The organism is Bradyrhizobium sp. USDA 4473 (genome assembly GCF_054063335.1).
The window spans coordinates 1,032,709-1,088,609 of the sequence record NZ_JBSSGE010000001.1 but is presented as its reverse complement, the minus strand read 5'-3'; the positions used below and the strand labels follow the sequence as shown (position 1 = coordinate 1,088,609).

Annotated in this window: 53 protein-coding genes, 1 tRNA gene, 1 other RNA gene and 1 pseudogene (1 of these 56 running past the window's edge); 30 read left to right on the top strand and 26 right to left on the bottom strand. The window is 65.0% G+C overall.

Translation table 11 applies throughout. From position 1 onward, the window contains the following. Positions 1 to 67 precede the first annotated feature (67 nt). Together ACVW17_RS05085 and ACVW17_RS05080 are read right to left on the bottom strand one after the other, a co-directional pair. Entirely contained in the window at positions 68 to 679 is a 612-nt protein-coding gene (locus tag ACVW17_RS05085; RefSeq protein ID WP_456750923.1) for a sigma-70 family RNA polymerase sigma factor, read from the bottom strand. 234 nt (positions 680 to 913) lie between these two features. Further along, a complete protein-coding gene (locus ACVW17_RS05080) occupies positions 914 to 1,981 on the bottom strand; it encodes an acyltransferase family protein (protein WP_456750922.1) in 1,068 nt (355 codons plus the stop codon). Between the two features lie 217 nt (positions 1,982 to 2,198). Here ACVW17_RS05080 and hrpB point away from each other — a divergent pair, with 217 nt between their 5' ends. From hrpB to ACVW17_RS05065, 3 genes are all read left to right on the top strand, one after another. After that, positions 2,199 to 4,799, top strand: a complete 2,601-nt coding sequence (gene hrpB, locus ACVW17_RS05075; protein WP_456750921.1) for an ATP-dependent helicase HrpB — start codon at positions 2,199 to 2,201, stop codon at positions 4,797 to 4,799. Positions 4,800 to 5,081: 282 nt separating this feature from the next. Further along, complete coding sequence (locus ACVW17_RS05070) at positions 5,082 to 6,548, top strand: NCS1 family nucleobase:cation symporter-1 (RefSeq protein WP_456750920.1); 1,467 nt, start codon at positions 5,082 to 5,084, stop codon at positions 6,546 to 6,548. Positions 6,549 to 6,724: 176 nt separating this feature from the next. Continuing rightward, positions 6,725 to 7,237, top strand: a complete 513-nt coding sequence (locus ACVW17_RS05065) for a TIGR02281 family clan AA aspartic protease (protein ID WP_456750919.1) — start codon at positions 6,725 to 6,727, stop codon at positions 7,235 to 7,237. Positions 7,238 to 7,290: 53 nt separating this feature from the next. On the opposite strand, the gene ACVW17_RS05060 is transcribed toward ACVW17_RS05065, so the two are convergent. Further along, entirely contained in the window at positions 7,291 to 7,776 is a 486-nt protein-coding gene (locus ACVW17_RS05060) for a hypothetical protein (RefSeq protein ID WP_456750918.1), read from the bottom strand. A gap of 528 nt (positions 7,777 to 8,304) precedes the next feature. Here ACVW17_RS05060 and ACVW17_RS05055 point away from each other — a divergent pair. After that, the gene (locus ACVW17_RS05055; RefSeq protein ID WP_456750917.1) at positions 8,305 to 9,804 is read left to right on the top strand and encodes a phosphomannomutase/phosphoglucomutase; all 1,500 of its coding nucleotides are present in this window, start codon (positions 8,305 to 8,307) and stop codon (positions 9,802 to 9,804) included. A 165-nt stretch (positions 9,805 to 9,969) separates the two neighbouring features. Here ACVW17_RS05055 and ACVW17_RS05050 read toward each other — a convergent pair whose 3' ends face one another. The 6 genes from ACVW17_RS05050 to ACVW17_RS05025 form a co-directional block, all read right to left on the bottom strand. Then, entirely contained in the window at positions 9,970 to 11,436 is a 1,467-nt protein-coding gene (locus ACVW17_RS05050) for a methyl-accepting chemotaxis protein (RefSeq protein ID WP_456750916.1), read from the bottom strand. Next, positions 11,433 to 11,714 (bottom strand): hypothetical protein, encoded by a 282-nt coding sequence (locus ACVW17_RS05045; RefSeq protein ID WP_456750915.1) that lies wholly within the window; start codon positions 11,712 to 11,714, stop codon positions 11,433 to 11,435. The genes ACVW17_RS05050 and ACVW17_RS05045 overlap by 4 nt, the downstream gene beginning before the upstream one ends. Before the next feature lie 187 nt (positions 11,715 to 11,901). Next, positions 11,902 to 12,402: an Lrp/AsnC family transcriptional regulator gene (locus ACVW17_RS05040; protein ID WP_212021204.1), complete on the bottom strand. Its 501-nt coding sequence runs from the start codon at positions 12,400 to 12,402 to the stop codon at positions 11,902 to 11,904. A 76-nt stretch (positions 12,403 to 12,478) separates the two neighbouring features. Beyond that, positions 12,479 to 13,426, bottom strand: a complete 948-nt coding sequence (locus tag ACVW17_RS05035) for a sugar kinase (protein WP_456750914.1) — start codon at positions 13,424 to 13,426, stop codon at positions 12,479 to 12,481. Positions 13,427 to 13,506: 80 nt separating this feature from the next. Beyond that, entirely contained in the window at positions 13,507 to 14,457 is a 951-nt protein-coding gene (nudC, locus tag ACVW17_RS05030; RefSeq protein WP_456750913.1) for an NAD(+) diphosphatase, read from the bottom strand. Between the two features lie 6 nt (positions 14,458 to 14,463). After that, a complete protein-coding gene (locus ACVW17_RS05025; protein ID WP_212021210.1) occupies positions 14,464 to 14,883 on the bottom strand; it encodes an HIT domain-containing protein in 420 nt (139 codons plus the stop codon). Between the two features lie 110 nt (positions 14,884 to 14,993). Here ACVW17_RS05025 and ffs point away from each other — a divergent pair. From ffs to ACVW17_RS05000, 5 genes are all read left to right on the top strand, one after another. Continuing rightward, positions 14,994 to 15,090, top strand: an RNA gene (gene ffs, locus ACVW17_RS05020) — signal recognition particle sRNA small type. Positions 15,091 to 15,199: 109 nt separating this feature from the next. Next, entirely contained in the window at positions 15,200 to 17,050 is a 1,851-nt protein-coding gene (locus ACVW17_RS05015) for a DNA polymerase III subunit gamma/tau (protein ID WP_456750912.1), read from the top strand. Positions 17,051 to 17,073: 23 nt separating this feature from the next. Then, positions 17,074 to 17,394 carry a YbaB/EbfC family nucleoid-associated protein gene (locus ACVW17_RS05010; protein WP_018269493.1) on the top strand — a complete coding sequence of 107 codons (321 nt, stop codon included), beginning with the start codon at positions 17,074 to 17,076 and terminating at the stop codon, positions 17,392 to 17,394. A gap of 1 nt (position 17,395) precedes the next feature. Beyond that, positions 17,396 to 18,001, top strand: a complete 606-nt coding sequence (recR, locus tag ACVW17_RS05005; protein ID WP_163160808.1) for a recombination mediator RecR — start codon at positions 17,396 to 17,398, stop codon at positions 17,999 to 18,001. A 205-nt stretch (positions 18,002 to 18,206) separates the two neighbouring features. Then, positions 18,207 to 18,635: a hypothetical protein gene (locus tag ACVW17_RS05000; protein WP_456750911.1), complete on the top strand. Its 429-nt coding sequence runs from the start codon at positions 18,207 to 18,209 to the stop codon at positions 18,633 to 18,635. Positions 18,636 to 18,762: 127 nt separating this feature from the next. On the opposite strand, the gene ACVW17_RS04995 is transcribed toward ACVW17_RS05000, so the two are convergent. From ACVW17_RS04995 to ACVW17_RS04985, 3 genes are all read right to left on the bottom strand, one after another. Further along, positions 18,763 to 20,130: an AmpG family muropeptide MFS transporter gene (locus tag ACVW17_RS04995; RefSeq protein WP_456796811.1), complete on the bottom strand. Its 1,368-nt coding sequence runs from the start codon at positions 20,128 to 20,130 to the stop codon at positions 18,763 to 18,765. 121 nt (positions 20,131 to 20,251) lie between these two features. Continuing rightward, a complete protein-coding gene (locus ACVW17_RS04990; RefSeq protein WP_456756345.1) occupies positions 20,252 to 20,551 on the bottom strand; it encodes a GIY-YIG nuclease family protein in 300 nt (99 codons plus the stop codon). Positions 20,552 to 20,646: 95 nt separating this feature from the next. Continuing rightward, entirely contained in the window at positions 20,647 to 21,867 is a 1,221-nt protein-coding gene (locus tag ACVW17_RS04985) for a DNA recombination protein RmuC (protein ID WP_456750909.1), read from the bottom strand. Between the two features lie 170 nt (positions 21,868 to 22,037). On the opposite strand from ACVW17_RS04985, the gene def reads away from it, so the two are divergent. From def to truA, 3 genes are read left to right on the top strand one after another with little or no spacing between them, the layout of a single operon-like run. Next, positions 22,038 to 22,565, top strand: a complete 528-nt coding sequence (gene def, locus ACVW17_RS04980) for a peptide deformylase (RefSeq protein WP_092122626.1) — start codon at positions 22,038 to 22,040, stop codon at positions 22,563 to 22,565. A 37-nt stretch (positions 22,566 to 22,602) separates the two neighbouring features. Next, the gene (fmt, locus tag ACVW17_RS04975; RefSeq protein WP_456750908.1) at positions 22,603 to 23,538 is read left to right on the top strand and encodes a methionyl-tRNA formyltransferase; all 936 of its coding nucleotides are present in this window, start codon (positions 22,603 to 22,605) and stop codon (positions 23,536 to 23,538) included. Further along, the gene (gene truA, locus ACVW17_RS04970; protein ID WP_456750907.1) at positions 23,538 to 24,275 is read left to right on the top strand and encodes a tRNA pseudouridine(38-40) synthase TruA; all 738 of its coding nucleotides are present in this window, start codon (positions 23,538 to 23,540) and stop codon (positions 24,273 to 24,275) included. Before fmt ends, truA begins: the two co-directional genes overlap by 1 nt. A 64-nt stretch (positions 24,276 to 24,339) precedes the next feature. Here the strand turns inward: truA and dapE are convergent, their stop codons facing one another. From dapE to rpmH, 11 genes are all read right to left on the bottom strand, one after another. After that, positions 24,340 to 25,506, bottom strand: coding sequence for a succinyl-diaminopimelate desuccinylase (gene dapE / locus ACVW17_RS04965; protein ID WP_456750906.1), 1,167 nt, complete (start codon positions 25,504 to 25,506; stop codon positions 24,340 to 24,342). Between the two features lie 209 nt (positions 25,507 to 25,715). Further along, complete coding sequence (locus tag ACVW17_RS04960) at positions 25,716 to 26,078, bottom strand: DUF805 domain-containing protein (protein WP_456796810.1); 363 nt, start codon at positions 26,076 to 26,078, stop codon at positions 25,716 to 25,718. A 311-nt stretch (positions 26,079 to 26,389) separates the two neighbouring features. Beyond that, positions 26,390 to 27,235 carry a 2,3,4,5-tetrahydropyridine-2,6-dicarboxylate N-succinyltransferase gene (dapD, locus tag ACVW17_RS04955; protein ID WP_021079579.1) on the bottom strand — a complete coding sequence of 282 codons (846 nt, stop codon included), beginning with the start codon at positions 27,233 to 27,235 and terminating at the stop codon, positions 26,390 to 26,392. Between the two features lie 175 nt (positions 27,236 to 27,410). Further along, on the bottom strand, positions 27,411 to 28,100 hold the full coding sequence (locus tag ACVW17_RS04950; RefSeq protein WP_456750904.1) for a pyrimidine 5'-nucleotidase: 690 nt from the start codon (positions 28,098 to 28,100) through the stop codon (positions 27,411 to 27,413). Positions 28,101 to 28,277: 177 nt separating this feature from the next. After that, positions 28,278 to 29,324, bottom strand: a complete 1,047-nt coding sequence (locus tag ACVW17_RS04945) for a DUF1036 domain-containing protein (RefSeq protein WP_456796809.1) — start codon at positions 29,322 to 29,324, stop codon at positions 28,278 to 28,280. Further along, positions 29,324 to 30,217, bottom strand: a complete 894-nt coding sequence (gene argB / locus ACVW17_RS04940) for an acetylglutamate kinase (protein WP_456750903.1) — start codon at positions 30,215 to 30,217, stop codon at positions 29,324 to 29,326. The genes ACVW17_RS04945 and argB overlap by 1 nt, the downstream gene beginning before the upstream one ends. A gap of 204 nt (positions 30,218 to 30,421) precedes the next feature. Next, complete coding sequence (locus ACVW17_RS04935; protein WP_456750902.1) at positions 30,422 to 30,790, bottom strand: DUF423 domain-containing protein; 369 nt, start codon at positions 30,788 to 30,790, stop codon at positions 30,422 to 30,424. Beyond that, on the bottom strand, positions 30,790 to 31,440 hold the full coding sequence (yihA, locus tag ACVW17_RS04930; protein WP_456750901.1) for a ribosome biogenesis GTP-binding protein YihA/YsxC: 651 nt from the start codon (positions 31,438 to 31,440) through the stop codon (positions 30,790 to 30,792). The genes ACVW17_RS04935 and yihA overlap by 1 nt, the downstream gene beginning before the upstream one ends. A 113-nt stretch (positions 31,441 to 31,553) precedes the next feature. Continuing rightward, positions 31,554 to 33,425 (bottom strand): membrane protein insertase YidC, encoded by a 1,872-nt coding sequence (gene yidC, locus ACVW17_RS04925; protein WP_456750900.1) that lies wholly within the window; start codon positions 33,423 to 33,425, stop codon positions 31,554 to 31,556. Positions 33,426 to 33,428: 3 nt separating this feature from the next. After that, positions 33,429 to 33,824, bottom strand: coding sequence for a ribonuclease P protein component (gene rnpA, locus ACVW17_RS04920; protein ID WP_456750899.1), 396 nt, complete (start codon positions 33,822 to 33,824; stop codon positions 33,429 to 33,431). 32 nt (positions 33,825 to 33,856) lie between these two features. Further along, a complete protein-coding gene (gene rpmH, locus ACVW17_RS04915; protein WP_008542748.1) occupies positions 33,857 to 33,991 on the bottom strand; it encodes a 50S ribosomal protein L34 in 135 nt (44 codons plus the stop codon). Between the two features lie 398 nt (positions 33,992 to 34,389). Between rpmH and ACVW17_RS04910 the strand changes: the two genes are divergently transcribed. The 5 genes from ACVW17_RS04910 to ACVW17_RS04890 all read left to right on the top strand — a co-directional run bounded on the left by ACVW17_RS04910 (position 34,390) and on the right by ACVW17_RS04890 (position 37,877). Beyond that, positions 34,390 to 35,835 carry a sensor histidine kinase gene (locus ACVW17_RS04910; protein WP_456750898.1) on the top strand — a complete coding sequence of 482 codons (1,446 nt, stop codon included), beginning with the start codon at positions 34,390 to 34,392 and terminating at the stop codon, positions 35,833 to 35,835. Between the two features lie 151 nt (positions 35,836 to 35,986). Next, a tRNA-Arg gene (locus tag ACVW17_RS04905) sits at positions 35,987 to 36,063 on the top strand. A 181-nt stretch (positions 36,064 to 36,244) separates the two neighbouring features. After that, the gene (locus tag ACVW17_RS04900; RefSeq protein WP_456750897.1) at positions 36,245 to 36,502 is read left to right on the top strand and encodes a hypothetical protein; all 258 of its coding nucleotides are present in this window, start codon (positions 36,245 to 36,247) and stop codon (positions 36,500 to 36,502) included. Between the two features lie 291 nt (positions 36,503 to 36,793). Further along, on the top strand, positions 36,794 to 37,603 hold the full coding sequence (locus ACVW17_RS04895) for a sterol desaturase family protein (protein WP_456750896.1): 810 nt from the start codon (positions 36,794 to 36,796) through the stop codon (positions 37,601 to 37,603). Beyond that, positions 37,590 to 37,877, top strand: a complete 288-nt coding sequence (locus tag ACVW17_RS04890) for a DUF5658 family protein (protein ID WP_456750895.1) — start codon at positions 37,590 to 37,592, stop codon at positions 37,875 to 37,877. The genes ACVW17_RS04895 and ACVW17_RS04890 overlap by 14 nt, the downstream gene beginning before the upstream one ends. 70 nt (positions 37,878 to 37,947) lie before the next feature. Here the strand turns inward: ACVW17_RS04890 and ACVW17_RS04885 are convergent, their stop codons facing one another. Beyond that, positions 37,948 to 39,978, bottom strand: coding sequence for a YgiQ family radical SAM protein (locus ACVW17_RS04885; RefSeq protein ID WP_456798928.1), 2,031 nt, complete (start codon positions 39,976 to 39,978; stop codon positions 37,948 to 37,950). 434 nt (positions 39,979 to 40,412) lie between these two features. On the opposite strand from ACVW17_RS04885, the gene ACVW17_RS04880 reads away from it, so the two are divergent. The 3 genes from ACVW17_RS04880 to ACVW17_RS04870 all read left to right on the top strand — a co-directional run bounded on the left by ACVW17_RS04880 (position 40,413) and on the right by ACVW17_RS04870 (position 43,381). After that, on the top strand, positions 40,413 to 40,790 hold the full coding sequence (locus tag ACVW17_RS04880) for a hypothetical protein (protein ID WP_456796808.1): 378 nt from the start codon (positions 40,413 to 40,415) through the stop codon (positions 40,788 to 40,790). Positions 40,791 to 41,235: 445 nt separating this feature from the next. Further along, positions 41,236 to 42,369, top strand: coding sequence for a GNAT family N-acetyltransferase (locus ACVW17_RS04875; protein ID WP_456750893.1), 1,134 nt, complete (start codon positions 41,236 to 41,238; stop codon positions 42,367 to 42,369). 13 nt (positions 42,370 to 42,382) lie between these two features. Beyond that, a complete protein-coding gene (locus tag ACVW17_RS04870) occupies positions 42,383 to 43,381 on the top strand; it encodes a glycosyltransferase family 2 protein (RefSeq protein WP_456750892.1) in 999 nt (332 codons plus the stop codon). Here ACVW17_RS04870 and ACVW17_RS04865 read toward each other — a convergent pair. Next, positions 43,304 to 44,638, bottom strand: coding sequence for a lipopolysaccharide biosynthesis protein (locus tag ACVW17_RS04865; RefSeq protein ID WP_456750891.1), 1,335 nt, complete (start codon positions 44,636 to 44,638; stop codon positions 43,304 to 43,306). The genes ACVW17_RS04870 and ACVW17_RS04865 overlap by 78 nt on opposite strands. A gap of 4 nt (positions 44,639 to 44,642) precedes the next feature. Here ACVW17_RS04865 and ACVW17_RS04860 point away from each other — a divergent pair, with 4 nt between their 5' ends. The 10 genes from ACVW17_RS04860 (at position 44,643) to ACVW17_RS04815 (ending at position 54,686) form a co-directional block, all read left to right on the top strand. Beyond that, complete coding sequence (locus ACVW17_RS04860) at positions 44,643 to 44,912, top strand: hypothetical protein (RefSeq protein WP_456750890.1); 270 nt, start codon at positions 44,643 to 44,645, stop codon at positions 44,910 to 44,912. A gap of 310 nt (positions 44,913 to 45,222) precedes the next feature. After that, complete coding sequence (locus ACVW17_RS04855) at positions 45,223 to 45,381, top strand: hypothetical protein (RefSeq protein ID WP_456750889.1); 159 nt, start codon at positions 45,223 to 45,225, stop codon at positions 45,379 to 45,381. A gap of 46 nt (positions 45,382 to 45,427) precedes the next feature. After that, entirely contained in the window at positions 45,428 to 46,867 is a 1,440-nt protein-coding gene (locus tag ACVW17_RS04850) for a GumC family protein (RefSeq protein ID WP_456750888.1), read from the top strand. After that, positions 46,864 to 48,189, top strand: a complete 1,326-nt coding sequence (locus tag ACVW17_RS04845; protein ID WP_456750887.1) for an O-antigen ligase family protein — start codon at positions 46,864 to 46,866, stop codon at positions 48,187 to 48,189. The genes ACVW17_RS04850 and ACVW17_RS04845 overlap by 4 nt, the downstream gene beginning before the upstream one ends. Then, entirely contained in the window at positions 48,182 to 48,997 is an 816-nt protein-coding gene (locus ACVW17_RS04840; RefSeq protein WP_456750886.1) for a polysaccharide deacetylase family protein, read from the top strand. The genes ACVW17_RS04845 and ACVW17_RS04840 overlap by 8 nt, the downstream gene beginning before the upstream one ends. After that, positions 48,994 to 50,223 carry a glycosyltransferase family 4 protein gene (locus ACVW17_RS04835; protein ID WP_456750885.1) on the top strand — a complete coding sequence of 410 codons (1,230 nt, stop codon included), beginning with the start codon at positions 48,994 to 48,996 and terminating at the stop codon, positions 50,221 to 50,223. Before ACVW17_RS04840 ends, ACVW17_RS04835 begins: the two co-directional genes overlap by 4 nt. Beyond that, positions 50,223 to 51,443 (top strand): glycosyltransferase family 4 protein, encoded by a 1,221-nt coding sequence (locus ACVW17_RS04830; protein WP_456750884.1) that lies wholly within the window; start codon positions 50,223 to 50,225, stop codon positions 51,441 to 51,443. The genes ACVW17_RS04835 and ACVW17_RS04830 overlap by 1 nt, the downstream gene beginning before the upstream one ends. Beyond that, on the top strand, positions 51,440 to 52,330 hold the full coding sequence (locus tag ACVW17_RS04825; RefSeq protein ID WP_456750883.1) for a hypothetical protein: 891 nt from the start codon (positions 51,440 to 51,442) through the stop codon (positions 52,328 to 52,330). The genes ACVW17_RS04830 and ACVW17_RS04825 overlap by 4 nt, the downstream gene beginning before the upstream one ends. A 20-nt stretch (positions 52,331 to 52,350) precedes the next feature. Then, a complete protein-coding gene (locus tag ACVW17_RS04820; protein WP_456750882.1) occupies positions 52,351 to 53,616 on the top strand; it encodes a glycoside hydrolase family 5 protein in 1,266 nt (421 codons plus the stop codon). Next, positions 53,613 to 54,686 (top strand): acyltransferase family protein, encoded by a 1,074-nt coding sequence (locus ACVW17_RS04815; RefSeq protein ID WP_456750881.1) that lies wholly within the window; start codon positions 53,613 to 53,615, stop codon positions 54,684 to 54,686. The genes ACVW17_RS04820 and ACVW17_RS04815 overlap by 4 nt, the downstream gene beginning before the upstream one ends. A 12-nt stretch (positions 54,687 to 54,698) precedes the next feature. Here the strand turns inward: ACVW17_RS04815 and ACVW17_RS04810 are convergent. Then, positions 54,699 to 55,901 (bottom strand): annotated as a pseudogene (locus ACVW17_RS04810) (sugar ABC transporter ATP-binding protein) (it continues 295 nt past the right edge of the window).

Below are 55,901 nucleotides of genomic sequence, written 5' to 3'. Positions count from 1 at the left end.
TTTTCGGCTTCGTGGACAATTGCCCGGCCTCCGCCATCTCCTTTTAAGTAATTGATCTATTGTTGCTTTACGCCGCCACGCTGTCCACGCCGGCAACCCGGAGGAGATCGGCGAGCTGCTTGCGGGCATAGAACATGCGGGTCTTCACCGTGCTCTGCGGGATCCCGATGATCTGCCCGGCCTCCTCGACCGACTTCTCATGGTAGTAGACCAAGTTGATGATCTCGCGGTGCGCCGGCGACAGCTTGGCCACGCAGGCGCGCAGGATTTCGCTGGTGGTGGCGCGATCGAGCGAGGTTTCCGGCGTGTCGGCGCCATCCGGGATCTCCAGCACGTCGTCCTGGTCGATGTCCTCAAGCTTGCGCTGGCGCAGCGCGGTCAGCGCCTTGAAGCGGGCGATCGACAGCAACCAGGTCGAGACCTGCGAGCGGCCCTCGAATTGCGCCGCGGTGCGCCAGACGTCCAGGAACACCTGGCTGACCAGGTCCTCGGCCATCGTGGTGTCGCGCACCATGCGGAGCACGAAGCGGTAAACCCGGACGTTATGACGGGCGTAGAGCGTGTGCATCGAGGTGCGGTTATGCTTGGCGATACGCGCGAGCAGCATTTCATCCGAGGTCGCGCGGGCAGCTTCGATATGCTTCGTGGCTGCAGAGTTGATGGCGATGACGTTCGGCATGACAGGCTCCCAGTTCGCCGTTAGGCGGCGGTTCGTTGGGAGAAAGCTAGTTACCGCCCGTTTCCGGATGTCTGCGCGAAAAGCGGAAAATGGTTTCGTGATCGGGAGAATTGTTTCGTCGCTGCCCGGACGACGAAACATTCGGGACCGAAAGTTCAATAATTTCAACGGGTGGAAATTCCAGCAGGCCGAAATCGCCCCTCTGGGAACGATTCCGGACCATGACTTTTGGCACTATTCGGCCGCTTGCAAAGCGGGCGCCGCCTTTTTTGGGGCAATCCAGAATGCGTCCGGCCGTTCGAACAGGAAATTGGCCCGAACCGCCAGCGCCAGCCGCCAGATCAGCAGCGAACCGGCGACGCCGACCGCGGTCACGATCAGCGAGATCAGGCCGATGTTGGGGATGACATCGAATCGCAGCAGCAGCGTGCGGGTCGCGGCCATCGGCAGAAAGAAGGCGAGATAGATCACGATCGAATGTTGGCCGCAGAAGCGCAGCAAGCCGAGCCAGTGCCCGCGCGCCAGCAGCGTGCCGGTGACGATGATCGCGCAGGCGCCGGCAAAGCCGAGCGCCAGCGAGACAACAGGCCATTCGCTGACATCGCATGCAACCAGGCCGCCATTGACGAGGGCCCACAGCCCGAGCCCGAGCAGGGCGAGCGCCGGCTGCGCCCGCGCGCGGTCCGACAGCGCGAACACGTAGTCCGCCAGGATATAGCCGGTGAAGAAATAGACGAAGCGGGCGCTGAATTCGTCGACCACAGTCGAGCCGGTTGCGACATGCGCCGACTCCAACGCTGCCGCGATCAGCCAGATCGCAAGCGGGTGGACGCTGCGGGTCAGCTTGGTGACGACGAAGAAGATCGGCAGCAGGTAGATGAACCACAGCGTGCCGAACGGCTGGATGAAGGCCTCGAGGTATTGCAGCCCAACCTGGGCCCAACCGATGTCGGCGGCCAGCGGTGGCGCCTTGAAGCCGAACTGGATCGTTACCCACAGCACGTAGAAATAGGCAAAGTGCATCACCTTGCGGTCGAGATAGGTGCGCCAGTCGCGATCGATCACGACCGACAGGAACAGTCCCGAGATCAGGAAGAAGTCGGGCATCCGGAACGGTTTGGCGAACATCACGACATAATGCATGAAACCGGTCTGCTCGGCGGCCTTCTCGACCCCCAGCACCGAATGCATCATCACCACCATGATGATGCAGATGCCCTTGGCATAGTCGACCCAATCGACGCGCGCCCCCGCATTCCCGGCGGGGCGATCTGTCGCGACGATTGTGCCGTTTGTGGCCATCCTTGTCCCGTTTCGGCGTGATCGGGCCCATCATCGGCCCGATCGGTTGCTTTCTCCTTTATCAGTACAAGGGATGTGCCACCTTAAGCTCAGCCCTTTCCCCGGTTCCCTGGACCAGGCGAATGGTCTAAGAGCCGGGAAATCTTGAGAAGAATCCAACGCCCGTTAACCACAGGACGCGGGGCCGGCAGAGGGCCGTGGCCTGCGATGAAACTCCTTGCCGCACCAATTCGATAGCCCGCTGCCAATCGACGCCGTGCTCGACGAGCTCGACCGCACGCTCGATCGCCACAACGCCGCCGTGCTGGTGGCGCCGCCGGGCGCCGGCAAGACCACGCGCGTGCCGCTGGCGCTGCTCGATGCGCCCTGGGCCAGGGGCAAGAAGATCATCGTGCTGGAGCCGCGCCGCATCGCCGCGCGCGCCAGCGCCGAGCGGATGGCGAAGACGCTTCGTGAGCGTCCCGGCGAGACCGTCGGCTATCGCGTCCGCTTCGGCTCGAAGGTGTCGCGCGCGACGCGGATCGAGGTCGTCACCGAAGGCATCTTCTCGCGGCAGATCCTCGACGATCCCGAGCTCAACGGCGTCGCCGCGGTGCTGTTCGACGAATTCCACGAGCGCTCGCTCGATGCCGATCTTGGCCTGGCGCTGGCGCGCGATGCGCAGACCGGCCTGCGCGAGGATCTGCGCATCCTGGTGATGTCGGCCACCCTCGACGGCGCGCGCGTCGCCAAACTGCTCGGCGATGCGCCGGTGGTCGAGAGCGAGGGCCGCGCTTTTCCGGTCGAGACCCGCTATGTCGGCCGCAAGGTCGAGGTGCCGGTGGAGCGGCAGATGGCCGAGACGATCGCGACTGCGCTGCGCGCCGATGCCGGCTCGGTGCTCGCGTTCCTGCCCGGCGCGGCCGAGATCCGCCGCACGCAAACCTTTCTCGCCGAGCGCGTGCACGACGCCTCGGTCGAGATCGTGCCGCTGTTCGGCGCGCTCGATGCCAGCGTGCAGGATCGTGCCATCGCGCCGGCGCCGAAAGGCATCCGCAAGGTGGTGCTGGCGACCTCGATTGCCGAGACCTCGCTGACCATCGAGGGCGTCCGCATCGTGGTCGATTGCGGCCTCGCGCGAGTGCCGCGCTACGAGCCGGACATGGCGCTGACGCGACTGGAGACCGTGCGGGCCTCGCGCGCCGCGGTCGATCAGCGCCGCGGCCGCGCCGGCCGTATTGAGCCTGGCGTCTGCTACCGGCTCTGGGACGAGCCGCAGACCGCGTCGCTGCCGGCCTATACCGCGCCCGAGATTCTTTCCGCCGATCTGTCGTCGCTGGTGCTCGACCTCGCGCAATGGGGCGTCAGCGATCCCGCAAGCCTTGCCTTCCTCGATCCGCCGCCGGGGCCGGCGCTGAAGGAAGCCAGATCGCTGCTGTCAGAACTCGGCGCGCTCGACGCTGACGGCCGCATCACCGAGGAAGGCCAGAGTCTGCGCGCGCTGGCGCTGCCGCCGCGGCTGGCGCGCATGATCGTGGATTCCGCCCGCTTCGGCATGGGCGAGGAGGCGGCCGAGATCGCCGCCGTGCTGACCGAGCGCGGGCTCGGCGGCGACAGTGTCGATCTCGACCACAGGCTCGACCAGTTCCGCCGCGACCGCTCACAGCGGGCCTCGAGCGCGCGCAGCATGGCCGCGCGCTGGGCCTCGCAGGTGGCGGCCAGCGAGGACGCTCTTACTTCTCCCTCCCCCCTTGCGGGGGAGGGTCGGGGAGAGGGAGCCACACGGGCAGTTTCTCCCGGGGCCGCTCCCTTCCCCAACCCCTCCCCGAAAGAGGGAGGGGAGCCCTACCGCTCTCGCGTTCCTAACGCAGACCTTTCGACCGGCGTCATGCTGGCATTTGCGTTCCCGGACCGGGTCGCGAAGAACCGCGGCAATGGCAGCTTCGTGCTGGCCAACGGCCGCGGCGCTGCCGTCGAGCAGACCGCAGCGCTGGCGCGGCTGCCCTATATTGCGGTCGCCGAACTGACCGGCACGGCCGCGAGCGGCCGCATCCTGCTGGCGGCGCCGATCACCCAGGAGGAGATCGAGCAGCGCTTCGCCGACCAGATCGAGACGATCGAGGAGGTGACGTTCGATCGCAGCGCGATGGCGCTGCGCGCGCGCCGCCGCCGTTCGCTGCACGCGATCACATTCTCGGAAGCGCCGATGCCGCTGACGCCATCGGCCGAGACCGCGCGCATCTTCGCCGACGGCCTGATCGCGGCGGGGCTCGACCGGTTGCCCTGGTCGAAGCAAGCGAAACAATGGCGCGACCGCGTCATGTTCCTGCGCAAGGCCGAGGACGACAGCTGGCCCGATCTGTCCGATGCCGCGCTTGCCGCGCGCGCCGACGACTGGCTGGTGGGGGCGCTCTACGACAAGACCGCTCTGAAGGATCTGTCGGCCGGCGATGTATCGGACGCGCTGATGACGTTGTTGCCATGGGAGCTACGCGCGCGGCTCGATCGCGAGGCGCCGACGCATTTCGAGGCGCCGACCGGAACGCAGCTTGCGATCGACTACGAGGCCGAGCAGGGCCCGACCATCGCGGTGCGGTTGCAGGAATTGTTCGGGCTCAACAGCCATCCGTCGATCGCCAAGGGCGCGGTGCCGCTGGTGCTGGAACTGCTGTCGCCGGCGCAGCGCCCAGTGCAGGTGACGCGGGACCTGCCGGGTTTCTGGCGCGGCAGTTACGCCGCGGTGCGTTCCGACCTGCGCGGCCGCTATCCGCGCCATCCCTGGCCGGAAGATCCCGCCAGCGCGATGCCGACCCGGCGCGTGAAGCCGCGCGGGACTTGACGGGTCGCGAATTTCATACATCGCCGTCATTGCGAGGAGCTCGCGGCAAAATTGCAAAGCAATTTTGCGCTGAAGCGACGAAGCAATCCGTCGATCCGGGCATGCCGCTCGATGGATTGCTTCGCGGAGCCTGTCATCCGGCGGCGCTTCGCGCCGACCGGGTGGCTCGCAATGACGGGCACAGATCCACACCGTCCGGGGGACGTAACGCTGGCAAGCACCGGCAAACGGTGATTAGATTTGTGCGTCGGGATCACGGGCTCGCACATTGGGGAGGCCGCCATGAACTTCCAGAACCTGGAGATCAAGAACGCATCGCCGTCGCTGTACAATGAAGACCTGGCGCCGGCCAAGGAACGCAACTGGGGCGCCTTCAGCATCTTCAACGTCTGGACCTCGGACGTGCACAGCCTGTGGGGCTATTACCTCGCCGCCAGCCTGTTCCTGCTCTGCGGCAGCTTCGTCAACTTCATCCTCGCGATCGGCGTCGGCTCGCTGGTGATCTTCGTGCTGATGAGCCTGATCGGCAATGCCGGGGTGCGGACCGGCGTGCCCTATCCGGTGCTGGCACGGGCCTCGTTCGGGGTCTGGGGCGCCAACATTCCGGCGCTGGTCCGCGCCATCGTCGCCTGCTTCTGGTACGGCGCGCAGACCGCGGCGGCTTCCGGCGCGATCGTCGCGCTGCTGACCCGCATGGACGGCTTCAAGGCGTTCCACCAGTCGAGCCACATGCTCGGCCATTCCACGCTCGAGGTGATCTGCTTCGTCGTGATCTGGGCGCTGCAACTCTTGATCATCCAGCGCGGCATGGAAACGGTGCGGCGCTTCCAGGACTGGGCGGGGCCCGCGGTGTGGCTGATGATGCTGATCCTCGCGATCTATCTCTGCATCGCGGCCGGCGGCATCTCGCTGACCGCGCCGATCCCGCACGATGTGCTGCTGGAGAAGACCAAGGAGGCCGGCGTGCCCGGCGTGCCCGGCTCGTTCCCGGCGCTGTGCGCCGTCGCCGCGACCTGGATCACCTATTTCGCCGCGCTCTATCTCAACTTCTGCGACTTCTCGCGCTATGCGCCTGACGTCAACGCGCTGCGCAAGGGCAATATCTGGGGCCTGCCGGTCAATCTGATCCTGTTCTCGCTGGTCGCCGGCGTCACCACCATCGCAGCCTTCAACGTCTATCACGAGGTGCTGCTGCATCCCGACCAGATCTCGGCCAAGTTCGACAGTTGGTTCCTGGCGCTGCTCGCCGCCGTCACCTTCGCTGTGGCGACGCTCGGCATCAACGTGGTCGCCAATTTCGTTTCGCCGGCGTTCGACTTCTCGAACGTGTTTCCGCGGCATATCGACTTCAAGAAGGGCGGCTACATCGCGGCACTGATCGCACTCGCGCTGTATCCGTTCGCACCCTGGGAGGGCAGCGCCGCCTCGTTCGTCGGATTGATCGGCGCGACCATGGGGCCGATCTACGGGATCATGATGGTCGACTATTATCTGATCGCCAAAGGCCGAGTGAACGTGCCGGCGCTCTATCAGGAGGACGGCGAATATCGGTTCCAGAACGGCTGGAACGTCAGCGCGCTGATCGCCGCTGCCGTCGGTGCGCTGTTTTCGTCGGTGCTGCCGAACTTCACCTCGATCCTGCCGGCCTGGTGGGCGGTCTATGGCTGGTTCTTCGGGGTCGCGATCGCGGGCGCGGTCTATTACGCGCTGCGCGCTGCAATGCCGAGCCCGGTCGCCAGAACCGCCTGAGGACCGGCAAATTCCGGCTTTGGAGGGCGGCCGATCGCATTCGGCCGCCTCTCCGGGTTCGCATTAACTGTTCGCTCATCCTTTTCGCCAAAATGACAGGCTCGCGCTGCCGCGCTTGCTCGCGGCGCGGCGCGCGGCGTGGTGAAATTGCGTGTTCGGTTCTCCGAGTTGGTGTCATGCGTAACCTGATGATTTTCGCGGCCATCCTGATCGGGCTGGGCACCTTCATGGCCCAGATGGCCAGCAAGATGTCGCCCGCCGCCGCGACCACCACCAAGCAGACCATCTCCCCCGCCGTCACGGTGGCGCAGGCCAGCGCCCGCACGCTCAGCATCGCGCCCGATCCGCGCGGTCATTTCGCGACCGACGGCCGGATCGACGGCCAGCGCATCGATTTCATGGTCGACACCGGCGCCTCCGTGGTCGCCCTGAACGAGACCTCGGCCGCGCGCTTCGGCCTGCGTCCGGTGCCGGGCGACTACACCTCGCGCGTCACAACCGCCAACGGCACCATCAGGGCGGCGCGCACCCGCATCGCCATGGTCGAGATCGGCGGCATCACCGTGCGCGATGTCGACGCTCTGGTGCTGCCGGATGAGGCGCTGTCGGAAAACCTGCTCGGCCTGTCCTTCCTCTCGAAGCTGAAGCGCTTCGAATACGCCAACGGAAAATTGTTGCTGGAGCAGTAAGGCCGATTGGCTGAGGCGCTTTCGCAGAGTGTCGAGCCGGTCTCCCGGCGGACTCACTGTAAGTCCCTATTGTACTCCCTAATTTCGTGATCCTGATCGTCGACATTCGGATAGCGCTCTACCTGATAGCAGTAAATCCTGCCATCCAATTTGTATATCGAGCGTTTTACACGCTCGTCGTTGTCCGGCGATTTTCCAATAAGAGATATGCCCAGACCGCGATCGTCACCCTCCAGCGCCAGGCTATCCATCGCAAAAGAAAAACCGGATAGACACGCTGTCGGCACGTCAGTCCATTGCCCATCGTGTTCGATGCGCATCGAGCGTTCAAAGTTTGCTCCAAACCCTTCCTTTTCCGGGTTACGGTCGCAAACCGGTTTGAGGGAACGAAGCTCGATCCTTGCAAGATCTTGACCTTTGTAATCTTTGAAATTCAAGATCGCAACATCCGCCGCACACCAGTTACTAGAGTTCGCCTTACATAAGGTTGAACTGGCAAATAGAAGCAATAAAGCTCCAGCGAACGCGATCGCCTTCATCGACATGACTCAATATTTGTATCGATTCCAATCCGGCATCCGACCCGCCGTTGGCTTGCCGTTATGCCAATACAATCGGCTCCCATATCGAGTTCCGACCCACGCTCTATAACCTGGAGTTTTCTGAGAATAAGCCTCCGCATTTCTTAGATCTCCATCACTTTCTCGCTGATCTTCCCAGTGCATATGCCCCCTTGCGACCGCGCCGGTATCGCCAAGCCCCACACCACCGCCAACTCCGTCTTGGAATCCCCGCGCGATCTGATCGTAGTAATATAGTCCGCCGCGTTTATAGATTTCCACGCCCAGTTCCGGGATAAAGCCCCTGCTCTTGGTCTCTTCCGGGCCTTCCTTGCCTAGTGGTGCCCCTGCAAAAGCGCGGGCGTCTTGCGCCAGCGGGCAAGTATTCGCCGATGCCAAATCTGCCGTAATTATTGGCCACAAGCCGTCAATCTGCCTTCCGTTGCGGCGATGCATTCGCTAAAGCCAGCGGCACTGTTCCTCCGCATTTCCACGAGGCCGTTCCTGATGTTTCCCAAGCCGAAGCCCGCGCTGGTCCCGAACACTTATGCCTTCGAATCCGGGCCGATGGTGAAGCCGACCGGATTTCGCGAGTATGACGCGCGTTGGCTGTTCAACCAGGAAATCAATTTGATGGGCGTGCAGGCGCTGGGCATGGGGCTCGGCGCGCTGATCGCAGAGCTCGGCGTCCGCCAGGAGATCGTCACCGGGCACGACTTCCGCGGCTATTCCGCCTCGATCAAATACGCGCTGATCTCGGGCCTGATGGCGGCCGGCTGCAAGGTGCACGACATCGGGCTGGCGGTGACGCCGATGGCCTATTTCGCGCAGTTCGATCTCGACGTGCCCTGCGTCGCGATGGTCACCGCCTCGCACAACGACAATGGCTGGACCGGCGTCAAGATGGGCGCCAACCGTCCGCTCACCTTCGGCCCCGACGAGATGACGCGGCTGAAGCAGATCGTGCTCAACGCGGCGTTCAACAACAAGGCCGGCGGCTCCTACCAGTTTCACGAGAATTATCCGGCGCGCTACATCGCCGATCTCACCAACCGGCCGAAGCTGAAGCGCAAGCTGAAGGTGGTGGCGGCCTGCGGCAACGGCACCGCGGGCGCGTTCGCGCCGCAGGTGCTGGAGGCGATCGGCTGTGAGGTGATCCCGCTCGACACCGAGCTCGATCATACCTTCCCGAAATACAATCCCAATCCGGAAGACATGGAGATGCTGCACGCAATCCGCGATGCGGTGCTGGCGCACAAGGCCGATGTCGGCCTCGGCTTCGACGGCGACGGCGACCGCTGCGGCGTGGTCGACAACACCGGCGAGGAGATCTTCGCCGACAAGGTCGGCGTCATGCTGGCGCGCGACATGTCGGCGATCAACGCCAACGCGCAGTTCGTCGTCGATGTGAAGTCGACCGGGCTGTTCGTGACCGACCCCGTGTTGCAGAAGCAGGGTGCCAACACGATCTACTGGAAGACCGGCCATTCCTACATGAAGCGCCGCACCAATGAACTGGGCGCGCTCGCCGGCTTCGAGAAGTCAGGCCATTTCTTCTTCAACAAGCCGTTCGGCCGCGGCTATGACGACGGCCTTGTGTCGGCGATCGCGATCTGCGAGATGCTTGACCGCGCGCCGGGCAAGTCGATGGCCGATTTGAAGAACGCGCTGCCGAAGACCTGGTCGTCGCCGACGATGTCGCCGCACTGCGCCGACGAGGCGAAATACGGCGTGGTCGATGCGGTCGTGAAGCACTTTGAGAGCTTGCAGCAGAACGGCGCGCAGGTCGCGGGCCAGGCCATCCGCGATCTCGTCACCGTCAACGGCGTGCGCGTCACGGTCGCGGACGGCAGCTGGGGCCTGGTCCGCGCCTCCTCCAACAAGCCGGAACTCGTGGTCGTGGTCGAAAGCCCGGTCAGCGAGCAGCGCATGCGCGACATGTTCGAGGCGATGGATTCCGTGCTGCGCACCCATCCCGAGGTCGGCGCGTACAATCAGAAGATCTGAGCCACGTGCTCTGCTGTCATCACCCGCGAAAGCGGGTGATCCAGTACGCCGCGGCCTCTCGATTGAAAATGACTGTCTCTGGAATACTGGATCGCCCGGTCAAGCCGGGCGACGACAGTGAGGTAGGTCAATCGAGTCGGGCGATGGCAGCTGGGAAGGTGGTGCTCACGCCGCCCGCAGCGAGGCCAGGAAGCGGTCGAGCTCGGTCTTCAGCCATTCCGATTGCGACGACAGGCCGTTGGCCGCATCGAGCAATTGTGCGGTCGCGCCGCCGGCCTGTTCGGAGGCACGGTTGACGTTGAGGATGCCCTTGTTGACGTCCCTTGTACGGTCGGCCGCCTGCTGCAGATTGCTGGAGATCTCGCGGGTCGCCGCGCCCTGCTGATCGACGGCGGCGGCGATCTCGCCGGAGACGTGATCGATTTCGGCGATGGTGGCGCCGATGGTCCCGATCGCGCTGACGGCCGCACCGGTCGCGTTCTGGATATCCTGGATCTGAACCGCAATCTCCTCGGTCGCCTTGGCGGTCTGGGTGGCCAGCGCCTTGACCTCGCTCGCGACCACCGCAAAGCCGCGGCCATGCTCGCCGGCGCGCGCCGCTTCGATGGTTGCGTTCAACGCGAGCAAATTGGTCTGGCTGGCGATGTTCTGGATCAGTGTCACCACCTCGCCGATCTTCTGCGTGCCCGCCGCAAGCCCTTGCACGACGCCGTTGGTGCGGCGCGCCTCGTCGGCGGCCTTGGCGGCGATCCGCGCCGAGCGCGTCACCTGCTCGGCGATGTTGTTGATCGACGCCGTCAGCTCCTCGGTCGCCGACGCCACGGTTTCGACGTTGCTCGACGCCAGCGTCGATGCGGAGGCCGCTGCATTGGCCTGGCGCATGGTTTCCGCGTTGCTGCCGTTCATCGTTGCCGACAGGCCCTGCATCGCGTTCGCCGCCACCGCGACGGCCTCGACGACCTCGCCGATCTTGCGCTCGAAGCCCAGGGCCAGTTCGCGCCGCGCGGCATCGCGGTCGTGCTTGGCCCGTTCGGCCTCGATGCGCTCGGCATTGGCGCGCGCCTCGGCGGCACTGACGGCCTCGGCCTCGGCTGCCTTCCGCGCCGAGGTCTTGAACAGTTCGGCGAGCGTGTGCGCGAGCCAGATCAAGACGCCGGCCTCGATCAGCAGGATCACGGCGTGGAGCACGACGCGGCCGAGATCGGCGCCGCCGGGATAGATCGCGGCCGGCAGGATGAAATTCAGCGTCAGGTGATGCAGGGCAACCGCCACGGTGCCGGCGACGATCGGCCGGTAGTCGCAATAGGCGACCAGGCACGCCAGCGCAGCGAAGAAGTACATGTGCATGTCGACCTGCCAGCGGTGGCCGGCGAACTGGTAGACCAGCATCGACACGCCGGCCATCAGGGCGACTGCCACGATCAGCTGCGTTGAGACGCCGTTTCCGGAGGTGCGCCACGACACCGTCGCGGCCAGCGCCATCGCGACCATGAAGCCGGCCGGGATCAGCCAGTCGGTGTGCAGCGACAGGCCGACGACGATCGCGATCGGCACATGCAGCCAGAGCACCACGAGCAGGATCTTGCTGGCCGTCTCGCGCAGCGCGGCCATCTCATCGTCTTCGAAGGTCATTCCCAACCCCCAGATCGCCCAACCCCCGGATCGTCGTCCGCCTTGAAGCAGCCGGCGATCGCCTGCGGATCCATCGTCAGCAAGGCGCCGGCCTCGTACAGCCGGGTGAGCCCGCCATTGCGGTCAGGCCGCACCACCAGCAGGGCCGGGATCGCGGTCATCCGAACGATCGACGCATTGGCCGATGCGGCGGCCGTCAGCGCGCGCTCGGCGCGCCACCACGGCGGAAACGCCACGGCCACCACGTCGTTGCCCGCACGCACCTGCAACGACAGCATTGTGATCGCGATCCAGCTCGCAATCAGCAGTGCAGCCGCGCCTCGCCATGCGGGCCGTCGCCTCGCTGGGATGATTCCCCCCGGCACCATCGCAGCACAATGCCGCTGCCGGCGCTAACTTCAGGTAAATGCAGACCAGGCCGGCTACCTGGGGGCGTATCGAATCTGATGGGGTGTGTGCCGGCGCTTATGCCGCCGGCACCGGCAGCGCCGTCACCGACTTGATCTTCTCCATCGCGAAGCGCGAGGTGACGTTCTTCAGCGGCACGGCACTGATCAGCTTCTTGTAGAACACGTCATAGGCCTGCATGTCCGCGACCACGACGCGCAGCATGTAGTCGACGTCGCCGGCCATCCGGTAGAACTCCATCACCTCGGGCATGGCGCTGACGGCATCGGCGAATTTGCGCAGCCAGGCTTCCGAATGGTCGGCGCTCTCGACCGAGACGAACACCGAGATCCCGAGCCCGATCTTGTTCTGGTCGACCAGCGCCACGCGGCGCAGGATCACGCCGTCGGCCTCGAGCCGCTGGATCCGCTTCCAGCATGGCGTCGACGACAGCCCGACCCGGTCGCCGATCTCGGCGACGGAGAGCGAGGCATCCTCCTGCAACACGGTCAGGATCTTGCGATCGATGGCGTCGAGGCGGCGATTATTGTCATGCAGCTGAACGGCGAGTTCGGACATAGAAGAAAGTTCCATATGAAGGATCAATATCCCTCATATAGAGAAAAATCTTCTCGCGCAAGCGGTTCCTGACCGGTCAGGCCGGCGGGGCTTCGGCGTGCTCGCCCAAAAACGCTTCAACTTCAGCACGTTGCGGTGCGGCATAAGCACCCCCGAAGCGGGTGCATTTCAGCGCTGCGGCGGCGGAGGCGAAGCGCAGCGCCTGCCGCAGCTCCTGCTTCTCGGTGATCGCCAGCGCAAACGCCCCGTGGAAGACGTCGCCGGCGCCGAGCGTATCGACGGTATGAACCGGGAAGGCCGGGGTCTCCTCGAGCTCGCCCTGCTCATTGAGCCAGATCGTGCCCATCGGCCCGCGGGTGCCGGCCAGGAAGGAGGGGGTGAGCTTGGCGAGCTTGTGCAGCGCCTGGCCGTCGTCGGTGACGTCGGCGGTCTCCTGCAGCGGCTCGCTGGAGAACACCAGATGGGAGGAGGCGGTGAGCAGCCCTTCCCGCATCGACATTGCGCGGTCGACGTCGACCACCACGGGAATGCCGCGCTTGACCGCCTCGGCGCACAGCTCGGTGCAGAACGGCGCGCAGCGGCTCTCGGTCAGGATCGCCGCGCAATCCTCCAGCAACAGGTCGGTCGGCGGCAGCTTGACCTTCCACAGCTCCGGGTCGCGGAAGGTGACGATGGTCCGTTCGCCGGTGTCGTCGATCATGATCGCCGAGATCGGCGTCACCAGATCGGGCATGTGGATGAGATGGTTGGTCTCGATGCCTTCCTGGCCGAGCTTGTCGAAGATGTAGCGGCTCGAGGTCTCCCGCGAATCGCCCATCGGCCCGCAGATCGAGGCGCGGCCGCCCAGCCGGACGATGCCGATTGCGGCGTTCAGCGCGTTGCCGCCGCAGATCTCGTCGAAATGCGTCGCATTCTCCTTGGAGCCGCGTGCCGGGACATTGACCCGGAAGGTCAGGTCGCGCACCGGCAGGCCGATGCAGAGGATGCGGGGCGGGATTTTCGGAGCGCCGTCTTGAAAATTCATGCAAAGGTCCGTCGCAATGGTTCCGTCAACTGGCACAATTGGTGTCCAGATTTAATCGGCAGAACGATGTCCGGTTCCCGCTATTGGTCGAGCGGGTTTCGGTGGTGCACCCAACGGCCGAGCAGATGATGGGCGATCGCGAACGGATGCGGGCCGGCGAGGCCGTCGGGGTGCTGGCGCTTGAGCATCAGCGTCGCCTCGGCATGGTCGAACCAGCGCGCATCTTCCAGTTCGGTGCGGTCGACCACGATATCCTCGTTGGTCGCGCGCGCGGTGCAGCCGATCATCAGCGATGACGGATAGGGCCAGGGCTGCGTCATGTAGTAATTGACGTCGGTGCAGCGGATCCCGGCTTCCTCGAAGATCTCGCGCCGGACCGCGTCCTCGATGGTCTCGGCGGCCTCGACGAAGCCCGCGAGGCAGGAATACATGCCGGGCATGAACTGCTTCTGGCGGCCGAGCAGCACCTTGTCGCCTGAGGTGACCAGCATGATCACGACCGGATCGGTACGCGGAAAGTGCTCGGCCTTGCAGCTCGGGCATTCGCGCTTCCAGCCGCCGTCCCTCATCGCGGTGCGGGTGCCGCAGTTCGGGCAGAAGCCGTGGCGCTGATGCCAGGTCACCATCGACTTCGCCATCGCGATCGCCGAGAGCTGTTCGGGCGGCACCACGCCCTGCATCGCCATGCCGCGCAATTCGGTGATCGCGACGTCGCTGCGGCCGACCAGCTTCTCGGCCGCCTGCGGCGCGATCCCCATGCCGAAGATCGGCGCGCTGTCGCGCAGGCCTAGGAAGATCGTGCCGGGATTGGCGCCGTAGCTGCGGGCCTCCTCCAGCGAGAGCAGCGCGCGGGCGCCGCCCTCCTCCTGCTTCACGACCAGCGAGTCGCGGTAGATCACATAGGCGCGCGCCTCGCGGTGGCCCTCCAACGCAAACAGCTTCTCGTCATTGCTGCGCAGATGCGCGGCGCGGTCCAGCACATGGGTGACGAAGGCCGGCTGGCCGAGCGGAAATGAATCGGATGCGGACATTGAATTTCAACCCAACCAGATCTTGCGGCGAAGCGCGCTGATGAAATTCTGCACTTCCTCGGCATCATGCGCCAGCGGCGGCATCACGCCCCAAACGGGACGCGGCCATGCAGCGTCGCTGGTGCGGCGCGCAATGACATGGACGTGAAGCTGCGGGACGAGGTTGCCGAGCGCTGCGACGTTGAGCTTGTCGCATTTGGTGACCTCTTTGAGCGCCCGCGAGACGCGGGTGATCTCGGTCATCAACTGCGCCTGCTCGACCTCGTCGAGGTCGATGATCTCGACCGCGCCGTCGCGCCGCGGCACCAGCAACAGCCAGGGATAATGCGCATCCTTGATGACGAGCACCTTGCACAGCGGCAGGTCGCCGATGTCGATGGTGTCCTTGTTGAGCTGCGAATGCAGCGACCAGTTGGAGGCGGGCATGAGGGCAAATAATGCCTTTCCGTGTTCCCAGACAAGCCCCGCAAAGCCAGCCTTACAAAGCCGGGTCAGGCCGCTTGCTTTCCGGCGGTTTTGGCCCCAAATAGGGACCGGGAGATTGGCGGTGGACGAGCCACTCGCCAACCGGGTCAGGTCCGGAAGGAAGCAGCCCTAACGAGGTCCGGATCGGGTCGCTCGTCAGTCTCCTACCTGTTTTTCCGAGCGAATCGCGCTGGAATGGCGGTCCCCGCGCCCGGCGCTTGATTTTGGCTCCCATCCGCACGCCGGCTGAAGAGACACCCAAGTTGCGGATCGACGCATGAACGACGACGCTGGCGCCCCCTCCCAACCGTCCGACGGCGCAGGCCAAAGCGGCTTTGATCTCGGCGGGGCGCCTGAGGCCGCCAACAAGCCATACCGCGTTCTCGCCCGCAAATACCGTCCCTCCAGCTTCGAGGACCTGATCGGCCAGGAGGCCATGGTTCGCACCGTCTCGAATGCGTTCGAGACCGGGCGGATTCCGCAGGCCTGGATCCTCACCGGCGTCCGCGGGGTCGGCAAGACCACCACCGCCCGCATCCTGGCCCGCGCCCTGAACTATGCCAAGCCGGACGGCTCGGTGCAGGGGCCGACCATCCACATGCCTGATCTTGGCGTGCACTGCCAGGCGATCATGGAAAGCCGGCACATGGACGTGCTGGAGATGGACGCCGCCTCCCACACCGGCGTCGACGATGTCCGCCAGATCAATGACAGCGTGCGCTATGCGCCGGCGAGCGCGCGCTACAAGGTCTACATCATCGACGAAGTCCACATGCTGTCGACGGCGGCGTTCAACGCCTTCCTGAAGACGCTGGAGGAGCCGCCGGAGCACGCCAAGTTCGTGTTCGCCACCACCGAGATCCGCAAGGTTCCGATCACGGTGCTGTCGCGCTGCCAGCGCTTCGACCTGCGCCGCGTCGAGGCGGACGTGCTGATGAAGCATCTCGGCAATATCGCGACCAAGGAAAGCGTCGAGGTCGAGCCCGAGGCGCTCGGCATCATCGCGCGCGCCGCCGAGGGTTCGGTGCGCGATTCCCTGTCGCTGTTCGACCAGGCGATCGCGCATGCCGCAGGCCTCGTGAAGGCCGATGCGGTGAGACAAATGCTCGGCCTTGCCGACCGCACCCGGGTCATCGATCTCTTCGATTCGCTGGCGCGCGGCGATCTCGCCTCTGCCTTCACCGAATTCCGCGCGCAGTATGATGTCGGCGCCGATCCGGTGGTGGTGCTGTCCGATCTTGCCGAGTTCGTCAATTTCGTCACCCGGGTGAAGGCCATCCCGGCAACCGCGGACAATGTCGCATTCGGCGAGACCGAGCGGGTGCGGGCGCGCGAATTCGCCGCCAAGCTGTCGATGCGGGTGCTGTCGCGGATGTGGCAGATGCTGCTCAAGGGCATTGCCGAGGTGCAGACCGCGACACGCCCGGCGGCCGCCGCCGAGATGGTGCTGGTGCGCATCGCCTATGTCGCCGACCTGCCGACGCCGGACGAGGCGATCCGGATGATGGTCGAGCAGAACGGTGGCGGCGCCGCGCCGGCAACATCTGGCTCCGCCGCATCGTCCCCGTCACGCGGCGCACCTGGCTCGGCGATGTCTGCGATGCCATCAGCGCCGGCGCGTGCCCCGCAGGCCGCGCCGCGTGCCGATCTCGCCGCGCGTCCGCAGATGGCGGCACCGGCCGGCAATGCCGCGCCGGCGCTGCGGATCTCGAGCTTCCCGCAGCTGATCGCGCTCGCCGGCGAGAAGCGCGACATCATGACCAAGAGCGCGCTGGAGGCCGATGTGCGGCTGGTCCGCATCGAGGACGGCCAGCTCGAGATCGCATTGGAGCCGAAGGCGCAGCGCGCGCTCATCACCGATTTGCCGCGCAAGCTCGAATTGTGGACCGGGCGGCGCTGGACCGTGATCATCTCCAACGAGGCCGGCCAGCCCACGGTGCGCTCGCAGAACGAGCAGGCCCGCAGCGAGCATCAGCGCGCGGCCGAAGCCGATCCGCGCGTCCAGGAGGTGCTGGCGCGCTTCCCCGGCACCAAGGTGGTCGAGGTCCGCCGCCTCGCCGCCGAGGTTCCGGTCGCGGACGTATCAGGCGAAGACCCGATTGAAACTTCCGACAGCGATGACGATTGATCTTTGGCGATAGGAACGCAGGCATGGCTGATTTTCTCGGCATGATGAAACAGGCGGCGCAGCTGCAATCCAAGATGCAGGAGATGCAGGAGCAACTCGGCAATGTCGAGGTCGAGGGCATTTCCGGCGGCGGTCTGGTCGCGGTGCGCATGACCGCGAAGATGGAAGTGAAGGGCATCAAGATCGATCCGTCGCTGATGAAGCCGGAGGAGCGCGAGGTGCTCGAGGATTTGCTGGTCACCGCGCATGGCGACGCCCGCCGCAAGGCCGAGACCGCGATGCAGGAGAAGATGATGGCGCTGACCGGCGGGCTAGGCCTGCCGCCGGGATTCGGTCCCACTTAAAATGGCCGCGAGCGTTGCCGGTCCCGAGATTGAACGCCTGATCCAGTTGTTGGCGCGGCTGCCGGGCTTAGGTCCCCGTTCGGCGCGGCGTGCGGCGCTGCATCTGATCAAGAAGCGCGAAGCGCTGATGACGCCGCTGACCGCGGCGTTGCAGGTCGCGATCGACAAGATCCAGGTCTGCAAGACCTGCGGAAACATCGATACACAAAACCCCTGCACCGTGTGCACCGACCCGCGCCGCGATCCCGCGATCATCGTTGTGGTCGCCGATGTCGCCGATCTCTGGGCGTTGGAACGCGCCAATGCGACCAATGGCCGCTATCACGTGCTTGGCGCGACGCTGTCGCCGCTCGACGGCGTCGGTCCGCAGGATCTCACCATCGATCAACTGGTGGCGCGCGCGCATGCGCCTGAAGTCAGTGAGATCATTCTCGCTTTGAATGCCACCGTCGATGGCCAGACCACCGCGCATTACATCACCGACCTGTTGTCGGAGGCGAACGTGCGGGTGACGCGGCTGGCGCATGGCGTGCCTGTCGGCGGCGAGCTTGATTACCTCGATGAAGGTACGCTATCGGCTGCGATGCGGCAGCGGACGCTGTTCTAGCGCGCACTTGAGAGCAGGCCCTGGCGATATTGCCGGCCGATCCGTCACAAGTCGAAAAGATCGCGCTCAGACAAAATGATAGGGTGGATGACGATTCGGGGATGGCCATCCACGCACAACAGCATGATCCGGAAAAGTGGAAACCGGTTTTCCGAAAAGATCATGCTCAAACAGATCTGACGAATCTACTACGGAACCACTGCAAATGACGACACACCGATTCGGCGTACGCTTGGGCTTTGCGTGTCTCGCGGCAATCCTCGCTGCGCCCTGTGCCATCGCGCAAGAGAGCGATGCAGCGCAGAAGCCCGGCAAGATCATTCACGCAGGCGACGTGCTGTCCGGGGAACTCGGCGTCATGAAGGTGCGCGATACCAAGAATCGCGGCAAGCGCGTCGCGACCTACCAGATCACCAGCGAGCCGCGCCGCCTGCCGCCGCCGAACGGCCTGTGCAATCTCGAAACCGGGCCGGAAACCTTCCAGCTCGTTCCGACCAACGATGCCCAGGCCGCGCAGCTCAAGAGCCTCTCCGGCAAGGCGATCTCGGTGAAGGTCGACGAGGTCGCCTGCGCCAAGGACGCCGGCGAGATGAGCGAAGCCATCGTCACGAAGTGGAGCGTGGTGACGAAGTAGCTACCTCAGTTGCGGTGTCATCGCCCGGCTCGACCGGGCGATCCAGTACGCCGCGGCTTCTCCACAGAATCACGAACGTCTCTGGAATACTGGATCACCCGCTTTCGCGGGTGATGACAGCGGATGCTCAAACCCGCACCGGCCCCAGCTCATCAAAATGCCCGCGCCGTTGCAGCCAGGCGAGCAGGATCAGGCTCGGGATCGCGACCAGCACGCAGATCACGAAGAACCCCTGCCAGCCGACCGCCTTGGCGACATAGCCCGCGCCCGACGACAGGTAGGTGCGGCCGACCGCCGCGAGCGCCGTCAGCAGCGCGTACTGGGTCGCGGTGTGCAGCGGATTGCGGCACAGCGCCGAGAGGTAGGCGACGAAGATCACGGTGCCGATCGCGCTTGTGAAGTTCTCCGCCGTGATCGCCAGCGCCAGCGCCCATTGATCGACCCCGACATGGGCGAGCCAGGAGAACGACAGGTTGGCGACCGCCTGCAGCACGCCGCCGATCCACAGGCTCGACGCCAGCAAATAGCGCCGCGCTACGAAGCCGCCGGCAAAGCCGCCGATCAGGGTCGCGGCAAGCCCGACGCCCTTCACGATCGCCGCGTAGTCGACCTTTGAAAAGCCGATGTCGATCACGAACGGCGCGGTCATGGTGCCTGAGAAGGCGTCGGTGAATTTGAACAGCACAACAAAGGCGAGCGCCGCGAAGGCATCCTTGCGGCTGAGGAACTCGGAGAATGCGCCGAGCGCGGCGTGAAACACCCGTTCGGCGGCGTTCTGCGCATGCGTGGCCGCCTCGGCGCCTTTCGATTGCGCCGGCTCGGTCGCCGCAAGCGCGGTGACGATGCCGATCACCACCAGTGCGGCCATCACCACATAGCCCCACATCCACGCCGATGGCCGCGCGAGGCCTGCGGACTCGAAGCCGCTGACGATGAACAGCGCGCCGGCGGTCGAGACCAGCATGCCGACGCGATAGGCAGCGACATAAGACGCCATGCCGGCGGCCTGCTCGCTTTCCGGCAGGCTCTCGACGCGGAAGGCATCGACCACGATGTCCTGCGTCGATGACGCGGTTGCGACCAACAGCGCGGCAAACGCCGCGAACCATGGCGATCGCGCCGGATCGGCCACCGCCAGCACCAGGATCGCCGCGATCAGCAACAGCTGTGAGAACAGCAGCCAGCCGCGGCGGCGTCCGAACACTTTCGTGAACAGCGGCACGTGCAGCGCGTCGACCAGCGGCGCCCAGAGGAATTTCAGCGTGTAGGGCGTGCCGATCAGCGCCAGCAGCCCGATGGTGCCGAGATCGACCCCGGCCTCCTTCATCCACACCTGCAGCGTCGAGCCCGACAATGCCAGCGGCAGCCCCGAGGAGAAGCCGAGCAGCAGCACGATCAGCACCCGCGGCTGCAGATACACCGCAAAACTGTCGCGCCAGGAGGTGGCGGGAGGGGTGGTTTTTTCCGGCATGGCTGTGGCGTCGGGGGCGGTCATCTATCCCATCGTGAGGTCATCGTCCGCGAAGGCGGACGATCCAGTACTCCGTGACGATTCCGTCCAGCCACCGTCGTCCCGGCGTACTGGATGCCCCGCCTTCGCGGGGCATGACGCATAGTTAGACACCTGCAATTCCCGGATACAAGTCTTCCCAATTTGGGTTGTGCTGTTCGATCAGACGAACCTTCCAGGCTCGATTCCACTTCTTCAACCGCTTCTCGCGCTTGATCGCGTTATCAGGATCATCGAACTGCTCGAAGTAGACAAGCTTCACCACATCGTATTTCTCGGTGAAGCTCTTGATGAGTTTCAGCTTGTGCTCGCCCACGCGGCGAGTGAGGTTATTTGTCACACCGATATAGAGCGTGCCGCCGATGTGGCTGGGGAGGATGTAGACGTAGTAGCTGCGTCGCCCCAAACTGCCGCCTCTGGGATACTGGATCGCCCGGTCGAGGCCGGGCGATGACACCGATTGGATGGCGCGAGCGCGCCAAGCAACTTCTAAAACTACAATCACTCCCCCGCCTGCAGCTTGCGCGGGCTGGGGAACAGGTCGGCGGCGGCGGGCTTGACGAAGCGGGGGACCTCGATCGGGGTCTCGGCCTTGCTGAAGTCGAGTTCCTCGATGCGGCCGGCGCGTTTCTCGATCTTGTCGGCGGAGATCAGGATCTGCCTGACGTCCTCGTTGACCTGGCCGAAGTGATTTTGCAGCTTGAGCACGCGATCGCGCAGCCGGCCGAGATCATCGCCGAGGTGCATCACCTCGTTGCGGATCTGGTCGGCGGCGTCGCGGATGCGGGCGTCCTTCAGGATCTGCTGCATCACCTGGATCGCCAGCATCAACAGCGACGGCGACACCAGCACGACGCGGGCGCGATAGGCCTTCTGGACCACGTCGTCGAAGCCGTCATGGATCTCGGCATAGACCGATTCCGACGGCACGAACATCAGCGCGGTGTCCTGGGTCTCGCCCGGGATCAGGTATTTCTCCGCGATGTCGCTGACATGCTTGAGCACGTCGGCGCGCAGCCGCTGGCAGGCCGATTTGCGTTCCTCGTCGCTGCGCGCATCGTGCAGCGCAGTCATCGCCTCCAGCGGAAATTTGGCGTCGATGCAGAGCGGGCGCTGGTCGGGCAGGAACACGACGCAATCCGGCCGCTTGCCCGACGTCAGCGTGTACTGGAACTCGAACGAGCCCTTCGGCATGCCATCCTGGACGATCGCCTCCATCCGCGCCTGGCCGAACGCACCGCGCGATTGCTTGTTGGCGAGCACGTCGCGCAAGGTCGTGACCTGGGTGGTGAGCTCGTTGAGGTTCTTGTGGGCGTGGTCGATGATGCCGAGCCGCTCATGCAGCACGCGCAGCGAATCCATGGTGTTGCGGGTCGATTGTTCCATCGACTGGCCGACCCGGTGGGTCACCGAATCCAGCCGCTCGTTGACGGCGCGGGCCATCTCGGCCTGGCGCCCGGCGAGCGCCTGCGCGAAGGCATCGACCTTGGCGTCGACCCGCCCGGAGGATTCGCTCTGGGCGCGCAGCATGTCGGCAAGCCGCTCCTCCAGCTCGTCGGCGCGGATGGCCTGGGCCATCGCCAGTTCCGCGCCACGCCGGCTGGCGCGGGCGATCACCACGGCGATGGCGAACAGCAGGATCAGCGTCAGCGCGCCAAGCCCGATCAGCGCGTCGGAGACGCGGACCGGAAGGTCGCCAAACATGAGAAGAATCTCGTTCATGCCAGCCGTTGTAGCCGATTCGCGGCCGCATGCGAACGAAGAGGGAACATTTATGGTAAATGCTTTCCTAATTTTCTTGGTTAATCAGGCGTGAAGAATCGTGGTTAAGGCTGTCTTAACGGGTTCCTGAACGCATTGACCGCATCAGGCCCGCGGCTTAAATCGCCGCCATGGCATTACGAGAAATCATCATCCTGCCGGACAAGCAGTTGCGGCTGGTGTCGAAACCGATCGAGAAGGTGACGCCGGAGATCCGCAAGCTCGCCGACGACATGCTCGAGACCATGTATGACGCGCCCGGCATCGGGCTCGCGGCGATCCAGGTCGCGCAGCCGTTGCGGCTGATCACCATGGACCTCGCCAAGCGCGACGAGAACGGCGAGACCACGCCGCAGCCGCGGGTGTTCATCAATCCGGAGATCATTTCGCATTCGGACGAGCTGTCGGTCTACGAAGAGGGCTGCCTGTCGATCCCCGAATATTACGAGGAGGTCGAGCGCCCGGCGCGGGTGCGCCTGCGCTTCACCGACCTCGACGGCAAGCTGCATGAGGAGGATGCCGAGGGGCTCTACGCCACCTGCATCCAGCACGAGATCGACCATCTCAACGGCGTGCTGTTCGTGGATTATCTGTCGAAGCTGAAGCGCGACCGCGTCTTCAAGAAATTCGAGAAGGCCGCCAAGCGCGCGGCGGAGTAGGCGCGCTCTCCGCTGTCACGCCCGGAAGACCTGATCCATGCCTCTCCGCCTGATCTTCATGGGCACGCCCGATTTCGCGGTGCCGACGCTGCTGGAGCTCGTGGCCCATGGCCATGAAGTTGTGGCGGTCTACACCCGTGCGCCGAAGCCCGGTGGTCGCCGCGGCCTGCAATTGCAGCCGACACCGGTCGAGCAGGAGGCGCGCCGGCTCGGCATATCGGTGCTGACGCCGAAGACGCTGAAGACAGACGAAGCGCTCGCGGAGTTTCGCGCCCATGACGCGGATGCCGCCGTCGTCGTCGCCTACGGCATGATCCTGCCGCAAGCGATCCTCGACGCGCCCAGGCTCGGCTGCTTCAACCTGCACGCTTCGCTCTTGCCGCGCTGGCGCGGCGCCGCGCCGATCAACCGCGCCATCATGGCCGGTGATGCCGAGAGCGGCGTGATGGTGATGAAGATGGATGTCGGCCTCGACACCGGCGACATCGCGATGGCCGAGCGTCTCGCCGTCACGGACAGCATGACGGCGTCCGACCTGCACGACGCGCTGGCGCCGCTCGGCGCCGACCTGATGGTGCGTGCGATGGCCGGGCTCGAGCGCGGCGGGTTGCAGTTGACCAGGCAAAGCGCCGACGGCGTCACCTACGCCGCCAAGATCGAGAAGGCCGAGGCGCGGATCGACTGGACGCAGCCGGCGCACGCGGTGCTGCGGCACATTCACGGGCTGTCGCCGTTCCCCGGCGCCTGGTGCGAGCTTTCAGGCGAAGGCGAGCCGGTGCGGCTGAAGATCCTGCGCTGCGAGCTGGCCATGGGTTCGGGCCAACCGGGCGATGTGCTCGACGACACCTTCGCGATCGCCTGCGGCGCCGGCGCGATCCGGATCCTCGAATTGCAGCGCGCCGGCAAGACGCCGACCAAGGCGGCGGATTTTTTGCGCGGCACGCCGCTGAAGCCGCCGGCGCGGCTCAACTGATGCCCCGCTACAAGCTCACCATCGAATATGACGGCACGCCGTTCTCCGGCTGGCAGATCCAGGACACCGCGCCGACCGTGCAGGGCGCGCTGGAGGCCGCGGTCAAGGCGATCTGCGGCGAGGACGTGCGGGTCCATGGCGCGGGGCGGACCGATGCCGGCGTGCATGCGCGCGGCCAGGTCGCGCATTGCGACATCGCCAAGCATTTTCCGCCTGGCCGCTTTCGCGACGGGCTGAACGCGCATCTGCGGCCCTATCCGATCGCCGTGCTCGCGGCCGATATCGTGCCGGACGATTTCGAGGCGCGGTTCTCGGCGACCAGGCGGCACTATCTCTATCGCATCACCAACACCCGCGCGAACCTCGCGCTCGACATCGGCCGGGTCTGGCGGGTGCCGCGCGCGCTCGATGCGGATGCGATGCACGCGGCCGCGCAACGCCTGCTCGGCAAGCATGATTTCACAACCTTCCGCGACACCGAGTGCCAGGCCAGATCGCCGGAGAAGACGCTCGATCAGCTCGACGTCGTCAGAGACGGCAATGCCATCAACATCGTGACCTCGGCGCGCTCGTTCCTGCACAGCCAGGTGCGCTCGATGGTCGGCTCGCTGGTCTGGGTCGGCGAGGGCCGCTGGAGCGCGGACGATCTCTCTGGCGCACTCGCCGCCCGCAACCGCGCCGCCTGCGGCCCGGTGGCGCCGCCGGAGGGACTATATCTGGTGCGGGTAGATTATTAGTGGCCACAATCCCTACTGTGCATGGGGTTGTTTTTCACTATTTTTGTCCAGCCAACCGGCTGGATCACGCAAAATACCGCTCCAGCACGCCGCGATAGATCTTCGTCAGCTGCTCCAGATCGGCCACCGGCGTGCGCTCGTCGATCTGGTGCATGGTCTGGCCGACCAGGCCGAATTCGATCACCGGGCAATAGCTCGAGATGAAGCGCGCGTCGGAGGTGCCGCCCGAGGTGGACAGCTCCGGCTTGCGGCCGGTGACCTCTTCGATCGCGGCGACCGCGAGATCGGTGAACGGACCGGGCTGGGTGACGAACACGTTGGAGTTCGACGGCATCCAGTCGATATGGGCGCGGATGCGATTGCCGCAGGCTTTCGCCAGCCGCGCGTCGACCAGCTGCCGCAGGGTTTCCTGGGTGTGGTTGTCGTTGTAGCGGATGTTGAACTTCGCCCGCGCTTGGCCGGGAATCACGTTGGTTGCGGTGTTGCCGACATCGACCGTGGTGAATTCGAGGTTGCTGGCCTGGAATTGCGCGCTGCCGTGATCGAGCGGCTCGTCGCTCAGCGCCACGATCAGCCGCGAGATATCCGGCACCGGATTCGACGCGCGGTGCGGATAGGCGACATGGCCCTGCACGCCGTCGACAATGAGCGTGCCGGACTGCGAGCCGCGGCGGCCGATCTTGATCATGTCGCCGAGCACTTCGACATTCGAGGGCTCGCCGAGCACGCAATGGTCGAATTTTTCGCCGCGCTCGGCGCACCATTTCAACAGCTTGACGGTGCCGTTGATCGAGACGTCTTCCTCGTCGCCGGTGATCAGGAAGGAGATCGAGCCGTTGCCATTCTCTTTCGGCTTGCCGTCATGGTCGCCGAGATATTGCAGCACGGCGGCGACGCTGCAGGCGATGCCGCCCTTCATGTCGACGGCGCCGCGGCCGTAGAGATAGCCGTCCTTCACCTCGCCCGAGAACGCACCGAGCGTCCACGCCGCCTCATCGCCGGGCGGCACCACGTCGGTGTGGCCGGCAAAGGTGATGTGCGGCGCCGTGTTGCCGATGCGCGCATAGAGGTTGTCGACATCGGCGGTGCCGGGCTCGGAGAACGTCACGCGGTGAACCTCGAAGCCTGCGGTTTTCAGCAAATTTTCGAGGACGCCAAGCGCGCCGGCGTCGGCCGGGGTGACGGAGGGGCAGCGAACCAGATCGCGGGTTATCGAGACGGCATCAGTCATGCGCCTCGCTTAACACGTCACAGCGCGGGTGGACCAGCTTTGTGCGGCACGATATCGAGCTCGCTTTGTTGATCCCAGCCCTGCGTCGAGCGCGACCCGGTGCCGCGGCTGCCTCCCCGGCTCGCATGGATTTTGCCCAGTGGATTGGGACCGTAGCGATTGGGGTAGGAGGTGCCGCGCAGAAACGCCAGCTCGATGAAGCCCCAGATTTAGAGCACGAAAACGATCGTGCCCGCGGCCGCCACCCAATAGGACTGATCGGGAAGCCGGTCCGAGAATTGGCTCATGAGGCCGGGGATCGCGAAGAACGGGACCATCCACCAGCCGCTCCTGTCGCGGTCGTGCAGGCGCTTGATCGAGACGGCGATATAGACCCAGACGAACAATAGCGTGCCGCCGGCCTTGACCAGCAGCGTCGGCAATCCGGCCCATGTCAGTGATGTGTAGCTGTCGGGGTCGAACGCCCGGAAGATGTCGTCGACATTGAAGCCGAATGACCGATCCTTGCCGCCGAGGCCGGCCAAGACCACCAGCGCGTCCAGGAACATCATCCAGCAGACGATGATCAGCACTGCGAGCCAGAATTTTGGCGCGGTTGACGCGGCCCTTGAAGCCGAACAGGTAATTGGCCCAGTCCATGAAAAAGCTCCGGGCGGCGGCAACGTTTCGCGGCCCGGAGTTTTGTCGGAGTCAAAGGGAAATTGGTTCGATCTTCCTGGACCGTCATCCCCGCGCAACGGCTTCGCCGTTGTCGCTGGAGGTGCGAGCGGAGCGAGCCTCGAAGGATGCACGGCCACCAGCCGGGCCGTCGACCCTTCGAGGGCCGCTGAAGAAGCGGCCACCTCAGGGTGACGGTGAGGGATGGGGAATCGCCGCGGCGTCGTTAGTCCCGCAGCAGCTCGTTGATGCTGGTCTTGGCGCGGGTGCGCTCGTCGACGCGCTTGACGATCACGGCGCAGGCGGTGGCGGGGCCCGGCTGGCCGTTCTTCAGCGGTTTGGCCGGCAGCGTGCCTGGCACCACGACGGCATATTCCGGGACCTCGCCGACAAAGATCTCGCCGGTCTCGCGGTCGACGATCTTGGTCGAGGCGCCGAGGAATACGCCCATCGATAGCACCGCGCCCTTGCGCACGATCACGCCCTCGGCGACCTCGGAGCGTGCGCCGATGAAGCAATCGTCCTCGACGATCACGGGCTCGGCCTGCAGCGGCTCGAGCACGCCGCCGATGCCGACGCCGCCGGAGATGTGCACGCGCTTGCCGATCTGGGCGCAGGAGCCGACCGTCGACCAGGTGTCGATCATGGTGGCCTCATCGACATAGGCGCCGAGATTGACGAAGGAGGGCATCAGCACGACGTTCCTGGCGATAAAGGCCGAGCGGCGCACGATCGCGCCGGGCACGGCGCGGAAGCCGGCGTCGCGGAAGCGGTTCTCGCCCCAGCCCTCGAACTTCGAGGGCACCTTGTCCCACCACGACGCCTTGCCCGGGCCGCCGGCGATCTGGCCCATGTCGTTGAGGCGGAACGAGAGCAGTACCGCCTTCTTCAGCCACTGATTGACCTTCCACTTGCCGCTGGCCTCGCGCTCGGCGACGCGGGCCTCACCCTTGTCGAGCAGCTCCAGCGCGTGATCGACGGCCTCGCGGACCTCGCCCTTGGTCGAGGTCGAAATGCCTTCGCGGGCGTCGAACGCGGTGTTGACGGTGGTTTCGAGGGCGGACAGCGACATCGGGACGATCCTTGGGCGTATCGGGGATATGACGGAAATTTTGCAGGGCTTTTTCGGAATTTGAGGCCGCGGAGTCAAGGCTGACGCGGGCATGTAGCCCGGATGGAGCGCAGCGTAATCCGGGATCCCGACGGGTGGCGACAGCGGTCCCGGATTGCGCTTCGCTTCATCCGGGCTACGGCTTCAGCCGCTGCAAGAACCCGGTGAGATCGTCCGTGACATGGTCGACATAAGCGGCGTCGCGCCCCTCCAGCTCCCAGGTCTCGCGCACCACCTCTTGGCTGCCGTCGGGCACCACCAGCACGGTGGTCATGCCGAGCTCATGCGGCACCACCAAATTGCGCGCGAGGTCCTCAAACATCGCAGCCTTCGCCGGATCGACGTCGTGCCGCCTGAGGAACTTCTGGTAGGTCTCCGGCGCCGGTTTCGGCTCGAGGTCGGCGGCGATGATGTCGAACACGCCGTCGAAATGCTGGCCGATGCCGAGCCGGCCGAGCACCGCATCGACATGGTCGACCGAGCCGTTGGTCAGGATCAGCTTGCGCCCAGGCAGTTTTGCGATCGCAGCGCCCATTTCCGGATTCGGTTGCAGCGGCGAGTGGTCGATCTTGTGTACATAGGCGAGATAGTCGTCCGCCTGCACGCCGTGTTCGGTCATCATGCCGCGCATCGTGGTGCCGTAGCGCAGGTAATAGTCCTTCTGCAGCCGCCGCGCTTCCTCGGGCGAGATCTTCAGCCAGTTGCCGACGAACTCGCCGATCCGCGCATCGACCTGCTGCCACAGATTGACGTGATGCGGGTACAGCGTGTTGTCGAGGTCGAACACCCAGGTCTCGACATGGCCGAAGCCGCGGGGAGCTTTCATGTTATCTTTCCGTCGTCGTCCTGGCGAAAGCCAGGACCAATACCGCGTGATCCATCAAATGCAGCGGGGAGCCAATACTGCACAACCGTCGACCACGACCAGTCTTCGCCAAATGATTGCCTGTGGTAATGGGCTTTCGCCAGGACGACGGAGATATATGCAGCGCCGTCATCTTCATCACGGCACCGCAAAGCGCAGCGTCTTGCCGCCACTGGTCATGTCGACGGTGGTGAAGCCGAGTGCGGTGAGGCCGCGGGTGGTGCAATCGCCCTGCTCGTTGACCTCGAACTTGCTGTCGCGGGTGCAGAGCGGCACCGCACCGCCCCAGTTCAAGGGCTTGTCCTTGATGCGGATGGTGCGGTTGTCGCCATCGACCGCTTCGGCAAAGGAATAGATCTGCTTCGGCGTGCCGGTGACGTCGGGATGCAGGCATTTGCCGGGGTCGATGCGATACCAGCCGCGGCTGGTCACCACCTTGCCGTCGTCGGTCGCGACCGCCGCCATCACCTTGTACTGGGTGTCGTTGCACCAGGTCAGTCCTGACGCGGACGGTTTCTGCACGGCATCGACCATGGTGGCGAAGAAGTTCGGCGACTGCACGATGTCGCTGCCGAGCCCGCGGCTCCTGAGGAAGGCCGACAGCGCGCTCTGGGTCTTCGGCCCGTCGACGCCATCGATCGGCGCCGCGTCGTAGCCCGCGATCACCAGCAGCCGCTGGATGCCGGCGAGCCGCGCCTGCTCGTCGTCATATTCGCTGTCTTCTGCGAGATAGGCGACGAGATTGCCGTCATCGGTCTGCGTCGGCGTGATCTGGGTGAATTGCGCCGGGGTCTGGCCGGAGCGGCATTGCCGTGCGGCGGCGATCACGAAATTGTCCTGAGCGACGCACAGCGTATCGGTGCCGTTCTGCGGGATCGGCGAGGCGCCATAGACGCCGAGCGCGCGGGCGTTGAGCAGCACACGGTCGGCGGTCAGCGCGCCCTGCACCACGACCCGGCAGGTCGCCGGATCGATCCGGAACCAGCCGCGCGTCGCGGTTGCGGCCTTGTCGTCGATGCCGATCGCGGCCTCGATCACATAGCTCATGCGGTTGCAGAGCTTGAGGTCGGCATGCGCCGGCGCCGACGAGAACAGGAACGACACCAGCGCGGCCGGCAGCGCCATCGCGAGCCGCGCCGCCGGCGACCGGCGAGGTTGCCTCGCCGTGTGTCCCGCGTCTGCCATTACTTGTGGATCAGCGTGCCGGTGCCCTGGTTGGTGAAGAGCTCGAGCAGCACCGCGTGCTGGGTCTTGCCGTCGATGATCACGACGCCCTGCACGCCCTGTTCGAGCGCGTAGATGCAGGTCTCGACCTTCGGGATCATGCCGCCGGAGATCGTGCCGTCGGCGATCAGCTTGCGGGCTTCCTTGATCGACAGGTCCGGAATCAGCTTCTTGGACTTGTCGAGCACGCCGGGCACGTCGGTCAGCAGCAGCAGGCGCTTGGCCTTCAGCGCACCGGCGATCGCGCCGGCAAAGGTGTCGGCGTTGATGTTCAGCGTCTGACCGTCCTTCGACGTCGCCAGCGGCGCCAGCACCGGGATCAACTCATAGCCGATCAGCTGGTTGAGCAGCGTCAGATCGACCTTTTCGGGGTCGCCGACGAAGCCGAGATCGACCGCCTTCTCGATATGGGAGTCGGGATCGACCATGGTGCGCGTCGTCTTCGACGCCTTCACCATGTTGCCGTCCTTGCCGGAGAGGCCGACGGCCTTGCCGCCGGCTTCATTGATGTAGCCGACGATCTGCTTGTTGACCGATCCCGCCAGCACCATCTCGACGATCTCGATGGTGGCGGCGTCGGTGATGCGCAGGCCGGCGGCGAATTCCGACTGGATGCCGAGGCGCTTCAGCATGGTCGCGATCTGCGGACCGCCGCCATGCACGACCACCGGGTTGATCGCGGTCTGCTCGAGCAGCACGATGTCGCGCGCGAACGCCTTGGCGGTGTCCTCGGCGCCCATGGCATGGCCGCCGTACTTGATGACGATGGTTTCCTCGTCATATTCCTGCATGTGCGGCAGCGCCTCGGACAGGATGCGGGCCTGATCGAGCGGGCTGATGTGCTGGTCGGTCATGGGGCTGGTCTCATCGTCAGCGGAGGGACGGGCGCGGTTCTATCTGATTGCCGGGCAGGGCGCAAAGCGGGAGAGGTTGTATCCGTAGCCCGGATGAAGCCAACGGGTCGCGCGAACGCGCGCCCGATGACAGGCTTCGCAATCCGGGGTCGCCACCCGCGACGGGATTCCCGGATTTCGCTTGCGCTCCATCCGGGCTACGGATCAGCGCTTCGGCCACGCCGCCGAAACCGCCAGCACCAGCCAGCTCAGGATCAGCAGCGTTCCGCCTGATGGTGCCGCCATCGGAAACAATCCATGGCCGGCATACTGGCGCAGTACCAGGTCGCCTGCGAACAATGACGCCGCGATGACGAAGCCTGCTGCCGCCACGATTCCGAGCCTGGCATGGATGACCGCGCGGTCCGCGACCGCAATCGCCGCGATCGCGGCGGAGGCGTGGAACAGCAGCATCGAGGATGCCGCTGCCAGCCGCGTGGCGTCAGGCAAATGGGCTGCGGCTGCGGCCAGCATCACGCCGCAGGCGCCCATGATCGCGGCAAGGGCGATCAGGAGGCGGGACATGCCGTTCATCAACGCCGCTCCTCGATCAGGCGCACCATGGCGGCACGCAGCTCCGGCATGCCGTCGCCGGTGCGTGACGAGGTCACCAGCACGTCGGGAAACGCCGCAGGATGCTTGGCGAGCTTGGCGATGGTCTCAGTGGTGACGGTCTTCAGTTCGCCGGGCTTGACCTGGTCGGCCTTGGTCAGCACGACCTGGTAGCTGACCGCTGACTTGTCCAGCGTCTTCAGCACGTCGAGGTCGACGTCCTTGATGCCGTGGCGCGCGTCGATCAGCACATAGACCCGCGCCAGCGTCGCGCGTCCGAGCAGAAATTTGTGGATCAGCGCGGTCCATGACGCGACCTTGGTCTTCGGCGCCGAAGCGTAGCCGTAGCCGGGCATGTCGACCAGGCGGAAGGCTGCCTTCTCGGGCCCCTCGAAGAAGATCAATTCCTGGGTACGGCCGGGCGTGTGCGAGGTGCGCGCGAGGTTGCTGCGGCCGGTCAGCGCGTTGATGAGGCTCGACTTGCCGACGTTGGAGCGGCCGGCGAAGGCAACCTCGAGGCCGGCCATCGGCGGCAGCGTCTCGATCGAGGGCGAGGCCCAGATGAAGCGCCAGTCGCCCGCGAACAGCTTTCGCCCTCGCTCGATCAGCTCCGCATCGGGTTCGGCGGTCATGTGCGGCGGCTCGCTCTGGTTCCGTCATTGCGAGGAGCGAAGCGACGAAGCAATCCATCTCTCCTCGTGCCGAGGCATGGATTGCTTCGCTTCGCTCGCAATGACGGTGCTTCCTACGTCGGCTTCTTGGCGAACGTCGACTTCAGATTGTCGAACAGCTCCACCTTCACGCCGTTCTTGCGCATGATGAAGCTCTGCTGCAGCACCGAGAGCGTATTGTTCCAGGCCCAGTAGATCACGAGACCCGCCGGGAAGCCGGCCAGCATGAAGGTGAAGATCAGCGGCATCCAGTCGAAGATGATCTTCTGGGTCGGATCCGGCGGCGCCGGGTTGAGCTTCATCTGCACCCACATCGTGATGCCCATGATGATCGGCCAGATGCCCATCACCAGATAGGCGCCGAAATGCGGTCCGAGCAGCGCGATCGGATCGAACGGGATCAGGCCGAACAGCGTGAACAGGTTGGTCGGATCGGGCGCGGAGAGGTCCTTGATCCAGCCGAAGAACGGCGCGTGCCGCATCTCGATGGTGATGAACAGCACCTTGTAGAGCGAGAAGAACACCGGGATCTGCAAGGCGACGGGAAGACAACCGGCGATCGGGTTGATCTTCTCCTTCTTGTAGATCTCCATCATCTCCTGCTGCTGCTTCACGCGGTCGTCAGGATAGCGTTCCTTCAGCGCCTGCAGCTGCGGCTGCACCGACTTCATCTTCGCCATCGAGGCGTAGGACTTGTTGGCGAGCGGGAAGAACAACAGCTTCACGATCACGGTCACCAAGAGGATCGCGATGCCGAAATTGCCGACCAGGCGATAGAACCAGTCGAGCGCCAGGAACATCGGTTTGGTGATGAAGTAGAAGTGGCCCCAGTCGATCAAGAGATCGAAATGGTTGAGGCCGAGCTGCTTGTTGTAGCCGCCGAAGCCGACCAGCGGGAAGTTGAGGCCGACGGTTGCGGCCTCCTTGGCGCCGGCGAACAGCCGCGCATTGGCGACGCCGGTGCCGCCGATCGGAATGGTCTGCGCGCCGAGCATGTAGTCGGCCTGGTAGCGCTTATCACCGGTGGTGAAGCGGGCGCTGTCCAGCGTCGCATTGGTTTCCGGCAGCAGCGCGGTGGCCCAGTATTTGTCGGTGATGCCGAGCCAGCCGTCGGTGACCTTCGAGAATACGATGCCGCGCGAATTTCCGCCGGTCGGGGTCTTGGCTTCGTCGAGGTTCTTGTAGGTGTATTCCTGCAGGCCCTGCTCGCCGAGATAACCGATCGGGCCTTCGTGCAGGATCGCGTAGCCCGAGACCGGCGGCTTGCCGCCGCGCGAGATCAGGCCGAATGGGTACAGCGTCACCGGCGCGCTGCCTTGGTTGACGACCTCATCCTTGATGCTGAAGAGGTAGCGATCGTCGATCGAGATGGTGCGGCGGAAGGTCAGGCCCTGGCCGTTCTCGTATTTCAGAACCACCGGCGTGCTCGGCGACAGGCTGTTCGATCCCTCCTGCTGCCAGACCGTTTCGGCATCCGGCGTCTTCACCGACGAGCCGTTGGCGGTCAGCCACAGGAACTCGGCATAATAAGGTTCGGCCGTGCCGGACGGCGACAGCAGCACGACGGCCGGCGAGTTGGGGTCGACGGTCTCGCGGAACTGGACGAGTGCCAGATCATCGATCCGCGCGCCCTTCAGCGCGATGCTGCCGATGACACGCGGGGTCTCGATCTTGATGCGCGGGCCGGCTGCGAGCACGGTCTCGCGGCTCGCCACCGGAGCGTCAGCAGCAGGCGTGCCCGGTGCCGGGGAGGGCGTCGCTGCGCTTCCCGGAGCAGCGCCGGGGGCGGCACCCGGGGTCGGCTGCGGCGATGGCTTCAGCAATTCGGCCTGCTTCTGCGCCTCGCGCTGCTTCTCCATCTGCGGCACGTTGTAGAAGTATTGCCAGGCGATCAGGACGAGGCCGGACAGAATGACGGCAAGGATCGTGTTGCGGTTGTCGGACATCTCTTAGGGTCTCGTCATTCCATTCGGATTGGGCGCACTTTTGTTACCCGCCTTATTGGTAGCCGTTTGGGGCGCAGGCCGGTCGAGGCGGCGCAGCGCCGACCGCAGGTCGTCAATCATGGTCGCAAAGTCGCGGGTCAGCGCGTCACGGCGGCCGACTAGCACATAATCATGGTGCGGCCGCATGAATACGGCATCGACCCGTCTCATCACTTCGCGAAGCCGGCGGCGGATGCGGTTGCGCTCGGTCGCGGTGCCATTCTTCTTGGTGACGGTATAGCCGACGCGGATCGGGCCCTGATCGTCACGGCGGCGGCCCTGCAGCACAAAAGCTGCGGTATTCGCCCGTGCGCCATTGGCAACGGCGAGGAAATCCGCCCGCTGCCTCAGCCGATCCATAATGGGTATCTCCGGAGAGGAGACGTCCTGGCTCAGGCGCTCAGGCGCTTGCGGCCGCGCGCACGACGCGCAGCGAGGACCTTGCGGCCGCCGGCCGTGGCGAGACGGGCGCGGAAGCCGTGACGGCGCTTGCGCACCAGTTTGCTGGGTTGATAAGTCCGCTTCACGGGTAATTCTCCGCTGACCGGGCAATTTGCCGTTGTATTGAGATGGAGTCCGGTGATGCTGGCGGGCTCGAACGAGCCGTTGTACGGCCCCAAAGAGCCGCCCCCGGTCAAGAACCGGGCCATCGCGGACAGTTGGCGCGGCTTATAAGGGAGCGCCCAGTTTTCGTCAATGTCGCAGGGCGTCGCAAAAAGGCTTCTTCGAAACGACGCAATCGCGGCGAATATATCTGATTTCGCGGGGTATTTGTCGTTAACGGGACGCTTTTGGGCGTTCGGGGAACCGGCGACATTAGCGATCCGTAATTTGACCGGCTTGGGGGCCGGGCCGCATCTTCCGACCCCTAAGCCAAACAAGGCCTTATCTTGTGGCTCTAACTGACGATCAGGCGACCGTGCAGATGCCGCGGTCCAAGCCGTCCCTCCGGCTCGGGCTGTCGGGCAAGCTGTTGCTGCTGACGATCCCCCTGGTGATGATCGCCGGGCTCCTGATCTACGTGCCGGCGATCGCCAACTTCCGGATGAACCGGCTCAATGACCGCCTGGCCGCCGCCAACACCGCAGCGCTGGTGCTGGACGCCGCCCCCTCCGGCCTGGTGCCGGATTCCCTGGCGCGGCAGATCCTGACCAGCATCGGTGCCCGCGCGGTCGCCATCAAGCTCGGCCAGCAGCGCCGCCTGCTCGCCAGCGCCGATTTGCCGGCCTCGATCGACCATGACGTCGACATGCGGGCCATGACGGTGTGGTCGGCGATCGTCGATGCCTTCGAGATCATGCTGGAGCACGGCGACCAGACCATCCGTGTGGTCGGCCCGGCGCCGGGCCAGGCTCAGTTCATCGAGGTGGTGATCGACGAGAAGCCGCTCCGGCAGGCGATGTACCGGTTCTCGCGCAACGTGCTGGTCGTCGCGCTGTTGATTGCCGGCCTGACCGCCGGCCTGGTCTATCTGGCGCTGCATTATCTGTTCGTGCGGCCGATGCGGCGGCTGACTGCGAGCCTGATCGGCTTCCACGAGAATCCGGAGAGTTCGGCGCGAATCATCGTGCCGAGCCAGCGCGGCGATGAGATCGGCGTTGCCGAGCGTGAGCTGTCGGACATGCAGCGTGACTTGGTCTCGATGCTGCATCAGAAGAGCCGGCTCGCTGCGCTAGGCCTCGCCGTCTCCAAGATCAACCACGATCTGCGCAATCTCTTGGCGTCCTCGCAATTGCTGTCGGACCAGCTCGCCAGCGTGCCCGACCCGCGGGTGCAGCGCTTCGCGCCGAAATTGTTGCGCTCGCTGGAGCGCGCCATCGCGTTCTGCCAGTCGACATTGTCTTATGGCCGCGCGCAGGAGGCGGCACCCGACCGGCGTGTCATCATGGTCGAGCCCGCCGTTGCCGAGGTGCGGGAATCGGCCGGGCTTGCGACCGATGTCTCGATCACCTGGATCAGCGCGATCGAGCGCGGGCTGACCATCGACGCCGATCCGGACCAGCTATTCCGCGTGCTGCTCAATCTGGTACGCAACGCGGCGCAGGCGCTGGAGAGCCGGCCGGCCGACGATGGCGGGGCCCAGCAGATCCGCATCACCGGCCGCCGCGAGGGGACGGTTGCGATCATCGAGGTCTCCGATACCGGCCCCGGCGTACCGGCCAAAGCGCGCGAGCATCTATTCGAGGCGTTCCAGACTTCCGGCCGCCCCGGCGGCAGTGGGCTTGGCCTTGCGATCGCCGCCGAACTGATCCGCGCCCATGGCGGTCATATCCATCTGGTCGAGGGCACCATCGGCGCCACCTTCCGGATCTCGATCCCGGATCGCCCGGTGGAACTGCTGTCTGTCCGCAGCGAGCGGGCGCGGGCGTAAGGCCGCTCCGGCATCTCCGAGGCGGCTGAGCGTGCCGAAATTGGCGCTTCCAGAGCCTTGCCAATCGGACCGGGAGCCTGTAGCTAGAGCGCTCTTTCGCGACGTTCCGGGGCTCCCGGAGCCATCCGGGCCCAGGCCCAACCGCGAAAATGCGCCCGTAGCTCAGCTGGATAGAGCATCAGACTACGAATCTGAGGGTCGGACGTTCGAATCGTTCCGGGCGCGCCATTCGTCTTTGTTTTCATTGGATTTTTTGCGATCGCACCGGGGCGAAATTGCCTGCTGCGCTGCGGTCTGCGTTGCCGGATGGCCGCGGCCTTCAACTATTTGTGCGACGCGGCATCAGCTTTATTGCAATGCAACAAAAGAGGCCTACCTGTGCTTCTCGATTCCATTGAGGAGCCTGCAAGTGACCAAGATTTCCCTCTCCATCATCGCCGCCACCCTCGCGATCGCGAGTGCATCGGCCGCGGAGCTTCCAACCTTCGAAGCGGCGGGCCTGCCGATCTCGCCGGTGCAGGCCGGCGTGCTTGGCGCCGCCAATGCCCATGAGCAGGCGCCGGCCGCCGCGATGGCGGCGTCGCCGCATCAGCTCAACGTCCTGACGCCGCGAAACAAGATCACGACCGCGCGGGCTTCGGTCCGCACCGATCGTTCGCTGCACTGAGTGGCACAGCCGTCGTTCACGAAGGCCCGCGACGACGTCGCGGGCCTTTTATGTGCGCCCATGCAAGGTCTGCCTCCTGCTTGCCGATCCCTGCCGTTGCGCTCGGTGAATGGTTGGTCCCGCATAGGCAACCGGCCCCGAGACAATCAGCGCTGAAGGCGAGGGCCGTCCCGTAAAAGCCCCGCTTGCGCCGGCCGGAACGTTGAGAAAAAATAAGGCATTTCACCTTATAGGAAGCGGGAATGTTTTTATTCCTTTTGTGCTTCCTGTTGAACCGGCGAGTTCATTTTCATGTCGGACGAGATCGCCCACGCCGTTTTGTACGCGGCGATATTTCTGGGAGTCGTCTACACCAGCCGTATCCTGGAGAAGCGATGGCCCATTGCGGAGGTGTCCCGCGGCGAATTTCGCGATGATTGGCTCGCGGTGATCGTAAGTATCGGATTGGAGCATCTGCTCGCTCCGGTCGCAGCGATCAGCGCGGGTGCGATTGCGACCTATGCCGGGGTCGGTTGGATCAAGTTACCGACCGAAGGTTACTGGTGGTATGTCTCGCTCGCGATCGTGGTGGTCGCGCTCGATCTCTACAAATACACCTTCCATCGCCTGCAGCACGCAGTCCCGTTTCTTTGGGCGATGCACTCGTTCCATCACAGCGCGAACGGCATCACGTTCATTACCGGCGGTCGGCATTTTTGGCTCGAGAGAGTGCTCTCCGACGCATTCCTTCCAATCATGGCGATTCTGTTTCGTATCCCGCCGGACATGGCGGTCACCGTGGGATTCATCTTCTTCATTCCCGATGCGTGTGCGCATCTCAACGTCCGCATCCCGCTCGGCCGGTTCGTGACCTGGGTCAACAACCCGCAATGGCATCGGATCCATCACTCGGTCCATATCGAGCATCGTGACAAGAACTTCGCCGCTTTCTTTCCGCTCCTCGACATTCTGTTCGGTACGGCCTGGATACCGAAGCCGGACGAGTATCCCGCAACGGGTCTCGTGCCTGCCGAGCGAGTGGACATCATCAACAGCGTGATCTGGCCGATCCGGCATCTCCGGAATGTTCGGCAACGGGAGTCTCGGAATGAATTGGGTTAAAGGTCTGCTGGTGCTGTTCGTCCTGTTGCTGGGCTACGCCGACCTTGAGTCGACGAATGTGATCCTGAGCCTCGGGCTGGGCGAGCTGAACCCGTTCATGCATCTGGCCCAGACCTGGTTCGGCGTGTGGTGGCTGGTGCCCAAGCTGGGTCTGACCTTCATCGTCACCTGGCTGCTTTGGCGCAGCAACAACGTCTACAACATCGCCCTCGTCGCCATGTTCTGCTCGACGCCCGTGCTGAACAACCTCGCCATCATCGCTGGCGCGAACTGACCGAGCCAACTTGATCAGTTAGCCGTGTCGGCAGGCTCGGCCGGATTGACGTCCGGCCGCTGATGGCCTTTCACTTGCCCATCCGCAGGCCCTTGGTGGTGAAGCGCTGAGCCCGGCCGCCGTCGCGCAGCGGGCGCCGCGTGCCGGCGGCCTTGCCGGTGCCGGGCGGCTGGTGTGCGGGCACCAGCTGATCGGGGCGCGAGCCGATCAGATCGGCGCGCCCCATCTGCTTCAGCGCCTCGCGCAGCAGCGGCCAGTTGTCCGGGTCGTGATAGCGCAGGAACGCCTTGTGCAGCCGGCGTTGCCGCAGCCCCTTGATCGCCTCGACCTTGTCGGTCGCCCCGCGGCGCACGCCGCGCAGCGGATTGACGCCGGTGTGATACATCGCGGTGGCGGTCGCCATCGGCGAGGGCAGGAAGGTCTGCACCTGATCGGCGCGGTAGCGGTTCTTCTTGAGCCAGAGCGCGAGGTTCATCATGTCCTCGTCGGTCGTGCCCGGATGCGCGGCGATGAAATACGGGATCAGATAGTATTTCTTGCCGGCCTGCTCGGCCGCGGCATCGAACATCTTCTTGAAGCGATTGTAGGCGCCGATGCCCGGCTTCATCATCTTGTCGAGCGGGCCGCGCTCGGTGTGCTCGGGTGCGATCTTCAGGTAGCCGCCGACGTGATGGGTGACGAGCTCCTTGATGTATTCGGGGCTCTCCACCGCGAGGTCGTAACGCACGCCGGACGCCACCATCACCCGCTTGACGCCCTTCACCTCGCGCACCTTGCGATAAAGCCGGATCAGGTCGTCATGCGAGGTGTTGAGGTTCGGACAGATCTCGGGGAAGACGCAGGACGGCCGCCGGCATGCCGCTTCGATCTTCGGATCCTTGCACGCCATCCGGTACATGTTGGCGGTCGGCCCGCCGATGTCGGAGATCACGCCGGTGAATCCCGGCGTCTTGTCGCGGATGCGCTCGATCTCGCGCAGGATCGAGCCTTCGGAGCGGTTCTGGATGATGCGGCCTTCGTGCTCGGTAATCGAGCAGAAGGTGCAGCCGCCGAAGCAGCCGCGCATGATCGTCACCGAGAACCGGATCATCTCCCAGGCCGGGATCTTGGCGTCGTTGTAGGAGGGATGCGGCGCCCGCGCGTAGGGCAGGTCGTAGACGGCGTCCATCTCGGCCGTCGACAGCGGGATCGGCGGCGGATTGAGCCACAGATCGCGGTCGCCGTGACGCTGCACCAGCGGCCGCGCATTGCCGGGATTGCTCTCCCGATGCAGCACGCGCGAGGCACGGGCATAGGCGTCGCGGTCCTGCTCGACCTGCTCGCAGGCCGGCAGGCGGATCACGACGTTGCCCGGCTGGCGCGCTGCGCCCTCGTCGGCGGAGTCGAGATCGTCGGCATGCAGCTCGGCGTAATCCTCGGGCACGCGGCGGAACAGTGCGACGCCCCTGATTGAGTCGAGATCGCGCGGGGCTTCGCCATTGGCGAGTCGGTGCGCCACCTCGACGACGGCACGTTCGGCGTTGCCGTAGAGCAGCAGATCGGCCTTGGCGTCCGCCAGCACCGAGCGGCGCACCTTGTCGGACCAATAGTCGTAATGCGCGATGCGGCGCAGCGACGCCTCGATGCCGCCGAGCACGATCGGCACGTCCCTGAACGCTTCGCGGCAGCGCTGCGCATAGACGATGGTGCAGCGGTCCGGCCGGCGGCCGCCTTCGCCATTCGGCGTATAGGCGTCATCATGGCGCAGCCGTCGGTCCGCCGTGTAGCGGTTGACCATCGAATCCATGTTGCCGCCGGTGACGCCGAAGAACACGCGCGGCTTTCCCAGCGCCTTGAACGGTTCGGCCGATTGCCAGTCGGACTGCGCGATAATGCCGACCCTGAAGCCCTGGGCCTCCAGCAACCGGCCGATGATCGCCATGCCGAAGCTCGGATGGTCGACATAGGCATCGCCCGTCACCAGCACGATATCGCATTGGTCCCAGCCGAGCGCGGCCATCTCGGCGCGGTTCATCGGCAGGAATGGCGCGGGCTGGTCGGGCCGCGCCTGGTGGCGCGGCCATGACGTCAGGGACGGTTCGGCGGTGGCAAGGCTGTTCATGGCAAGGCTGTTCATGGCGACCACGCATAAGACTCCGGCGTCGTGAATTCAACCAATCAGCGTGCGGCCTGACCCGGCCGCGTGTTGCGCGTCCCGAACCGGTCCGGATCTGTCCGGGGTGACGGGAATAGCGGCGAGCAGATCATACCGATATCTCAATGGCATGAAAGGTGAATGCCGGCTATCTCCCTGACCCGTTCCGCCAGCCAATCGTGGCGCAGTTGCGGCGATGCCGTGGGCCGCATCCGGACCGGGGACATGGGTAACAGGGTTCGAGGACATGGTAACACGTCGACGGCATGGAATGGCTCGGGCGGCCGCTCCGCGAGCGGGTGCAGTGAGCATGCAATCTCGGTCGCATCGGTAGAACCTGCTCGGCATGTCCGGCGACAAACAGCGGTGATCGCCATCGATGCGATCTGGGAGAGTGAATGATGTCGGACAGATCGATCCTCGCCTGCGTGGTCTGCACGGCCGTGATACTCGGTGCGCTCGGCGCATCCGTGCACGCGCAGACGCCGTCGAGTTGCAAGGAGCCGAAGACCGGCACCGATCGCGTCCCGATATTCTCGCCGCCGCTCGCCAATGTGGTGACGGGGAGTGGGCGGCTGCAATTCTACTCGGCACCGAATCTGCACTGCCCGATCGAAGGCGTGTTCGTCATTCCGAACGACGAGCTTGTCGCCTATGCGCAAACCAATGATGGCTGGTCGTCGGTGATGTACCTCAATCCACGCGGCGGCGACGACGTCTCGGGCTGGGTGAGGTCGGCGAGATTGAAAGCGACGGGAACCGTCGGTCCGAAGCAGTAGCGCGCGAACCGGGATCGCCGCGGATGGTCGCCTGCGCCAACGCAGGCTTGCGCGATTTCGAAAATGAATCGCGCCGGATCGCGCGGTCATGCGGATGTCACGGACTGGCAGCCGCTCGCGCGTTAACCTCCACAAGTTGAATTTCTTGACGGCTCGCGCTTGAAGTTGGAGGCTTGCCGCAGGACGAGCGCCTGATGGCGCTATCGGGATTTAGACTCCCGGCTTGCTTGAATGACAGTGATGACCGCCCGGGGCGCACCACATGGTGAGCCATGAGGAACAAGGTCATTGGCTTTTGAAGATCATTGATACTGGCGTCCGGCGACGCCGCTGCGATTGGACAAAGATTAAGTGGCCGACCATGCTGAACCCGGCGTCGCACACTGCTTTCCAGGCCAGCCACCCGCGTGACGCGCGCGCGCGTCCGCCAATCCAGGTGGGCTAGATGCAGGCATCCGAGCAGCAAGCGCCGGTTGATGCGCCGCCACCGCGCAAGGGGGCGGTCCGGCCGATGACCGCTGCGGATTTACCCGCGGTCGCCCGACTTTTCATGAAGATTTACAGAGGCTCAGATCGTCCGGCGGATTTGGACCTTCAGAACTATCTGAAGGTGATTACCCTGGAGGCTCCATCCTACAGCGAAGCCGCGGGCGCGCAGGTCTACGAGCAGCAGGATGGGCGCATCCCGAGCGCGATGCTCGCGGTGCCGATGCGTTTCATCGCCTGCGGCACTGTCGTGCCTGGCCGGTTGGTCTGTACACTGATGACTGACAAGGAGGCCGCCGGTGCGGCGCAGCTCGTTCTGACCTTGCGGCCGAGGCGTCCCGACATTCAATTCAGCGACACGGCGTCGCCCACCACCTTTAATCACTGGCGGGCAATTGGTGCAAAGCCGATCCCCGTCCACAATCTGGAATGGACGCGCAGCTTTCGTCCTTTAGGTGCGCTGGCCGGCCGACTTGAAGACCGGTTCTTCCGCGGCAGGAGCCTTGGTCTTGCGACGTTCGCGCGACCCATCGACACGTTGCTACTGCGCCGCTTCAGCGAAAAGAACGCAGCGGAGCCCGGCGGGGCCAAGGTCACGGACATGTCCGTCAAGGCCTTTCTTGAGCAGGCGCCGGGCCTCATCGCCCACTATGCTGTTCGACCTCTGTGGTCGGAAGAGGAGCTCGGCTGGCTCGTGTCGCTCGCGGCGCAGAACACGACACGCGGCACGTTGACGATTCGCTCGGTCGAAGATCGCGTGGGCAAATTGATTGGTTGTTTCGTCTACTACGCGGTACCGGGGCGGACAGCGCAAGTTCTCAATGTGCTGTCGGAGCGCGGCCAGGAGATCGTAGTGCTGAATGCGATGTTCCATCATCTCGAAAGCTCCGGCCACGTCGAAGCCCGCGGTCGCGCGCACCCCGCTTTGATGGCGGGACTGTCGCTGCAACGCTGGCTCGTCTTCCGGCACAAGGCCTTCGCAGTGGTGCTTACACGACTGCCCGACGCAAACGATGCCGTTGCGCGTGGCGACATCTTCGTTGGTGGCCTCGCCAGCGAAGACTGGAGCCGGTTGATGTCCGATTTCCACTGAGGCGGGTGCAGAGATGTCGGTATCGGTTATCCTCAAGGCGCTCAACGAGGAGGCGCGGATCGGTCCGGCGATCGAGAGCGTGCTGGCTGCGCTCGAGGGGATCGGCGGCGAAGTCATCGTGGCCGACGGCGGTTCGCGCGATCAGACGCTCGCCGTCGCCGGCAGATACCCCGTTCGCGTCGTGCAGCTCGAACCTGAGATTGCGCCGAGCTGCGGCATAGGTGCGCAACTCGGCTTCCAGTACAGCCGCGAGCCATTCATCTGCCTGATGGACGGCGACATGCTGCTCGATTCCGGCTTCCTACGCGAAGCGCTCGCCTGGCTCGCCGACAATCCGGATGCCGCCGGCGTGACGGGTCATGTCGTGGAGATGAACGACACCAGCCTTGAATATGTCCGGCGCGGCCGCAGGATCTCGCCCGAGAACCGGATCGGGGACATCGATCGCATGAATGGCGGCGGCCTCTATCGGCGGGCGGCCATCGAGCAGGTCGGCTATTTGTCGGACCGCAATCTGCACGGCTATGAGGAGTTCGACCTCGGCGTGCGGCTGCGCGCGCGCGGCTGGACGCTGCACCGCCTCGACCGCAGCTTCGTCCGGCATTTCGGGCACGCGATCAACGCCTATGCGCTGCTGGTGCGACGCTGGAAGTCGGGTTATCTGCGCGGCATCGGGGAACTGCTGCGAGCGGCGTTCGGCAAGCCGCAGTGGAAGCAACTGGTTCAGGAATTGCCCGAACTGAAGCTCTGGGGCGCAGTTTATCTCTGGCTCGCCGTGATGGTGGCGCTGCCGTTCCTGATCTCACCGCCCGGATTGGGGCTTGCGATCGATGTGGCCGTGATTGCCGGCGTCGTCGGATTGATGAGCCTGCGCCAGCGCAGCCTGACGCTCGGCTTCTACGCGGTCGTCGCGTGGTTGTTCCACGCCGCGGCGTTACCGCTCGGCTTCTTCCACGGCCGCAAGGCTCCGGCGGACTGGATTGACAGCCGGGTCGTCCAGGATAGTCGCTGAGTGCGCAGCAATGCTGCCGGATCCGTCTGCGTCCAGGCGGCTCCGACGCGCGAGCCGCAGCAGAACCAGCCACGCCGAGACCACGAGAGATGCTTCGATCACGTAAAGCGCGACGAAGGTGCCGATCGGAGCGGCGAACCACGTCGCAACGGCGATGAGGCCGCTGCCCGCCAGATTGGTGCTGTTCATGATCAAGGCGCGCGTGCCCTGCCGTCCTGAAGCGCCCAGCAAGTCCATCGCGACCGCCCAGGCGCCGATCAGGACAACCGTGCCGGACAGGCAGCGCACGAAGAACGGAAGATCGTGATACGCGCGGCCGAACAGAAGCGGCAACTCCGGCGCCAGCACGAACAGGATGAGGAATGTCGCAACGCCAAGGCCGAGCGCCGCGATCAAGGCGCGTTTCGCCGCCGGCAGCGCCAGGTGCAGGCCGTCGCGGCTGGCGCGCGCAAAGCGCGGATAGACCAGGCGGTTGAAAGCGTCGATCGAGAGATAGCTGCTGTCCATGATGCGCCGGGCGACGCCATAGCTGCCGACGGTCTCGATCGGCGTGAACAGGCCGATCACGAACAGGTCGACGTTGGAGCGGATCGCCCGAACCACGAACTGGGAGCTGAACAGGGCGCCGGAGCGCAATTCTTCGCGTATGATCTTGAACCGCGGCCGGCCGAGCGGCCGCAGCCACATCAGTCCGACCAGCGCATAGAGCAGGTGCCCGCAGAATTGCCACACGGCCCATTCCGCCAGGCTCGATGCGTGGAACCCGATGCAGGCAAGCGCGGCCGTGGCAGTGCGCGCGATCGCAAATCCGACCACCGAGCGATTTGCCGAGCGAACCTGGCCGAGGCCAAGAAACACGGTCTCGACGAGAAGAATCACGCGGACCAGCACGACGTTAGCGAGGAACAGCAGGGCGATGCTCGAGACGGCGATCGACGGGCCGGAGCCCATGCGCGTCCAGGCCGCCATCGCCGCGACGCCGCCGAGCACGAGCACTGCGCCGGTTGTTCCAATCAGGAGAAAGTTGTGGCCGAGCAGGTCCGGATAGCTCGCGGGCTCGCGCGCAACCCTGCGCAGCAGGCAGTCGGAGGCGCCGAGGCCGCAGATCTGCGCGGCAATCGCGGTCACCGCCGTGATCTGCACGAACAGGCCGAACTCCGCCGGTCCGAGCGCGCGCGCCAGGATCGCAAACGTCACGAGCTGTGCAAGGCTCGCCGCCGCCAGCGATCCGCTCGACAGCAGATAGCTGACGATCATCGGCGTGGCGGTCGAGAATGTCCGGCTAACGGCATTGATGTGCAGCAATGATCCACGGCCTCTGTTGGCGGTCGATCCCCACGATGCACTCTATCAGGCTCGCATACGCGGCGTATCGCGCGCGGCACGCTGTTCGCGAATTGACGTTAACGTCGGCGCGACGGTGCAATCGGCCGTCGTCATCGGCACGCTGATGATGCATCCTTTGTTCGTGAATGCGGTGACGTCCGCAGTGCATCGATGTCTGAAGCGCTTCGACTCCGAGCGCAGATGATTGAATGGTCGTTGCATGGACATGACGTCGACCGACGTGTTGCCGGCGTCATTTCTCGCACGCGCCGCTGGCATAAATCATACGGTCGCCGATTCAATTAAAGGTTGATATTGCCTCACCCATAAGTTCGACGTTCGGCATCAGCTTTTATGGATCTATAATCATGCATGTATTTATCTGCAGAATCGATAGTAAGGTTAACGCTAACACCTAACTCTAAAAACTACTCAAGGTTGTCTGCTCTTTCGAGAGGAGGATAGTGGCCCCAGCCGAGCGAAATCACTGCTTGGGACAGGACATGGAGGTCGTCATGAACGACTTGGCCCCGATCGCCGCTCTGAACGCCAAGGGACTCATCGGCGTGCCGGTGTCGCGTCGCGACACGATCGACGGACCCGGCTCCGCACCGATCGCGCCGAACAACGACAGCATGGCTTCGGATGCCGACGTCCCGTCCAGCAGCAACTAGGCCGAACTTATCCGGCCAGCATGCCCTCCCAGGGAAGTCGACTGACATGTACACAGCAACCGACAATTCAAGGTCACGGCGAAGCGACGCCGCCTATGTCACCGTGAGCGGAGCGGCATCTGCGCCTGCGGCCCTGATCAGCCCGATACAGATCGCGGTCTGGCTGCTGCAAGGCTGGCGGTGGATTCTGGTTGCCGCGCTCGTCGGCGCGATCGCCGCTGTCGGCGCGACGCAACTCGTGACGCCCCGCTTCACCGCGATCACCGATCTCACGATCTCGCCGTCCAACCTGGTGGTGACCCCGAACGATCTCTACGTGACGAACATCCAGAGCGACAGCCAGATCCTGGATGTCGAGAGCAAGATGCGGACGATTACGTCAGGCAACGTCCTGCGCCGCGTCATCGACAAGCTCGGTCTCAGGAACGATCCGGAATTCTCCGACAAGTGGCGCCTGTTCGATCTCAGCTGGCTGTTCGATCGCCGGGCGCCAGACGCCGCCGAACGCAACGATCTGATGGCGGCGCTGGCCAAGCGCATCAACGTGACGCGACAGGAGCGCTCCTATGTCGTGACGATGTCGGTCTGGGCCAGTGAGCCGGCGATGTCGGCGCGGCTTGCAAATTCAATTGCCCAGACGTTCCGCGAGGAGGTCGTTCGCGCCGACGCGGAGCGCGCCGGACGCGCGGCGCAAGGGCTGACGGCAAGGCTGGGCGAGCTCAAGGCCGCGGCGACTGAGGCGGAAGACCGCACCGAGGCGTTCCGCCGTGCCAATGGCTTGCAGCAGGGGCCGTCCGGGCAGCCGCTGAGCTCGGAAGCGATGGAGCGCATGAACGGCAAGCTGACCGATGCCAAGGCGCGCCTCGCCGAGGCGGAGGCCCGCTACAACGAGCTGTCGCGCGCCGTGTCGCTCTATGGCGTGCAAGCCGGCGCGGTCCAGTCCCAGACCCTGTCGGGATTGCTGGCCGACGAGGCGGCGCTGCGCCGGCAGATCGCGACCCTCACGCAGACACTGGGTCCGCGCCATCCGGCGATGCTGAACGCGGTGGCCGAATCGGATGCCCTCACGAAGGCGATCAAGTCCGAGACCGAGCGGCTGCGCCGTGCCGCGCGTTTCGAGGTCGATCAGGCCAAGGTGGCACTCGACACGCTGAACGAGGAAACGCGTACCCTGCGCGGCAATGTGTCGATCGATGACCAGGCCCAGGTCAAGCTGCGCGAGCTCGAGCGCGAGGCAAGCGCCAAGACCGCACTCTACCAGACCTTCCTGACGCGCTCCGGCGAGGCCGCCGAGCGCCAGCAGATCGACGCCACCGACGTACGCGTGATCTCGCCGGCCGTCGCACCGTTCCGCCCGACCTGGCCGCCGCGTCCGATCATCGCCGCCGCTGCCGGAGCGGCGCTGGGCCTGCTGCTGTGCGCGGCCGCGCTCGCCGGCTTCGGCTATCTCGGTGCGCTTCGTCTCGCCAGGAGCAGGGCGACATGATGCGATCGGGCGAGACGCGCGAGGGCGGAACGATCTGCGTGCTCGGGCCGCCGCTGTTCGTGGCAACGCTGCTGTTCTATCTGATCACGCTGACGCCGTTCATCGACCTGTCCGCGGCCGATGCAGGCGATCCCGCCGCCGACAGGTCGAGCACGATCAACCAGATCGTCTTTCTCGGCCTGACCGCAAGCCTTTGGCTGATCGCCATCAGCTCGCCGGCGCGTCATCTCGCGGTGCGTCCGCGCGGCCTCCTGATCGCGACGCTGCTGTGGTTCGCGTTCGTCTCGGCGATGTCGGCGCATCCCGACCTCGCGGTGAAGCGCGTCGTACTGGCGACGCTCACGATCGTCAATGCCGGCATCTTCCTGCTGCTGCCGCGATCGGAGCGGCAGTTCGCCGGCATGCTGTCGATGTGCTGCATCGGCACGCTGGCGCTGGCCTATATCGGCGTCGCGTTGTGGCCGCAGCTAGCGATCCACCAGGCGAGCGAGGTGCGCGAGCCGATGAATGCCGGGATGTGGCGGGGTCATTTCGCACACAAGAACGTCGCGGCGGCGGCGATGGTGATCATCAGCTTCGCCGGGCTCTATCTCTACGGCACCGGCCGGCGCATCGTCGGCGCGGCGATCACGCTGCTTGCGGTCTTGTTCCTCAGTCACACCGGCGGCAAGTCGTCGACCGCGGCGCTGCCCGGCATCCTCGTGATCGCTTGGATCTTCGAGCGCTGGCGGGCGATCCGGATTCCGATGGTGTTTCTCGGGATCGCGGCCTTCAACGTCATCACGATCGGCTGCTCGATCTCGCCTGAGATGCGCGAGCTGGTCGCAAGCCTCGGGATCGATCCGACCTTCACCCACCGCATCGACATCTGGCGGCTTGGCGCCTCCGCGGTCGCGCAAGCGCCGCTCACCGGCTATGGCTTCCAGCTGTTCTGGCAGACCGACGAGATGGTCTACAAGGCCGGCGGCGGCGCCAGCTGGGCGGTCGCTGCCTTCAACGCGCACAACGCCTATCTCGATGCCGCGATCACGACCGGCATTCCCGGCCTGATCCTCACGGTCGCTTTGCTGGTCTGGCTGCCGCTCCGCGACGTGTCGCGCGCGGAGGCGCACGGCAACGATCCCGCGCTGACCCGTCTGTTCACCCGGATCTGGCTCTACGGCGTGTTCACCGCCTGCGTCGAAAGCATGTTCTTCCAATCCGGCAGTCTTGCCTGGTTCATGGTGATCGTCTCGATCTTCGGCCTTCGCCTGCAGGCGAGCGCTCATGAGATTCGCGAGCAGGACGCCGTGATGCATGTCGGGGAGACCGCCCATGCATAGTCCCGCCGTCGCACCCTGCGCGCCGGAGGCTGCATCCCGCCGGCCAGGGACGATCGACCGGCTCGCCGGACGTCTGACCAACGGCTTGATCCGGGCAACGCCGTGGCAGGTCATCCAGGTCCCGACGCGCAAGCCGATCGTCTCCTTCACGTTCGACGACGTGCCGGATTCCGCGCTCCGCGTCGGTGCTGCGGTCCTGGAGGCGCGCGGCGTACGCGGCACCTTCTACATCTCCGGCGGCCTCCAGGGGCGCGTCGAGCCGGACCGCACCCTGATCGATGCGGCCGGTTGCAGGGAGCTCACCGCGCGCGGTCACGAGATCGGCTGCCATACCTACGGCCATCGGGACATCAGGCACGTCGATCGCGCTGAGTTCGTCGCGGACCTCGCGGACAACGCACGCTATCTCGACACGGTCGACCCGCGCCCGGGTCGGCGCAATTTCGCCTATCCCTACAACAGCGGCTGCCTCGGCAAGCGGCCGATCCTGGCGCATGCATACCGGAGCTGCCGCGCCGGCGGCGAAGCGATCAACCGCGGGCCGACCGACCCGACCTTTCTGAAGGCCGTCGAGATCCGCCAGCCCGAGACGCATGTGGCGGGATTGACGCACTGGATCGACGCGCTGGTCGCCAAACCGGGCTGGCTGATCTTCTTCACGCACGACATTGCGCCGATGCCGACGCCCTATGGCTGTACGCCGGCGGGCTTCGAACGGCTGGTCGCGCATGCGATCGAGCGCGGCTGCTGCGTGCTCACCGTCGATGCTGCGCTCAACCGCATGGGACTCCGGGAGGATGGGCGATGACGACCGAGCGGCGGCTGCTGGCGATCAACAATTACTTCTATCGGCGCGGCGGCGCCGAGAGCGTATTCCTCGACCAGATCGACCTGTTCGCCGCGGCCGGCTGGGATGTCGTGCCCTTTGCGATGGAGCATCCCGACAATCTGCCGAGCCCGTGGTCCGACTATTTCGTCTCCGAGATCGAGTATGGCCGGATCAACGGACCGCTCACCAAAGCCAGGCAGGCGGCCAAGATCATCTTCTCGCTGGAGGCGCGCCGCAAGATCCGCGCCCTGATCGGCCGCGTGCGGCCGTCGGTGGCGCACGCCCACAATGTGTACCATCACATTTCACCCTCGATCTTCGACGTGCTCAAGGCCGAGGGCGTGCCTGTCGTGATGACGGCACACGACCTGAAGCTCGCCTGTCCCGCCTACAAGATGCTGAGCCAGGGCGAAGTCTGCGAGCGTTGCCGCGGCGGACGGATCCATAACCTGCTGCTGCGTCGCTGCGTCAAGGATTCGGCCGTGGTGAGCGGGCTGGTCTTCCTCGAGACGCTGGTTCATCGCAGCTTCGGCCTTTACCGCGACACGCTCGACTGCCTCGTCGCGCCGAGCCGCTTCTACCGCGACAAGCTGATCGAGTGGGGGTGGGACGCGAGCCGCATCGCATACATCCCGAATTTCGTCGACGCCGAGCAGTTCACGCCCTGGTGCCACGAGGGCAATTACTTCGTCTATGCGGGACGGCTCGCGCCGGAGAAGGGACTGGCCACGCTGGTGCGCGCCGCCGCACTCGCGCATCAGCGGCTGATCCTGGTCGGCAGCGGCCCCGAAGAACCGGCCTTGCGCCAGCTCGCGTTCGAGCTCGACTCCGACGTCGTGTTTGCCGGCCATATGGCCAAGTCGGAGTTGAAGCAGCTGATCGGAGAATCGCGTGCATTGGTGCTCGCCTCCGAATGGTACGAGAACGCGCCGATCAGCATCCTTGAAGCCTATGCGCTCGGACGCCCGGTGATCGGGACGCGGATCGGCGGCATTCCGGAGCTTATCGTTCACAACAAGACCGGCGCGCTGGTGGAGCCGGGCAATGTCGGCATGCTGGCCGAAGCGTTGGCCGCCATGGCGAAGCTGCCCCGAACCGCAAGGAACAGGCTGGGGGCCGCAGGTCGCGACTGGGTGCTGCGCGACTTCTCACCCGACAAGTACCGCGACCGCACGACGGAGCTCTATGGGACGGTGGTGCACTGATGTACACGTTGATACCAACCGGAGGAGCGCAGCGTCCGCCGAGAAAGGTGATCTTCCTCGGTCTGCGCGGCATTCCCGAGATTCAGGGCGGGGTCGAAACCCATGTCGCCGCGCTCGCGGTGCGAATCGCCCAGCGCGGCTGGCAGGTCGAAGTGCTCGGACGCAAGCCCTACCTTCCGTCGCCTGAGCCTTACGTCTGGAAGAACGTGACCGTGACGCCGGTCTGGGCGCCGCGTTCGAAGAATGTCGAGGCGCTGCTGCATACCACGCTCGGACTGTTCGCCGCAGCCCGGCGCAATCCGGACCTCGTTCATATCCATGCGATCGGGCCCGCGCTGCTGACGCCGCTTGCCCGCCTGCTCGGCCTTCGCATCGTGGTGACGCATCACGGCTTCGACTACGAACGCCAGAAATGGGGACGGGTGGCGAAGGCGGTGCTGCGCAGCGGCGAATGGATGGGAATGAAGTTCGCGCATGCCCGGATCGGCGTGGCGAAAGGCATCGTCGATCAGGTCCGCGCCCGGTTCGCTGTCGGGGCGACCTTCATCCCGAACGGCGTCGAGAGCAACCTGCCGAAGCTCGGGACCTCCTATCTCGACCATATCGAGGTGATCCCGAATCGCTACATCCTGTGCGTCGGCCGAATTGTCGAGGAGAAGCGGCAACTCGATCTGATCGACGCGTTCGCGCGCCTCGGCGATCCCGACAGGAAATTGATCATCGTCGGCACGGCCGATCACAACGGCAGCTATCTGCACGCGGTCGAGAAGGCGGCGGCTGCGACGCCGGGCGTGGTGATGACCGGCTTCCAGTCCGGCGAGAGCCTTGCGCAGCTCTATCGGCACGCCGCGCTGTTCGTGCTTCCGTCGAGCCATGAAGGCATGCCGATGGTGCTGCTCGAGGCGCTGAGCCACGGGGTGCCGTGTCTGGCGAGCGACATCGATGCCAATCTCGCGCTCGAGCTCGGGCCGGACAGTTACTTTCCGCTCGGCAGGATCGAGGCGCTGACCGAAGCGATCCGGCTGAAGCTCGTTGCACCCGACAGCGCGCCGGAACGGGCTACGCGCGCGGCGCGGGCGCTCGACTGCTTCGGCTGGGATCCGATCGTCGACCGGACCGTCGAGGTCTATGAGAGCGCGTTGGTCGCCGTGACGCCGCGCAATGCACATCACGGCAGTGCCGATCTCAAGAACCACCTCGGATTTGGAGGCCGACAGTGACGCCTGCTCTTCGCAAGCTCGAGATGACGGTGCTGGGGCTCGGCTTCCTCGGCCTTGCCTGGAGCAAGGACAAGCTGCGCGGCTATGCCACGCCGAACACGGTGTCGAAATTCGATGTCGAGGGCCAGATCGCCTATCTGCTCGACATCTTCGGCTCGCTTCGCCGCTTCATGCCGCCGGATTTCGATCTGCGCGGACGTGATGTGCTGGAGCTCAGCCCCGGCGCGTCGCGCGGCAACGGCGTGCTGTTCCTCGCTCTCGGCGCCCGATCCTATCATGCCATCGACGTGTTCAATCTCGCCGGCGACGAGGATCCTGTGTTCTACGAGGTGCTGCTTGATCGCTTCACCGAAGGCACCGCGGCGGATCGTCAGCGGGCACGTACCATCGCGTCGACGTCCGGCTCCCGCGATTTCGGCTATGCCGTCGGGCGGGACTTCGACATTCCGCGCCTCGCCGAGGGACGCAGCTTCGATTTGATCGTGAGCTGCGCGGCGTTCGAGCACTATGACAGCGTTCCGGATGCCGTTGCCGGGCTCACACAGGTGGCCCGGCCCGGCTGCGAGGCGATCCACATCATCGATCTCCAGACGCATTCGCGCTGGATTCGCGAGCACGACCCCAACAATATCTATCGCTATCCCGAGACGCTCTACCGGCTGTTCCGCTTTCCCGGGCAGCCGAACCGGCTGCGCCCCGCCGACTATATCGCCGCGTTCGGCGCCGAAGCCTGGAACGACGTCCGGTTCGTGCCGTCGCGGACCATCGATCCTGCGCTCCGCGATATCTCGCTCGACGGTCTTGCCGCGCCCTTTGCCGGCCAGGAGGACATGATCGTGCTCGATGGCGCCTTGACGGCGCGCCATCCCGGCTGGTTTGGCGGTTGAGCGCGATCGGGAGAAGTGCCGTGGCCAGCCGCCGTTCCATTCTCCGCAGCATCGCCGGCGCAGCGATGCTCCTCCCGTTCGGAATGCGGCGCGCTGCGTCCGATCCCGTCAGCCACATCCCCACCTTTCGTCGCGGCATCGCCGTGTCGCATGCGTTCGGATGGGCCGACGTGCAGGCCGACGGCTCCTATGTGGACCCGCCGTTCACGGCGTCGCGGTTTCAGTTCGGCGCGGAGCAGCGGCAAGCGATCCGAGCTGCGGGGTTCGACTTCGTGCGTCTTGTCATCGATGTCGGTCCCTTCCTGGCGTCTGACGGCGCGAGGCGCGATCGGCTGGACAATCTTGTCATCGCGACGGTCCGTGACCTGCTCGCCGCCGATCTCGGCGTGATCGTCGATCTGCATCCGAGCGCGATGAGTCCGGCCTATCGGCCCGCCGAGCTGACGGCAGGCGTCAACACGCCGAAATTTCAGGCCGTGCTCGCATTGCTGACGCGCCTCGCCGGACGTCTGAGCGAGCTCATTGCGGAGCCGGGCAATGCCACTCCGCCGCGGATCGCGCTCGAGCTGATGAACGAGCCGGAGATTCCGGCGGCAGCATGGCAGCCGATGCTGGAGGCCGCTTACGCCGCCGCGCGCCGCGGCTCAGTGACGCTGCCGCTCGTGATCGGCGGCGGCTCGATGAACGCTCCCGGTGCGCTGGCGCAGATCGACATGCGCCGGTTCGCCGGCGATCGGCGCCTGATCTACACCTATCACGACTATTCGCCGTGGCAGTTCACCCATCAGGGTTTGCTCGGCAGTCCTGCCTATGCGCTGGATGCGATCGTCTATCCGGCCCCCACGTCGGCCGACGCGATGATCCGGGCGACCGATGCGCGGGTGATGGCGCTCGGCCTCAGCGGCCAACAACTGGACCTTGCGCGGCAAGCCAGGCGGACGCTCACGAGTTATGTCAATTCCGGCTTCAACCGATCGGCGCTGGAACGGACGTTTCAGCAGGTCACGGCCTGGCGCAAGGCGAATGATCTGCCGGCGCAGGCGATCCTGCTGGGCGAGTTCGGCGTGCGCAAGACGCCTTATCAACACACTGACGCGGGCGAGGTCGCCCGCGCGCGCTGGCTGCGCGACATGCGTGAGCTCGCCGAGACATATGGCTTTGCCTGGTCGTGCTGGACCTATCTGGCGGTCGGCGGCTTCGCGCTGGCCGAGCACGAGACCGGCCCTGGCTTCGACGCAGCGACCCGCGGCGCACTCGGGCTCCGACCTGCGGGAGCACCGCAATGAAACCGCAGCGCTATGCCAACATCGACGGCTTGCGTGCGATCGCAGCGCTCGGCGTCATGGTCGAGCACATGTTCGGCGATCTGCTCAGGCTGACGCCGCATGCCGCCGGGCCGATGAATGCGGCGGGCGATCTGCTGGTTCAGAATGTCAGCCTGGGCCGGTTCGGGGTGGCGCTGTTCTTCCTGATCAGCGGTTTCGTGGTGCCGTTCAGCATCGGCGGCGAACGGCCGCTGTTTCAGTTCGCCGTTTCGCGGGCGTTCCGGCTCTATCCCGCGCTGTGGCTTGCGCTCGCGGTGCTTGCGACCATGGCGTGGCTTGCCGGCGAGCCGCCGCGCGCGGTGACCGTGCTTGCCAACATGACGATGGCGCCGGCGTTGTTCGGGCAGCCCTGGCTGTCGCCGATCTACTGGACCCTGTTCATCGAGCTGGTGTTCTATATCTTGATCGCGCTGCTGTTCGCGGCCGGCACGCTGCGGCGTGTCGGGGTGCTGTCGCTCCTGAGCCTTGCACTCGTCGCCGCGACGGCGCTGCCGGTTCAGTTGCGGACGCATGGCATGGCCAATCTGCCGGTGCAGTATCTCGGCATGCACCTCTCATTCCTGTTCCTCGGCCTGCTGTTGCGGCTCTGGCTGGTCGAGCGGGTGCCGGGCGCGCGGATTGCCGCGCTGGCGCTGGTCCTTGCGCAAATCGTCGCGGTGCCGTCGGTTGCAGCGTTCTCGCTGGCGCGCGGCGACAATTTCATCATGGAGGGCTTGAGGCCCGTCCTTGTCGCCTATGCGCTCGCCTTCGTGATGTTCCTTGCCGCCGCCAGGTTCGATCGGCCGCGCTCGCTGCTGCTGTCGCGGATCGGGCTGATCAGCTATTCGATGTATCTGTTCCACTGGCCGGTGAATGTCACGGTCTACCGGTTCCTGCCGTTGACCGGACAGATCGGCGACATCGCCACGATGCTGGTCTGCACCGGCCTCACTCTGCTGGTGTCCTGGATGGTCTACCGGCTGGTGGAGCGCCCGATGATCATGTTCGGGCGCGCCATCGTCTTGCGGCACGGCGTGGCGAGCCGGCCGTGACGCGTTGCGGCATCAGTGGATCGCCGCGTACATGATCTTCTCCTCGGTGGCTTCGAGCGCGGAGAATTCCTCGACCACCTTGCCTTGGCGCGAGACCAGGATGCGGTCTGACAGCGCCATGATCTCGGGCAGATAGGATGAGATCACCACCACTGCCTTGCCCTCGTCGGCGAGCTGGTTGATCAGCTCGTGGATCTCAACGATGGCGCCGACGTCGACGCCGCGGGTCGGCTCGTCGAAGATGATCAGCTCGGGCTCCTGCACCAGCGACTTGGCGATCACCACCTTCTGCTGGTTGCCGCCCGACAGCTCGACCACCTTGGCCTCGTCGCCGATGGCGCGGACCTTCAGCCGCTGGGTCCAGGTCTTGCCGACCGTGTTGGTCTCGCGTCGCGACAGCAGCATCCGGGCCGCCCGGAAATTTCGAGAGCAGGCCGAGATAGATGTTGCGGGCGATCGAGGCGGTCTCGAAGAAGCCCTCGACCTTGCGATCCTCGGTGACATAGGCGATGCCGGCCTTGACCGCCGGCGCCGGCACCCGGTAGCGCACCGGCTTGTCATGCAGCAGGATCTCGCCGCCGTGGAAGAAGTCGCGCTTCAGGACGCCGGACACGATCTTGAAGGTCTCGGTACGGCCCGCGCCGACCAGGCCGAACACGCCGGTTATCTGGCCGGCAAATACCGACAGCGAATTGTTCTTCACCATCGGCGCCATCTTGAGATTCTGCACCGTCAGCACGCGCGCCCCGGCCGAGCGGACGCTGGTCTTACGCGCGCCATACAGCGTGTTGGACAAATCGCGGCCGACCATCGCCTGCACGATCGCGGCGCGGTCGAATTTCGCCGCATCATCGGTGATGACGTGCTTGCCGTCGCGCAGCACGGTGATCCGGTCCGCCAGCAGCAAGGCCTCTTCCAGCGCATGCGAGATGAAGACGATCGAGACGCCGCGCTTCTTGAGGTCGCGGACCAAATCGAAGAAATACTTCTTCTCTTCCGGCGTCAGCGACGCGGTCGGCTCGTCGAAGATGATGACCTTGGCCTTGTGCAGGACGGCGCGCGCGATCTCCACCATCTGCTTCTTGGCCGCGCCGAGCCCGCTCACGGTCGCGGTCGGCGTCACGTCGAAATTGAGCGATTGGAGGAATTGCTGGGCAGCGATGTAGATGCCGCGCAGCCGGTTGTAGAACTTCTCCTGCCCGAGAAACAGGTTCT

What these genes read in the sequence shown, in the direction of transcription:
- yihA (WP_456750901.1), bottom strand. Translation starts at nt 31,440, where the DNA reads ATGACCGCCGAACCCGATGCGGAGCTGATCGAGCGAGGGCGAAAGCTG.
- yidC (WP_456750900.1), bottom strand. Translation starts at nt 33,425, where the DNA reads ATGTCCGACAACCGCAACACGATCCTTGCCGTCATTCTGTCCGGCCTC.
- ACVW17_RS05025 (WP_212021210.1), bottom strand. Translation starts at nt 14,883, where the DNA reads ATGCCCGCCTCCAACTGGTCGCTGCATTCGCAGCTCAACAAGGACACC.
- ACVW17_RS05035 (WP_456750914.1), bottom strand. Translation starts at nt 13,426, where the DNA reads ATGAATTTTCAAGACGGCGCTCCGAAAATCCCGCCCCGCATCCTCTGC.
- recR (WP_163160808.1), top strand. Translation starts at nt 17,396, where the DNA reads ATGGCCGCGAGCGTTGCCGGTCCCGAGATTGAACGCCTGATCCAGTTG.
- ACVW17_RS05000 (WP_456750911.1), top strand. Translation starts at nt 18,207, where the DNA reads ATGACGACACACCGATTCGGCGTACGCTTGGGCTTTGCGTGTCTCGCG.
- ACVW17_RS04835 (WP_456750885.1), top strand. Translation starts at nt 48,994, where the DNA reads ATGACGACCGAGCGGCGGCTGCTGGCGATCAACAATTACTTCTATCGG.
- ACVW17_RS05050 (WP_456750916.1), bottom strand. Translation starts at nt 11,436, where the DNA reads ATGACCTTCGAAGACGATGAGATGGCCGCGCTGCGCGAGACGGCCAGC.
- ACVW17_RS04945 (WP_456796809.1), bottom strand. Translation starts at nt 29,324, where the DNA reads ATGGCAGACGCGGGACACACGGCGAGGCAACCTCGCCGGTCGCCGGCG.
- ACVW17_RS05065 (WP_456750919.1), top strand. Translation starts at nt 6,725, where the DNA reads ATGCGTAACCTGATGATTTTCGCGGCCATCCTGATCGGGCTGGGCACC.
- ACVW17_RS04855 (WP_456750889.1), top strand. Translation starts at nt 45,223, where the DNA reads ATGAACGACTTGGCCCCGATCGCCGCTCTGAACGCCAAGGGACTCATC.
- ACVW17_RS04950 (WP_456750904.1), bottom strand. Translation starts at nt 28,100, where the DNA reads ATGAAAGCTCCCCGCGGCTTCGGCCATGTCGAGACCTGGGTGTTCGAC.
- ACVW17_RS05015 (WP_456750912.1), top strand. Translation starts at nt 15,200, where the DNA reads ATGAACGACGACGCTGGCGCCCCCTCCCAACCGTCCGACGGCGCAGGC.
- truA (WP_456750907.1), top strand. Translation starts at nt 23,538, where the DNA reads ATGCCCCGCTACAAGCTCACCATCGAATATGACGGCACGCCGTTCTCC.
- ACVW17_RS04850 (WP_456750888.1), top strand. Translation starts at nt 45,428, where the DNA reads ATGTACACAGCAACCGACAATTCAAGGTCACGGCGAAGCGACGCCGCC.
- ACVW17_RS04840 (WP_456750886.1), top strand. Translation starts at nt 48,182, where the DNA reads ATGCATAGTCCCGCCGTCGCACCCTGCGCGCCGGAGGCTGCATCCCGC.
- argB (WP_456750903.1), bottom strand. Translation starts at nt 30,217, where the DNA reads ATGACCGACCAGCACATCAGCCCGCTCGATCAGGCCCGCATCCTGTCC.
- ACVW17_RS05040 (WP_212021204.1), bottom strand. Translation starts at nt 12,402, where the DNA reads ATGTCCGAACTCGCCGTTCAGCTGCATGACAATAATCGCCGCCTCGAC.
- ACVW17_RS04875 (WP_456750893.1), top strand. Translation starts at nt 41,236, where the DNA reads ATGCAGGCATCCGAGCAGCAAGCGCCGGTTGATGCGCCGCCACCGCGC.
- ACVW17_RS04890 (WP_456750895.1), top strand. Translation starts at nt 37,590, where the DNA reads ATGAATTGGGTTAAAGGTCTGCTGGTGCTGTTCGTCCTGTTGCTGGGC.
- nudC (WP_456750913.1), bottom strand. Translation starts at nt 14,457, where the DNA reads ATGTCCGCATCCGATTCATTTCCGCTCGGCCAGCCGGCCTTCGTCACC.
- rnpA (WP_456750899.1), bottom strand. Translation starts at nt 33,824, where the DNA reads ATGGATCGGCTGAGGCAGCGGGCGGATTTCCTCGCCGTTGCCAATGGC.
- ACVW17_RS04865 (WP_456750891.1), bottom strand. Translation starts at nt 44,638, where the DNA reads ATGATCGTCAGCTATCTGCTGTCGAGCGGATCGCTGGCGGCGGCGAGC.
- ACVW17_RS04985 (WP_456750909.1), bottom strand. Translation starts at nt 21,867, where the DNA reads ATGAACGAGATTCTTCTCATGTTTGGCGACCTTCCGGTCCGCGTCTCC.
- ACVW17_RS05080 (WP_456750922.1), bottom strand. Translation starts at nt 1,981, where the DNA reads ATGGCCACAAACGGCACAATCGTCGCGACAGATCGCCCCGCCGGGAAT.
- ACVW17_RS04895 (WP_456750896.1), top strand. Translation starts at nt 36,794, where the DNA reads ATGTCGGACGAGATCGCCCACGCCGTTTTGTACGCGGCGATATTTCTG.
- ACVW17_RS05085 (WP_456750923.1), bottom strand. Translation starts at nt 679, where the DNA reads ATGCCGAACGTCATCGCCATCAACTCTGCAGCCACGAAGCATATCGAA.
- ACVW17_RS04910 (WP_456750898.1), top strand. Translation starts at nt 34,390, where the DNA reads ATGCCGCGGTCCAAGCCGTCCCTCCGGCTCGGGCTGTCGGGCAAGCTG.
- ACVW17_RS04815 (WP_456750881.1), top strand. Translation starts at nt 53,613, where the DNA reads ATGAAACCGCAGCGCTATGCCAACATCGACGGCTTGCGTGCGATCGCA.
- ACVW17_RS05070 (WP_456750920.1), top strand. Translation starts at nt 5,082, where the DNA reads ATGAACTTCCAGAACCTGGAGATCAAGAACGCATCGCCGTCGCTGTAC.
- ACVW17_RS04935 (WP_456750902.1), bottom strand. Translation starts at nt 30,790, where the DNA reads ATGAACGGCATGTCCCGCCTCCTGATCGCCCTTGCCGCGATCATGGGC.
- ACVW17_RS04995 (WP_456796811.1), bottom strand. Translation starts at nt 20,130, where the DNA reads ATGACCGCCCCCGACGCCACAGCCATGCCGGAAAAAACCACCCCTCCC.
- dapD (WP_021079579.1), bottom strand. Translation starts at nt 27,235, where the DNA reads ATGTCGCTGTCCGCCCTCGAAACCACCGTCAACACCGCGTTCGACGCC.
- fmt (WP_456750908.1), top strand. Translation starts at nt 22,603, where the DNA reads ATGCCTCTCCGCCTGATCTTCATGGGCACGCCCGATTTCGCGGTGCCG.
- ACVW17_RS04870 (WP_456750892.1), top strand. Translation starts at nt 42,383, where the DNA reads ATGTCGGTATCGGTTATCCTCAAGGCGCTCAACGAGGAGGCGCGGATC.
- ACVW17_RS05055 (WP_456750917.1), top strand. Translation starts at nt 8,305, where the DNA reads ATGTTTCCCAAGCCGAAGCCCGCGCTGGTCCCGAACACTTATGCCTTC.
- ACVW17_RS05045 (WP_456750915.1), bottom strand. Translation starts at nt 11,714, where the DNA reads ATGCTGTCGTTGCAGGTGCGTGCGGGCAACGACGTGGTGGCCGTGGCG.
- dapE (WP_456750906.1), bottom strand. Translation starts at nt 25,506, where the DNA reads ATGACTGATGCCGTCTCGATAACCCGCGATCTGGTTCGCTGCCCCTCC.
- ACVW17_RS04885 (WP_456798928.1), bottom strand. Translation starts at nt 39,978, where the DNA reads ATGAACAGCCTTGCCACCGCCGAACCGTCCCTGACGTCATGGCCGCGC.
- ACVW17_RS04880 (WP_456796808.1), top strand. Translation starts at nt 40,413, where the DNA reads ATGTCGGACAGATCGATCCTCGCCTGCGTGGTCTGCACGGCCGTGATA.
- ACVW17_RS05010 (WP_018269493.1), top strand. Translation starts at nt 17,074, where the DNA reads ATGGCTGATTTTCTCGGCATGATGAAACAGGCGGCGCAGCTGCAATCC.
- ACVW17_RS05060 (WP_456750918.1), bottom strand. Translation starts at nt 7,776, where the DNA reads ATGAAGGCGATCGCGTTCGCTGGAGCTTTATTGCTTCTATTTGCCAGT.
- ACVW17_RS04845 (WP_456750887.1), top strand. Translation starts at nt 46,864, where the DNA reads ATGATGCGATCGGGCGAGACGCGCGAGGGCGGAACGATCTGCGTGCTC.
- ACVW17_RS04830 (WP_456750884.1), top strand. Translation starts at nt 50,223, where the DNA reads ATGTACACGTTGATACCAACCGGAGGAGCGCAGCGTCCGCCGAGAAAG.
- def (WP_092122626.1), top strand. Translation starts at nt 22,038, where the DNA reads ATGGCATTACGAGAAATCATCATCCTGCCGGACAAGCAGTTGCGGCTG.